The organism is Peribacillus sp. YIM B13481 (genome assembly GCF_042787985.1).
In the GTDB taxonomy this organism is placed as follows: Bacteria; Bacillota; Bacilli; order Bacillales; family DSM-1321; genus Peribacillus; species Peribacillus simplex_A.
Genome location: NZ_JBHZPE010000029.1, coordinates 1 through 56461, shown reverse-complemented (window position 1 = coordinate 56461; position 56461 = coordinate 1). Strand labels below are relative to the sequence as shown.

Here is a 56461-nt window from a genome sequence, read left to right as displayed (position 1 = left end):
TTTCTTGATACCGATCACTGACTAGGCGCTCCCTTTCCTCCTTATTGGAAAGAAAACCAATTTCCACAAGAGCTCCCGGTTTCTTAGCACGATTCATCAAATACACATGATTTATTGTTTTTGCATCACGCTTTGTATTTTCAAGGTTTCTAATGATTTCAGTCTGAATGAATTTTGCTACCTGTTCATTTTCCTCAAACCTGTTTGTATAAAAGGTCTGGGCTCCTTTCGATGACGCTGAAGGAAAAGAATTCAGATGAATGCTCAAGAATAAGTCCGCTTCCGAATCATTGATCATTTCAACCCGGTTCCGTAAGTCTTCCTGTTTTCGCTGGCGGATCCCTTTTGTCTTTCCCTGTGCCAAATCCTCATCCTTCTCACGGGTCATGATGACAAGGGCACCCTGTTCCTGTAAATAGTCGCGAACCTTTAATGAAACGGAAAGGGCAATTTCCTTCTCCATTACCTCTTGTACATTTGCCCCGCCGTCCATTCCCCCATGACCGGCATCCAGCACGATTACCTTACCTGCCAACGGAAGGTTCCAGGAGTCCCAAGAATCATCTTCAACAAATTTAAAAGTTACAATTAAAAAAAGGACAAACAATCCCATAGCGATTCCTGTATATTTCAGCTTTCTACGCATGACCGTTCCCCTTCCATGATTCCTATACTAAAAGGTATGGGACAAACCATGGAATTAGAACAAGGTATGGGATTTTTGCCTTCTAATGCAGTTTCATTTTATATCGTTTTTCACCAGTCTTAAAGCCGTCCTGCCACCACTCTCCCACAAACCCTTCACAGCAATAAAACAACCCTTCATCGAAAGCGTTATTCGCTGTAACTTCTCTCCAATACAAAATAAAGTTAAAAAGAGTATCGGTCAAAAACTTCTCTTCCTTCCAACACCTGGCCCTTACATCTTCTTCTGACTCACCGTAATAGCCAAACTTACTATAGTTCGCTCCTAATAAATAAGCCTCGATGGCAACATCGAAGTAGCCTTCCTCCAAGACATCCATGAAATCCTGTCCAAAGTAACGCTGAATCCTTCCCTTCATGTCGTCGATAGAAAGATCCCTGAGCAATCTACGTTCGAACTTCAATTGCCTTTCCCTTTGCATCTCCTGTAAACCTAATATCACAGCCATATTTCACCTCCGGGGCAATTCCCCATTTCCCAAATTATTTCCTAAGACATAATTTAGTTTTTGCGTTCTATTTTGAACCATTCATTTATTCTATTGGCAAAATATAATGAGAATAAGTTCATCAGCCGTAGGTTGATGATCTAATTGCATGGGTGAATGGAAGTAAATGAAGAAGGCACATGGAACTCGATTTAATAAAGAGTCTCTTCTTTAAGAAACGTTGTTAAAAGGCAGAACGCACATTCGGGTGATAAAAGTCTGTTTACAAGGACTTGGAACTAAGATGAACCTTTGAGGAGGATCCAGTTGTTTTTTTAAAATGAATCGATACGCGAACCTACGAACGCACCACCTGAGTAAACAGGAATATGATTGCATCTTCGGAGGTTTACGTTGTTTCCCCCCCACTTACAAGCCAATCATTTGGACCTAAGAAACTTGGAATTATCCCCCGATAACTCGCCACTCAGGCTGCTACCGAGGCTGTCCGTGCCGACTCGGGCAGCTCACCACGCATGCCTCTTCAGGACATTGATTCAATATGTAATTATTCTTATCTGTATTTCTTTCTTGAACTTTAAGCGAATGTAATGATTTTGTTTTCTCTTTCAATCCCCTTAATAAAAAAACTCGATTAGGATGAAAAAGGACATCCATGGTAAACGGATGTCCTTCTTTCACATGATATAACATATTGCAATAACGGTCATAATCACTGCTTATTTAGCAGCGGGGGTGAAATTCATAGCGTTAGTTCACTTATCAAAAAGGCACTTTTTTGAGGTCACAAACAACGTATTCCAACTCCAAGAATGGTTTGAAATAGTTTCCGCAAATTCCACTGCCTATATCTGACCAGCTCTTTTCATTAAGCGTCCTGCAAGGGGCACTACAATTATACCCGCTAATACGACCTGCATTACGTTTCCGAGGATAGAGCCGAATGGCTGTATCCAGTTACCGTAAAGGATAACTTCGGCAAAATAGTAGCCCACGACTTTTACAATCAATGCAACGACAACGGCAAGTGTATATACAAGTTCTCTTTTTCCGGGTACCTTTTCGGATATGAGGCCAGCTAAAAAGCCCATTGCACCTACGATGATGAATGTAAACGGTGCCCATGCTGCCCAAGGTGAGATAAGATCGGAGAAGGCCATTCCGATTGCGCCTGCTATCGCTCCTGTTTTTTTGCCATATACCAAAGCTGCTATAAAAAGGGGAACGTTACCAAGATGGATTAGGCCTCCGTTACCCATTATTGGGAGCTTGATGTTGATCATTGTCGCTACAAGGGTTAATGCGATGAATAGCGCATTGATGACCAAGGCTTTTGTTTTAGTCGTTTCAATTGGTGAGAATGTTGAATTCATATGAGGTCCTCTTTCTTTTTTTAAGTACTATCATACTCCTAATCAGAAACTTAATAAATATGGATTTTACAAATAAATCTTTATCATATAAATAAACTCCCGTGATTTAAAAGGAACACACCATTACGATCCCGGCATTTCATTTGGGCTAGGATGGTAAAAGCCGATAAGAGCGGTATAAAGCGTTAATTACCTTTGATTCTCCTTAAGCCACTATTTATTCTTGTATTCAGACATCCCATGATTCTTACCTTGTTGAAGCCGGAGTAAGGTTAAAGAAGATGGGGCGATACTAGGGACATTCATATGACAATGATCATAAATAAACATGTAACAGATACTAGAGAGCAAAAACCTTCTAAATCCCAAAAGGTCCATGGTGCTATGGTGTGGTCAAAAGCTTTTTTTTCATAAAAAAGACTCCCAACCAAAATGGTTGAGAGCCTTTCGAAACGAAAATAGAATTAACGTTTTGAGAACTGAGGTGCACGACGTGCGCCTTTAAGACCGTATTTTTTACGCTCTTTCATACGTGGGTCACGAGTTAGTAAACCAGCAGTTTTAAGAGATGGACGGTATTCTGGATCAACTTGAAGTAATGCACGGGCGATACCGTGACGGATTGCTCCAGCTTGACCAGTGTATCCACCACCGCTAACGTTTACTAGAACGTCGTAATTTCCAGTAGTTTCTGTAGCAACTAGTGGTTGGTTAACAACTTCACGTAATGCTGCGAAAGGAATATATTCATTAATGTCACGACCGTTAATAACGATGCGACCTTCGCCTGGTACTAAACGTACACGAGCTACTGAGCTCTTACGGCGACCAGTACCATAATATTGAACTTGTGCCAAGATAGTAACCTCCTTAGTAATTATCCGCGTAATTCGTATACTTCTGGTTGTTGAGCAGCGTGTGGGTGCTCAGCTCCAGCGTATACGTGTAATTTTTTGTAGATTTGACGACCAAGAGAATTCTTTGGAAGCATACCTTTGATAGCAAGTTCAAGCATTCTCTCAGGGTAGTTTGTACGCATTTCAAGAGCAGTTCTAGTTTTAAGACCGCCTGGATGCATAGTGTGACGGTAATAAATTTTGTCAGTCAATTTTTTACCAGTCAAGTGGATTTTTTCAACATTGATTAGAATTACATGATCACCAGTGTCAATGTTAGGTGTAAAAGTTGGTTTATGTTTACCACGTAAGATGGATGCTACTTCAGTAGAAAGGCGACCCAAAGTTTTGCCTTCAGCGTCAATCACATACCATTTACGTTCTACTTCATTAGCTTTCGCCATAAATGTCGTACGCATGGTTAACCTCCTAAAAAACTTTTTAATTTTTTATATTTATTTTCAATCACAATAAACTTCCGGGGCTTATCGTGGGATTAAAATACATACCATATTATATTAACTTCTCCCAGATTCATTGTCAAGGGAATGTTACACTAGGATAAGTTGTCTATAAAACACTCTTTGTAACTCCATGAAAAGGTCAGTATGGCATCAAACCGCTCCATTACTGATTTCATCCTGTTTGCCAGTTGTAAAAAAACTGGTATCACTTCGAAAATATTTTTATTTGTAAAATACTTTCCATAAATACAAGCCTTGGGCAGGTGCTGTTTTCCCTGCAAAACTGCGGTCCTTTTTGTCCAAGATCCCGATCATATCCCGGGGTTCCATCTTGCCGCTGCCGACTTCCAGGAGCGTCCCAACCAAGATCCGCACCATATTATACAAAAACCCTTCCCCAACGAAGCGAAAAACCATGAAGCCATCGCTCTCTTCAAAGTCAATTTCTTGGATGGTTCGAACCTTATCGACCACTTCCGTTTTTGCCGAACAAAAACTTGTAAAGTCATGCGTCCCTACCAAATAGGAAATTGCTTCCTTAATCGCCTTCCCATCTAATGGATAGGGGTAATGATAGGCGTAATTCCGTTTAAACGGATCTCGTAATTTGGATCGGGCTATGATATAACGGTACTCTTTCCCAGTCGTATGGAACCTGGCATGAAAATCATCAGGCACGATATCGACTTCCAAAACGATAATATCAGTCGGAAGAAGGGCGCTGAACGCCTTTACCCAATTTTCAGTAGGAAATGTAAGGGGTGATTCAAAGTGAATCACCTGCCCCTTTGCATGAACCCCTGAATCTGTCCTGCCTGAAGCAGTGACCTTTATAATTGTGCCTTTGTGCATTTGGGCTAAGACTGCCTCAAATTCACTTTGGATGGTCCTTTTCTCAGGCTGCACCTGATAACCAGCGAAGTCCGTGCCGTCATAAGCGATCACACATTTATATTTTGGCATAGTACTCTTCCTTATTATGAACGTAATAAAAATAACATGACCGTAAGAAGACCTATTGAGACCATCAAAAGGCTATCACTCGTCTTCCAGTCCAATTGGCGGTATTTCGTGCGGCCTTCCCCACCACGGTATCCTCTTGATTCCATGGCAGTCGCCAATTCTTCTGCCCGTTTGAACGAACTCACAAATAAAGGAACAAGCAGCGGTACAATCGATTTAACCCTGTCCTTTATAGGACCTGATGAAAAGTCAACTCCCCTTGCCGTTTGAGCCTTCATGATTTTTTCTGTTTCCTCCATCAGCGTTGGAATGAATCGAAGGGCGATGGACATCATCAATGCTAGTTCATGTACAGGCATTTTCCACTTTTTCAAGGGTCCCAACAGCTCTTCCATCCCATCTGTAATGGATATTGGGGTTGTCGTCAAAGTTAATAAAGACGTAACAAGGATTAGTAAAGTAAATCTTACGGATATGAACAAACCTTGAATCAAACCGCCTTCATAGATTTCGAACCAACCGTATTCAAAAAGCAATTCCCCTTCTTTCGTAAACAATATATGGAGAAGGAATGTAAATACGATTAAGAAAAAAATAGGTTTTAACCCATTATAAAGATAGCGAAGCGGTATCTTCGAAAGGCTAATCAACAGGATGGTGAAAACCGCAAGTAAACCATAAGAAACGACATTATTCGCCAAGAAGATGACACAAACAAACAGGAACACAAGGAGCAATTTAGCCCTTGGGTCCATCTTGTGTATCAGGGAGTCTGCAGGGACATAACGCCCGATAATCATTTTATCCAGCATCAGCGGTTCCCCCGTTTCATGGCTTTATCTATTTCTACAGCTAAATCACCGATATTAAGACATGGATGATCAAACCGAACCCCAAGTTCCTTCTGGAGCTTGAGCTGAAAACGGACCGTATCAGGTACATCCAGGCCAAGCTCCAGAAGTTGTTCTGGCTCGGAGAAAATTTCCTGGGGAGTTCCCTTTTTGAACACCGTACCCTGGTGCATGATAATGATGTCATCCGCGTACTTGGCTGCATCCTCCATGCTATGTGTCACCAGAATTGTAGAAATGCCCCTAACTTTATGCAAATCATAAAACATATCCATGATTTCTTTGCGTCCTCGTGGGTCCAGTCCCGCTGTGGGTTCATCCAGTACCAATACTTCCGGCTCCATGGCAAGTACCCCAGCAATGGCCACCCTTCGCATTTGACCACCGGATAAGTCGAATGGAGATTTTTCAAGAACTTCCTCACTCAACCCCACTTGGGCGATAGCTTTCCTGGCCAGTTTCTTTGCATCGATTTCAGAAACCCCAAAATTCATAGGTCCAAAACATATATCCTTTTCAACCGTTTCATCAAACAGTTGATGTTCCGGAAACTGAAAAACAATTCCAACCTTTTGTCTAATCGACCGTAATGCCTTTTCTTTTCGTCCAGCCTCAATCGTCCGATCACCAATGAAGACCCTGCCCTTCGTCGGTTTTAAAAGAGCATTCAAATGCTGCAGTAGCGTCGATTTTCCGGACCCTGTATGCCCGATGATTGCGGTATAGGTTCCAGGCTCCATTGAAATATTGACATCATGAAGGGCTAGATGTTCAAAAGGAGTATTCACCTGATAGCGGTATTCTACATCATCGAGTGTAATTCGCATAAATCCTTCACCAACTCTTCCTCTGTCAAATGCCCATCAACCACACGAACACCATTTTTTTGTAACTCTTTGGTTAGTTTCACTGAAAAGGGAATATCCAGACCAAGGGCAATTAATTCTTCCTCTAATTCAAAAATACCCTGAGGCGGTCCTTCACGATATAACCGACCTTGGTTCATGACTATCATTCGATCAGCTTTCGCAGCTTCCTCAAGATCATGGGTGATCGATATGACGGTAATCTCGTTTTCCTGTTTTAATTCCCTAACTGTTTCAAGCACTTCTTCACGGCCTCTTGGGTCAAGCATTGAGGTTGCTTCATCTAAGATGATTATGTCGGGCTGCAAGGCTATTACACCTGCTATGGCCACTCTCTGCTTTTGACCGCCGGATAGATGGTGCGGCTCTTGATTAAGAAAGGCATTCATTTTAACCTTATTTAACGCACCATGAACACGCTCCACCATAACCTGCTGAGAAACACCGGCGTTTTCTAAACCAAAAGCCACATCATCCTGAACTGTAGTGCCTACAAACTGATTATCTGGGTTTTGAAAAACCATGCCAATTTTCTGGCGTACATCCCAAACGGTTTCTTCTGTCAAAAGTTGATCATTAATCGTAATGGTACCTGAGTTAGGGAACTGAAGACCATTCAGTAACTTCGCTAATGTCGACTTGCCAGAACCATTATGTCCGACAATCGCAAGCCACTCCCCCTGATGAATATCAAAAGAAACATCATCCAAAGCGTTTCGAGACTGACCCTCATATTTGTAAATAATATTATTTAAAGAAACCAGCTTCTTCCCCATGTGGCCCTCCTCATCCTCGACTGCACTCGTCTAATCTGAACTCTGCTCTATCAACATAAACATAGTAGTATTTCTTCTGAAAATATAAAAAAACGCTGCACCCCTTCCACCGAAAGAATTTTCGGTAAATTAAGAGCAGCTTACAGCGGGCCTGTTACGAAAAACAGGTTATCTTATAATCGCTTATTAAAAAAAGCGGGAAGGGATGCTTGAGCTAGACGTGAAGGCTCCCTGTATAAACAGGTTCCGCCAGCCATCGTAACACTCAATGCGAATTTCTAAAAAACAGAATTTCTATTTAAAAAAAGAAAAAGGGCATAGAACAAGTGAGTATATTCATTTGTCCCGCCCTTTTTCATCGTTGTTATTAAACTAATTCAATAACCACGACTGGTGCACCGTCACCGCGGCGTGGACCAACTTTCATGATACGAGTGTATCCACCTTGACGTTCTTCATAACGTGGAGCCACGTCACTGAATAGTTTTTGAAGGGCATCTGTGCCTTTCTCAGCGTCAGCGATTTCGTTACGGATGAATGATGCAGCTTGACGGCGTGCATGCAAGTCACCACGTTTACCAAGAGTGATCATTTTATCTACTACAGAACGTAATTCTTTTGCACGTGCTTCAGTAGTTTCAATGCGCTCATGGATAATAAGATCCGTAGCTAAATCACGAAGTAATGCTTTACGTTGTGCGCTAGTGCGTCCTAACTTTCTGTAACCCATTAGAGATTCCCTCCTTTGTTGAAGTTCTATATTGTGTGTCTAAAACAAGGCTCACAACATAATGGATTGATTCCGCCATGTTATCAGTCGTCTTTACGAAGACCTAAGCCTAATTCTTCTAGTTTCGCTTTCACTTCTTCAAGTGATTTACGGCCTAGATTACGTACTTTCATCATATCTTCTTCCGTTTTATGAGCTAGCTCTTGAACGGTATTGATTCCAGCACGCTTCAAGCAGTTGTAAGAACGAACAGAAAGGTCTAATTCTTCGATCGTCATCTCAAGAACTTTTTCTTTTTGATCTTCTTCTTTTTCAACCATGATTTCAGCATTTTGAGCTTCATCGGTTAACCCAACGAAAATATTTAAATGCTCTGTTAAAATCTTAGCTCCAAGTGCTACCGCTTCTTGCGGACCCGTACTGCCATCAGTCCAAACATCGAACGTTAACTTGTCAAAGTTAGACAACTGTCCAACACGTGTATTTTCAACTTGGAAAGATACGCGTGAAACCGGAGTGTAAAGAGCATCGATTGGAATTACACCAATTGGCTGGTCTTCTCTCTTGTTTTGAACAGCAGGAGTGTAGCCGCGGCCGCGACGTGCAGATAAACGCATACGCATATGACCGTTTTTACCAATTGTAGCAATATATAAATCCGGATTAAGAATTTCTACATCACTATCATGAGTGATATCAGCAGCCGTGATGACTCCGTCACCTTGAACGTCAATTTCCAGCGTCTTCTCTTCATCAGAGTAAATCTTAAGAGCTAGTTTTTTCACATTAAGAATGATAGATGTTACATCTTCCACGACGCCTTCAATTGTTGAGAACTCATGTAGCACTCCATCAATTTGTATAGCTGTGACAGCAGCACCTGGGAGTGAGGATAAAAGGATACGACGTAAGGAGTTACCCAATGTAGTACCATACCCACGCTCTAGTGGCTCTACGACGAATTTACCGAATTTGGTATCGTCGTTGATTTCAACCGTTTCGATTTTTGGTTTTTCTATTTCGATCATCAATAAACCCTCCTTCAAAACGTCAAAACCCCGGCAAGTAAACTAAGTCACTTAAACCGAAATTCCCCATGTATACGTTCCCGCTGTGCGCAACAACTGAAAATTAATCTTCTGTAAGAACGCAAACTCAGTATTATATCCCATTATTGACAGGAATACAAAATCTATACAGAAAAATTAAACACGGCGACGTTTTGGTGGACGGCATCCGTTATGTGGAACTGGAGTTACATCTTTAATTGCAGTTACTTCTAGGCCAGCAGCTTGAAGTGCACGAATAGCAGCCTCACGTCCAGCACCAGGTCCTTTAACTGTAACTTCAAGAGTTTTCATACCATGTTCAATTGATGTTTTAGCAGCTGTTTCAGCAGCCATTTGTGCAGCGAATGGAGTGGATTTACGAGATCCACGGAATCCTAGAGCTCCAGCACTTGACCAAGAAATAGCATTACCATGAGAGTCAGTGATCGTAACGATAGTGTTATTGAATGTTGAACGAATATGTGCAATACCAGTTTCTATATTCTTTTTCACACGACGTTTACGTGTATTAGTTTTACGTGCCATGAAAAGTAACCTCCTTTACTAATTATTTTTTCTTGTTAGCTACAGTACGACGAGGTCCTTTACGCGTACGAGCATTGTTTTTTGTATTTTGACCGCGAACAGGAAGACCACGACGGTGACGTAAACCACGGTAAGAACCGATTTCCATTAAACGTTTGATGTTTAGGGAGATTTCACGACGAAGGTCGCCTTCTACTTTAAGCTTGTCAATGATATCACGAATTTTATTCAATTCGTCTTCCGTTAAGTCACGAACGCGAGTTTCTTCAGAAACGCCTGCTTCTGCAAGAACTTTCATCGCGGTTTGTTTTCCAATACCATATATATATGTTAATGAGATAACAATACGTTTGTCACGGGGAATATCTACTCCAGCAATACGTGCCATGCTTGAGTGCACCTCCTTCTATTTAGCCTTGTTTTTGTTTATGTTTAGGGTTTTCGCAAATAACCATAACTTTACCTTTTCTGCGGATAACTTTACACTTTTCGCAGATTGGTTTGACTGATGGTCTGACTTTCATTGCTATCTAACCTCCTTATACAGATCGGAGCGTAACCGGATTATTTGAACCGGTATGTGATTCTGCCGCGAGTTAGATCATACGGGGAAAGCTCAACCGTAACTTTATCTCCAGGCAAAATGCGAATAAAGTGCATACGAATTTTACCGGATACATGAGCTAAAACAGTATGACCATTTTCTAATTCTACCTTAAACATTGCATTTGGCAAAGTCTCTTGTACTGTGCCTTCTACTTCAATTACATCATCTTTCGCCATTAAAGTGATTCTCCCTTCTCTATGCGTGAACCTATTAAAGGTACACATCTTTCCGTCAACATTACTACAGTCCAATTATCCTCATAAGTCTTACAATTCTGCATCAAGTATTCACCATTTTGTAGAACCAGGCTTTAACTGAGGACCTTTATCAGTTGGACCGAAATGAGGATTTTATGGGTCCTCATGTAAGTCTTGACCGATTCCGTGACCGACATACTCTCGAAATAGAGAAGCAATTAGTCTCGACATAGGTTTGAATAGCATGGGAGATGTTTGAAAGGCGCACGCCTGACATAGCTTCTTTCAACCCTCTATATCACGACTCTTTAGGAATCCCAATAGAGTCACTGCATTTCTTCATCAATTTTGCCGACCGGATATGTCCATGAAGATCACTTAGAAAGTAATCGCCCAATTCAGGGAATACCAAGTACAAGAACCTGATTAATAAATGTGCGAATGCTCTCGCGAAATTCATTATACCCTTTGTATTAAAGGAATGCACCAAGTTTAACTAGTAAGTTGTAAAAATGGTTTGAATTTCATAAATCAATACGAATGATTAATTTTGCAAAGCACCAACTAACACATCAATATCTTCAAATACCTTATTAATATCTTGCTGTCCGTTAATGTTGACCAAGTATCCTTTTTCTCCGTAGAAATCAAGAAGTGGTTTGGTTTGTTTCAAATTCACATCTAAGCGATTTTGAACCGTTTCTTCATTATCATCAGCACGTTGATATAATTCTCCGCCGCAGCGGTCGCATACATCATCTTTAGCGGGAGGATTGAATACAAGATGATATGTCGCACCACATGATTTGCAAATACGACGTCCTGTCAATCTTTCCATTAAGATGCTTTTATCAACATCGATATTAATGACAAAATTCATTTTTCGATCTAAATCAGTAAGAATGCTTTCAAGTGCTTCTGCCTGTGCCACAGTACGTGGAAAACCATCAAGCAAAAATCCTTTTAGGCAGTCTTCCTTGCTTAATCTTTCACGTACAATGCCTATGGTAACTTCATCTGGTACCAATTCGCCTTTGTCCATGAATGATTTTGCCTTTAGACCTAATTCTGTTCCATCTTTGATAGCTGTTCGGAACATATCTCCAGTAGAAATATGAGGGATATTATATTTTTCTACGATTTGTTCAGCTTGAGTGCCCTTACCAGCACCAGGCAGACCCATTAACACTAGATTCAATTTTCTTCCCCCTCAAACTCTATAATGGGTAAAGGGAACAAGGCGTTCCCAAAACTCATTACTTTATAAAGCCTTTATAGTGTCTCTTCACAAGTTGTGATTCAAGCTGCTTCATCGTATCAAGGGCAACCCCCACTACGATTAGCAAACTAGTACCACCAATCTGTGCAGATTGAGGTAAATCAGCAATCTTAATGAAGAATACCGGTAAAACGGCAATGATGGCTAAGAATATAGAGCCTACAAACGTCAAACGGTATAAAACACGTGTTAAATATTCTTGTGTACTCTTACCTGGACGAATCCCCGGCACATAGCCACCTTGCTTTTTCAAATTCTCAGCCATTTGTTCAGGGTTAACCTGAATGAATGCATAAAAATACGCAAAAGCAATGATAAGAGCGACATATATGATCATACCAATTGGATTGGTATAAGCAAGATTTTCTGTTATCCAACTAGTAACACTGTTCTTTCCAAAGAAAGATGCGATTGTAGTAGGAGTGATAAGAAATGCCATTGCAAAGATTACCGGAATAACCCCTGCAGCATTTACTTTCAATGGTAAATGTGTAGACTGGCCACCCATTTGTGTACGACCTACCGCAGCACGTTTGGCATACTGAATAGGAATTTTACGTAATGCCTGCTGAATGAAGATGACAGCAACCACGATTGCTAATACTGCTAATACAATGAGGATAATCGTTATAATTCGTAAGAATAATTGATCACCAGCATTTTGAAATTGTTGGGCGTATATTTGATTTGCCGTTGTTGGCAAACTAGCTACGATACCAGCAAAGATTATGATGGAAATCCCATTACCCACACCCTTAGCAGTGATCAGCTCCCCTAACCACAAAAGAAAAGCTGTTCCTGCCGTTAAGACAGTCGCAATAAGCAAGTATGTTGCAATTCCAGGATTTTCAATCAACTGGCCACCTGACATATTATTGAACCCATAAGACATGCCCAAAGCTTGGATAAATCCTAGGATAATAGTGAAGTAACGCGTGAATTGAGCTAATTTACGGCGCCCTGCTTCCCCTTGTTTAGACCATTCAGTGAACTTAGGTACAACATCCATCTGTAATAGTTGAACGATGATAGATGCCGTGATATATGGCATGATACCCATCGCTAATATGGAGAAGTTTTTTAGTGCTCCGCCGCCAAAGGTATTTAAAAGACCTATGACGCTCAGCTGGTCCTGTTCAGCGAGAAAACCGGCATTCACATGCGGTACAGGTATAAATGTACCGATGCGATAGACGATTAACATTAGAAGGGTAAAAATAATCTTATTCCTTATTTCACCCACGCGCATAAAATTGGAGATCGTGCGAAACATTAGATCACCTCTGTATTACCGCCAGCAGCTTCGATAGCTTCTTTAGCAGTAGACGAGAATTTGTGAGCTTTAACAGTAAGCTTTTTCTCAATGCTTCCTTTTGCAAGAATTTTGATTCCTGCTTTTTCTTTACTAACAACTCCAGTCTCAAGTAAAAGAGCTGGTGTTACTTCAGTACCGTCTTCGAAAAGATTTAACGTATCAAGATTCACGATAGCATAGTCTTTACGGTTGATGTTGGTAAATCCACGTTTAGGTAAACGTCTGAATAGAGGAGTTTGTCCCCCTTCAAATCCAAGACGCACACCGCCGCCGGAGCGAGCGTTTTGTCCTTTATGTCCTTTACCTGCTGTTTTACCGTTACCAGATCCAATACCGCGACCTTTACGTTTACGTTCTTTACGAGAACCTTCTGCAGCTTTTAACTCATGAAGTTTCATGTTGGCACCTCCTTGTTAAGTTAAAAATTATTTTATTGTTCTTTTACAGTAACAAGATGAGCAACTTTGGTAATCATACCGCGAATCGCAGGGTTATCTTCATGAATAACCGTTTGATGCATTTTGCGTAAACCCAAAGTGTTAACTGTAACACGTTGATCTTCAGGACGACCAATCAAGCTGCGAGTGAGGGTAATTTCTAATTTATTAGCCATAATTCGATTTCCCTCCTTATCCTAACAGTTCTTGTACTGATTTTCCACGTAACTTAGCTACGTCTTCAGCACGTTTCAATTGCTTCAATCCTTCAATTGTTGCGCGAACCATATTAATAGGTGTATTAGTACCTAGTGATTTAGACAAGATATCGCTAACTCCGCCTAATTCTAGTACCGCACGAACAGGACCACCAGCAATTACTCCTGTACCTTCAGAAGCTGGTTTCAATAGAATGTGACCTGCGCCATAGCGACCGTTCACAAGGTGAGGAATTGTAGTTCCAACCATTGGTACAGTAATTAGATTTTTCTTAGCGTCCTCAATAGCTTTACGGATAGCATCCGGAACTTCTTGAGCTTTACCAGTACCAAATCCAACATGACCATTTTTATCACCAACAACAACTAGTGCAGTGAAACGGAAACGACGTCCGCCTTTAACAACTTTAGCTACACGATTTACTGTAACTACGCGTTCTTCAAGTTCTAATTTATTAGGATCAATGCTACGCATCTGTTATGTCCCTCCTTATCCATTAAAATTCTAAGCCGTTTTCACGAGCAGCGTCAGCCAATGCTTTAACACGACCATGGAAGAGGTAACCACCGCGGTCAAATACCACAGCTTTGAAACCTTTTTCAACAGCACGTTTCGCAATAAGTTCGCCAACTTTTTGAGCTGCTTCAGCATTGCTACTAGCTTCGATACTGATCTCTTTATCAAGAGTTGAAGCACTTGCTAATGTTACGCCTTGTGCATCGTCAATTAATTGTGCGTAAATGTGTTTGTTTGAACGAAACACATTTAAACGAGGACGAGCTTCTGTTCCAGAAAGCTTAGCACGTACACGCGCATGTCTTTTCTGACGAGTAGCATTTTTATCAAGCTTCGTAATCATTTACGTCACTCCTTTCGTTTACTTATGCGGCATTACTTACCAGTTTTACCTTCTTTACGACGAACGAATTCGCCTTCGTAACGGATCCCTTTACCTTTATACGGTTCAGGTGGGCGAACATCACGGATATTAGCTGCTAGAGCTCCTACACGTTCTTTGTTTGCACCTTTGATGATTACTTTTGTATTAGAAGGAACTTCGACTTCAACGCCAGCTTCTGGCTCTATTTCTACAGGGTGAGAATATCCTACGTTAAGGATAAGCTTAGTACCTTGCTTTTGTGCACGGTACCCAACCCCAATAAGTTCAAGTGATTTTACAAAACCTGTTGATACACCTTCAACCATGTTAGAGATAAGTGCGCGAGTAGTTCCGTGTAAAGAACGGTGAGCCTTCTCGTCAGACGGACGTGTAACAGTTAACACGTTCTCTTCAACAACGATTGTAAGGTCAGGACTGAATGATCTAGTTAATTCACCTTTAGGACCTTTAACAGTTACTTCACTTCCGTTAACAGTAACCGTTACGCCTGTAGGGATTTCAATAGGTTTTTTACCTATACGAGACATATTGTGCACCTCCATTCTTGTGAAAATGTATTACCAAACGTATGCTAAAACTTCTCCGCCAGCTTGTTTAGAGCGAGCTTCCTTGTCTGTTAAAACTCCGTGAGAAGTAGAAACAATTGCGATACCTAAACCGTTTAGAACGCGTGGTACCTCTCCAGTTTTTGCATATACACGCAAACCAGGTTTGCTGATACGTTTTAGACCAGTGATAACACGTTCGTTGTTTGCACCGTATTTTAAGAAGATACGGATGATACCTTGTTTGTTGTCTTCGATTAATTCAAAGTCACGTACGAAGCCTTCACGCTTTAAGATCTCAGCAATTTCCTTTTTGATCTTTGAAGCAGGAACTTCTAGTTTTTCGTGACGAACCATATTCGCATTACGGATGCGAGTAAGCATATCTGCAATAGGATCTGTCATGACCATTATATTTTACCTCCTTCCCAAACTCGGGTTTTACCAGCTAGCTTTTTTAACGCCAGGAATTTGTCCTTTATATGCAAGTTCGCGGAAACAAATACGACAAAGTTTAAATTTACGTAATACAGAATGTGGACGTCCGCAACGTTCGCAACGTGTATATTCTTGTACTTTAAACTTCTGTTCGCGTTTTTGCTTTACGATCATAGACTTTTTAGCCACGATTTCGCCTCCCTTTATTTAGAGATTACTTTTGGAACGGCATTCCAACTTGAGTAAGTAGTTCACGAGCTTCTTCGTCAGTGTTGGCAGTCGTTACGATAACGATATCCATACCACGAACTTTGCTCACTTTATCGTAATCAATCTCAGGGAAGATAAGTTGTTCTTTAACACCTAATGTATAGTTCCCACGTCCGTCAAAGGATTTCTTTGAAACGCCGCGGAAATCACGTACACGTGGTAAAGATACAGATACTAGCTTATCAAGGAATTGATACATACGTTCTCCACGTAATGTAACCTTCGCTCCGATAGGCATACCTTCACGCAAACGGAAGCCTGCGATTGATTTTTTAGCTTTTGTTATAACTGGTTTTTGACCAGTGATCAATGTAAGTTCTTCAACAGCTGTATCTAAAGCTTTTGAGTTAGATACTGCGTCACCCACACCCATGTTAATAACGATTTTCTCAATGTTTGGTACTTGCATTACTGATTGATAGTTGAATTTACCCATCAATGACGGTGTAATTTCACTTTTGAATTTTTCTTTAAGGCGGCTCATTGCTTAGTGTACCTCCCTTCATTTATGACTTATTTATCTAAAGATTCACCTGATATTTTAGCTACGCGTACTTTTTTACCATTTTCGATCTTATATCCAACACGAGTCGGTTTACCTGATTTAGGATCAAGTGGCATTACATTGGATACGTGAATAGCAGCTTCTCTGCTGATAATTCCACCTTGTGGATTAATTTGAGATGGCTTGGAATGCTTTTTCACGATGTTAATTCCTTCAACAAGCACACGATTTTGTTTCGGATATGCTTCAAGAATTGTTCCTTGTTTGCCTTTGTCCTTACCAGAGATGACTACGACTTTGTCACCTTTTTTAACATGCATTAGCTTGGCACCTCCTTGAAAGGCTTTATACAAATTTTACATATTATAGAACTTCTGGAGCTAGAGAAACGATCTTCATGAAACTATTGTCACGTAATTCACGAGCAACAGGTCCAAAAATACGAGTTCCACGTGGGCTCTTATCGTCACGGATAATTACACATGCGTTTTCATCAAAACGAATGTAAGAACCGTCAGGACGACGCATACCACGTTTTGTACGGACAACAACAGCCTTAACGACTTCACCTTTTTTAACAACGCCTCCTGGTGTTGCCTGTTTAACTGTACAAACGATGACATCACCAATGTTTGCAGTTTTACGGCCAGAACCACCTAGGACTTTAATTGTTAGCACTTCACGAGCACCTGAATTGTCAGCGACTTTTAAACGAGATTCTTGTTGAATCATGTACGGTACCTCCCTTCGGAATTAGCTTAATCCGAACTATATTAAATGATTACTGCTTTTTCTACTACTTCTACAAGACGGAAGCGCTTTGTAGCTGAAAGTGGACGAGTTTCCATGATACGTACTACGTCGCCTGCTTTAGCTTCGTTTAGCTCGTCATGAGCTTTTAACTTTTTAGAGTATTTCACGCGTTTACCGTATAAAGAATGCTTTTTATAGGTTTCTACAACAACTGTTACTGTTTTATCCATTTTATCGGATACTACGCGGCCAGTGTAGATTTTGCGTTGGTTGCGTTCGCTCATTCTGCAAACCTCCATTCATTATCGATTAGTGACACCGATCTCTCTTTGACGAACAACTGTTTTCATACGAGCAATCGATTTGCGAACTTCACGGATGCGAGCTGTATTTTCAAGTTGTCCAGTAGCTAACTGGAAACGAAGATTAAATAGTTCTTCTTTAAGAGATTTTAGTTTTTGTTCAATTTCAGCAGTGGTTAGATCTTTGATTTCATTAGCTTTCATTTGTTTCACCACCAATTTCCTCTCTTTTTACAAACTTGCATTTGATTGGAAGTTTGTGTGCTGCAAGGCGCAATGCTTCTCTTGCCACCTCTTCAGATACACCAGAGATTTCAAACAATACTTTGCCCGGTTTAACTACTGCTACCCAACCTTCAGGAGCACCTTTACCGGAACCCATCCGTACTTCAAGCGGCTTAGCTGTGTAAGGTTTGCTTGGGAAAATTTTGATCCAAACTTTTCCTCCACGTTTCATATAACGAGTCATCGCAATACGAGCTGCTTCGATTTGGCGGTTAGTGATCCAGGAAGCTTCTTGAGCTTGAAGTCCAAATTCTCCAAAATGAACTTCAGTGCCGCCCTTAGCCATCCCTCTCATCTTACCGCGGTGTTCACGACGGTATTTTACGCGTTTTGGCAATAACATATTATTTTCCTCCTTCCTCAGATTTCTTCTTAGTAGGAAGAACTTCTCCACGGTAGATCCAAACTTTCACGCCTAGCTTACCGTAAGTAGTATCTGCTTCAGCATGAGCATAATCTATGTCAGCACGAAGTGTGTGAAGTGGAACTGTTCCTTCGCTGTAATGTTCAGCACGAGCAATATCAGCACCGCCAAGACGACCAGAAACTTGAGTTTTGATTCCTTGTGCGCCAGAACGCATAGTACGTTGGATAGCTTGCTTTTGAGCACGACGGAATGAAACACGGTTTTCTAATTGACGAGCGATGTTTTCAGCAACCAATTTTGCGTCAAGATCTGCTCTTTTAATTTCAATGATATTGATATGAACTCTTTTGCCAGTTAACTGGTTCAAAGCTTTACGAAGTGCTTCAACTTCAGTACCGCCCTTACCGATAACCATTCCTGGTTTAGCAGTGTGAACAGATACATTGATACGGTTAGCTGCACGTTCGATTTCAACTTTGGATACAGAAGCATCATTTAAACGTTTCGCGATATACTCACGAACTTTAATGTCTTCATGCAAAAGAACTGCGTAGTCTTTATCAGCGTACCATTTGGATTCCCAATCACGGATGATCCCGATACGCAAACCGACTGGATTTACCTTTTGACCCACAGATTACCCCTCCTTCTTTTCTGATACAACGATTGTAATATGACTAGTACGTTTGTTTATTGCACTCGCACGACCTTGAGCGCGAGGACGGAAACGTTTTAATGTTGGTCCTTCGTTAACGTATGCCTCTGAAACGACTAGGTTATTAATATCCATTTCGTAGTTGTGTTCTGCATTTGCGATAGCAGATTTCAGAATTTTTTCTACGACTGGAGAAGCAGATTTTGGTGTTAAGCGAAGAATCGCTACTGCTTCACCTACTTGTTTTCCTCGAATTAAATCTGCGACTAAACGCACTTTACGAGGAGCTATACGAACTGTTTTAGCGACAGCTTTAGCTTGCATGAGATGCCCTCCTCTCATTAACGTCTTGTTTTCTTGTCATCACTTGCGTGACCTTTATAAGTGCGTGTAGGCGCGAATTCGCCTAGTTTGTGACCTACCATATCTTCTGTTACATAAACCGGCACATGCTTACGACCGTCATAAACGGCGATTGTGTGTCCGATGAATTGCGGGAAGATTGTTGAGCGACGAGACCAAGTTTTTACTACCTGTTTCTTGTCAGCTTCATTTAATTTTTCAACTTTTACCAATAAATGATCATCAACAAAAGGCCCTTTTTTTAAGCTACGACCCATGCGAGTACCTCCCTTCGTGACTGTTCTACGGTTCTATATATGAACCGTAGGTCAATCCCGTTATTTTTTACGACGACGTACGATAAATTTATCGGATTTATTTTTCTTCTTACGAGTTTTGAATCCAAGAGTAGGTTTACCCCATGGAGACATTGGTGATTTACGTCCGATTGGCGATTTACCTTCACCACCACCGTGTGGGTGATCATTCGGGTTCATTACTGATCCACGAACTGTTGGGCGTTTACCTAACCAACGGTTACGTCCAGCTTTACCAATGTTGATAAGTTCATGTTGTTCATTACCAACTTGACCGATAGTAGCACGGCAAGTTGCAAGAATCATACGAACCTCACCTGAGTTTAAACGTACAAGTACATAACGACCTTCTTTACCAAGGACTTGAGCAGATGTTCCTGCTGAACGGACTAATTGTCCACCTTTTCCTGGTTTAAGTTCGATGTTATGAATTACTGTACCAACTGGGATGTTAATAAGAGGAAGAGCGTTACCCACTTTAATGTCAGCTTCTGGACCTGACATAATTTCCAAACCTACTTCTAGGTTTTTGGGAGCTAGGATATAACGTTTTTCTCCATCAACGTAATTAATTAATGCAATGTTTGCAGAACGATTTGGATCGTACTCAATAGTAGCAACGCGTCCTGGTATACCATCTTTATTCCGTTTGAAATCGATGATACGGTATTGACGCTTGTGGCCGCCACCTTGATGACGAACTGTTAACTTACCTTGGTTATTACGGCCGCCTTTGCTGTGTAAAGGAGCAAGTAATGATTTTTCCGGTTTGTCTGTAGTGATCTCAGCAAAATCCGAAGTTGTCATATTACGTCGACCGTTAGAGGTAGGTTTATACTTCTTAATCGCCATTTGTATTTCCCTCCTTCTCTAATGAATTAAGCTTCGAATAGCTCGATTTCTTTGCTGTCAGCAGTTAATTTAACAATTGCTTTACGGCGCTTGTTAGTATAGCCTGCATGTTTGCCCATACGTTTAAATTTACCTTTGTAGTTCATGATGTTTACTTTCTCAACTTTAACGCCGAAAATTTCTTGAACAGCATCTTTAACTTGAGTTTTGTTAGCTCTAACATCAACTTCAAAAGTATATTTCTTTTCAGCCATTACGTCTGAAGAGCGTTCAGTGATTACGGGGCGCTTAATGATATCGCGTGCATCCATTATGCAAGCACCTCCTCTACTTTTTCGACAGCTGATTTAGTCAAGATCAATTTGTTGTGTGAAACAACATCAAGAACGTTAAGACCAACAGCTTCAACTACAGTAACACCAGGGATGTTACGTGCAGAAAGAGCAACTTTCTCATCTAAACCGTCAGTAACAACTAACGTTTTAGTATCAACAGAAAGATTTTTAAGTACCGCTACAAACTCTTTTGTTTTTGGAGCTTCGAAAGACAAGCTTTCAAGTACCAAAATGTTCTCTTCCAATGCCTTTGCAGACAATGCAGATTTAATAGCTAAACGACGTACCTTTTTAGGTAGCTTGTAAGCGTAAGATCTTGGAGTAGGTCCAAAAACAACGCCACCGCCACGCCATTGTGGAGAACGGATAGAACCTTGACGCGCACGTCCAGTTCCTTTTTGTTTCCAAGGTTTACGTCCACCGCCTGCAACTTCAGAACGGTTTTTAACTTTATGAGTTCCTTGACGTAAGGAAGCTCGTTGCATGATGATTGCTTCAAATAATACATGATTATTAGGTTCGATACCAAAGATGGATTCATTTAGTTCGATGTCGCCAACTTGTGAACCTGTTTGGTTGAACAATGTAACTTTTGGCATTCTATTGCTCCTCCTTTCTCAGAAATTACTTTGCTTTAACAGCAGTTTTAACTTTGATCAATGCTTTTCTAGCACCAGGTACATTACCTTTGATCAATAGTAGGTTGCGTTCAACATCAACTTTAACGATAGCTAAGTTTTGAACAGTAATTTGTTCTCCACCCATACGTCCTGGTAATAGTTTACCTTTGAATACGCGGTTTGGAGCTACAGGACCCATTGAACCTGGGCGACGGTGGTAACGAGAACCATGAGACATAGGTCCGCGAGATTGTCCATGACGCTTGATAGAGCCTTGGAAACCTTTACCTTTTGAAATTCCTGATACATCTACTAAATCGCCTTCAGCGAAAATACTAACATTGACTTCTTGACCGATCTCATATTCAGTAAGATCCGTTCCGCGGAATTCGCGAATGAAGCGCTTAGGAGTAGTATTTGCTTTTTCAACATGGCCCTTTTCAGGTTTGTTAGAAAGCTTTTCGCGTTTGTTTTCAAAACCAACTTGAACTGCTTCATAGCCATCAGTTTCAACAGTTTTCTTTTGAAGAACCACGTTATTAGCAGCTTCGATAACTGTTACCGGAATAAGTTCACCGTTTTCAGCAAAAACTTGAGTCATACCGATTTTTCTTCCTAAGATTCCTTTGGTCATAAGTCACACCTCCTAGAGTAATTGTTCATATTTATATGAATTATAATTTGATTTCAATGTCAACGCCTGATGGTAAATCTAAACGCATCAATGAATCAACTGTTTGTGGAGTTGGATTAACGATGTCGATTAGACGTTTATGCGTACGCATTTCGAATTGTTCACGAGAATCTTTGTATTTATGAACCGCACGTAGGATCGTATATACCGATCTTTCAGTAGGTAATGGAATTGGACCAGATACAGCCGCACCAGAACGTTTTGCAGTTTCAACAATTTTCTCAGCAGATTGATCAAGAATTCTGTGATCATATGCTTTTAAACGGATACGAATTTTTTGTTTTGCCATAATTTTCCCTCCTTTTCGCCTATTTTAAAATAGACCTTCTCAATGGAAATTTCCCACACACTCGCCATGGCAAAGCGGCCGGGTGTGTCAGCAACCTTCCATATCATCGCAGTCAAAGACCAACATTGTCTATTATACATAATGCACAAGTAAAATGCAAGTTAAACTTAAACTTTTCTTGTGCAACACACTTTTATTATTATACATACTATCACAAGTATTTACAAGTAGATTCTACATGGTCTTTCATATCCATTTTCTTCAATTCGAAATCGGGTATGAAACTTAATAAATTCACTAATTTTTTTATCGATATTTATAGAAGAAAAAAATGAAAAACCTTTAGAAAATAGAAAAGAAGCAGATGGCGTCCCATCTGCTTCTCCCGGAAGGCGTCCCTTCCAATATTGTTTTATGAATCAATTACTCTGTGATTGTAGCAACTACGCCAGCGCCTACAGTACGTCCACCCTCACGGATAGAGAATTTAGTACCTTCTTCGATAGCGATTGGAGCGATAAGTTCTACAGTCATTTCGATGTTGTCTCCAGGCATAACCATTTCTACGCCTTCAGGAAGGTTACAAATACCAGTTACGTCAGTTGTACGGAAGTAGAACTGAGGACGGTAGTTTGTGAAGAATGGAGTGTGACGTCCACCTTCTTCTTTAGAAAGAACATAAACTTCAGCTTTGAACTTTGTGTGTGGAGTGATTGTACCTGGTTTAGCAAGTACTTGTCCACGTTGGATATCTTCACGGGATACACCACGAAGAAGTGCACCGATGTTGTCACCAGCTTCAGCATAGTCAAGAAGTTTACGGAACATTTCAACACCTGTTACAGTTGTTGGTTTAGACTCTTCGTTGAAACCGATGATGTCAACAACGTCACCGACTTTAACTTGTCCACGCTCAACACGACCAGTAGCAACTGTACCACGACCAGTGATAGAGAATACATCCTCAACTGGCATCATGAAAGGTTTTTCAGTGTCACGAGTTGGTTCTGGGATATACTCATCAACAGCTGTCATTAATTCATGAATTTTTTCTTCCCATTCAGCTTCTCCTTGAAGAGCTTTTAGTGCAGATCCTTTGATAACTGGAATGTCATCGCCAGGGAATTCGTATTCAGATAGTAGATCACGGATTTCCATTTCTACTAATTCAAGAAGTTCTTCGTCATCAACCATGTCGCATTTGTTCATGAATACTACAAGGAATGGTACACCTACTTGACGAGAAAGAAGGATGTGCTCACGAGTTTGTGGCATTGGGCCATCAGCAGCAGATACTACTAGGATTCCGCCATCCATTTGTGCAGCACCAGTGATCATGTTTTTAACATAGTCAGCATGTCCTGGGCAGTCAACGTGTGCGTAGTGACGAGTAGCTGTTTCGTACTCAACGTGTGCAGTAGAGATTGTGATACCACGTTCTCTTTCTTCTGGAGCACCATCGATTTGGTCATAAGCGCGAGCTTCTGCTCCACCAGTTTTAGCAAGTACAGTTGTGATTGCAGCAGTTAGAGTTGTTTTACCATGGTCAACGTGACCAATTGTTCCAACGTTAACGTGCGGTTTTGAACGATCAAATTTAGCTTTTCCCATTAGGAATTCCTCCTTAAAATTATAAATAAAAGATTAAGTATATAGGGCTGTGAAAGAAGACTAATTCTTCCATCACAGCTTACATAAGATAGTTATACTTTAATAAGAGATGAAAATCAATTATTCACCTTTATTTTTTTTGATGATTTCTTCAGAAATGCTCTTAGGTACTTCTTCATAATGATCGAAGTGCATAGAGAATGTTCCGCGTCCTTGTGTGTTAGAACGTAGAGACGTAGCATATCCGAACATTTCAGATAGTGGAACCATCGCTTTAACCATTTGCGTGTTACCGCGAGCTTCCATACCTTCTACACGACCACGGCGGGATGTGATATCTCCCATGATGTCGCCTAGATAATCTTCAGGAATAACTACTTCTACTTTCATGATTGGCTCAAGGATAACCGGCTTACATTTAGAAGCAGCATTTTTAAGTGCCATTGATGCAGCAATTTTAAATGCCATTTCGTTGGAGTCAACGTCATGGTAAGAACCGTCAAATAATTTTGCTTTGATGTCGACTAGCGGGTAACCAGCAAGTACACCACGGTCAAGTGAATCAACTAATCCAGCTTGTACAGCAGGGATATATTCACGTGGTACTACACCACCGACGATAGCATTTTCAAATTCGAATCCTTTACCTTCTTCGTTTGGACCAAATTCGATCCATACGTGTCCGAATTGTCCACGACCACCTGATTGGCGAACGAATTTACCTTCAACCTTAGCTGAACCACGGAAAGTTTCACGGTATGCTACTTGAGGAGCACCAACGTTTGCTTCCACTTTAAATTCACGACGCATACGGTCAACAAGGATGTCCAAGTGAAGTTCACCCATACCAGCGATAATCGTTTGACCAGTTTCTTGGTCAGTATGCGCACGGAATGTTGGATCTTCATCTTGTAGCTTTTGTAAAGCTTGACCCATTTTGTCTTGGTCTGCTTTGGATTTTGGTTCAACTGAAAGTGAAATAACTGGCTCTGGGAATACCATAGACTCAAGAATAACTTGGTTCTTGTCGTCACATAGAGTATCACCAGTTGTAGTATCTTTCAATCCTACAGCTGCAGCAATATCTCCTGCGTATACAGTTGATATTTCTTCACGGCTGTTTGCGTGCATTTGAAGGATACGTCCAATACGTTCACGTTTACCTTTAGTTGAGTTGATTACATAAGAACCTGATTCTAATGTACCTGAGTACACACGGAAGAATGTAAGTTTACCAACGTAAGGATCCGTCATTACTTTAAACGCTAAAGCTGAGAACGGTTCAGAATCATCTGAGTGGCGTTCTACTTCGTCTTCTGTATCAGGAAGAGTACCTTTAATAGCTGGTACATCTAACGGAGATGGAAGGAAGTCGATAACGTTATCAAGCATTAATTGAACACCTTTGTTTTTGAAAGCTGATCCACAGATAACTGGGAAGAATTCAACGTTAACGGTTGCTGTACGAATAGCTGCTTTTAATTCAGCAATGCTGATTTCTTCGCCGCCAAGGTATTTTTCCATTAAGTCTTCATTAACTTCTGCTACTGCTTCAATTAACTTTTCACGGTATTCTTCAGCTAATTCCCGATGTTCTTCAGGAATTTCACCAACAGTGATATCAGTTCCTAGATCATTGGCATAGAAATGAGCTTTCATTTCAATAAGGTCAATGATTGCAGAGAATTGATCTTCAGCACCGATTGGTAACTGAACTGGATGAGCATTAGCTTGTAGACGATCGTGGATTGTTCCAACTGAGTAAAGGAAATCCGCACCGATTTTGTCCATTTTATTTACGAATACGACACGCGGTACACCATAAGTTGTAGCTTGGCGCCAAACAGTTTCAGTTTGAGGCTCAACACCTGATTGGGCATCAAGTACAGCTACAGCTCCATCAAGTACACGCAATGAACGTTCAACTTCAACTGTGAAGTCTACGTGTCCTGGTGTATCGATGATGTTTACACGGTGACCTTTCCACTGTGCAGTTGTTGCAGCGGATGTGATCGTGATTCCGCGTTCTTGTTCCTGTTCCATCCAGTCCATTTGTGAAGCACCTTCGTGTGTTTCACCAATTTTATGGATTTTACCAGTATAGTATAGAACACGTTCTGTTGTTGTCGTTTTACCAGCATCGATGTGAGCCATGATACCGATATTACGAGTGTTTGCTAAGGAGAACTCTCTTGCCATTTGTCTTTCTCCTTCCTTCTATAAGGATTTTATAGTGTTTGATCTTACCAGCGATAATGAGCGAATGCTTTGTTAGCTTCAGCCATTTTGTGTGTATCTTCACGTTTCTTAACTGCTGCTCCAGTATTGTTAGCAGCATCCATGATTTCATAAGCTAGACGCTCTTCCATCGTTTTTTCCCCACGAAGGCGAGAATAGTTTACTAACCAACGAAGTCCTAGAGTCGATTTACGGTCTGGACGCACCTCAACTGGTACTTGGTAGTTAGCTCCACCCACACGGCGTGCTTTTACTTCTAATACAGGCATGATGTTTTTAAGTGCTTGATCGAAAACTTCGATCGGCTCATTGCCAGTACGTTCTTTGATTAAATCAAATGCAGAGTAAAGAATTTTTTGTGATTTACCTCTTTGTCCATCAACCATTAATTTGTTGATTAAGCGAGTCACAAGTTTTGAATTATAAATCGGATCTGGTAATACATCTCTTTTCGTTACAGGTCCTTTACGAGGCATTATATTTCCTCCTTTCAAGAAAGTTTAATTTTTGTTTGAGATTATTTTTTTGCTGCTTTCGGACGCTTAGTACCGTATTTAGAACGGCCTTGCATACGATTGTTAACTCCAGCAGTATCAAGAGCACCACGTACGATATGATAACGTACCCCTGGTAAATCTTTTACACGACCGCCACGGATAAGAACCACGCTGTGTTCTTGTAGGTTGTGACCGATACCTGGGATATAAGCTGTTACCTCGATACCGTTTGTTAAACGTACACGCGCATATTTACGTAACGCGGAGTTTGGTTTTTTCGGTGTCATAGTACCCACACGAGTGCAAACACCACGTTTTTGCGGAGATGATACGTTAGTTTGTGCTTTTTTAAAGCTGTTGTAGCCTTTGTTAAGTGCTGGAGATTTTGATTTAACCTCTTTAGACTCGCGTCCTTTACGCACTAATTGATTAATAGTAGGCATTACATTTTTCCTCCCTTCACGTTTTCATTTCTAGTACCACACATCCAGGTGGTTCATAAATGGGTAAAAACAAAGTCTTTGCAAATATAATTGCAAAAACATTTTTACTTTTTAATGGCAACAGTTGCTGCTCCGACATCAATACCACATGCTTTGCCAAGCATTCTCATCGAATCAACATATGTGATAGGAACATCCAATTCTTTAGCGGTCTCAACGACACGCCCAGTCAAGTATATATCTGCATCATCAGCGATGATAACTTCTTGAATTAAATTGTTTTTAAGAGCTCTAACTGCTTGTTTCGTCCCTATAATCACTGACTTTGCCTGTATTACTTTTTCATAAGACATGGTCCATATCCTCCAAAGTTACAGGGTAACATAGGAGCACCTTTGCTATAGTATCATTAATAGTCGGATACTGTCAACTTCTTTCAAAAAATAATTCTAGCAAAAGGTTTTCCTTACATAATTCCATTACTATTTTCACTATGTCTAAAGGGAAAATATTGGTCCTCATACGGCTTCAGTCAGCCATGAGTAATAAGAGAGACCAGCTCAATAAATTCTGAGCCTTCAGCTCCAAGAATCCAGGAGTTCGTTTTCAGTTTTACTTATTGAGCTGGTCCTTTTTCTTTTAATCCACTGTTACTGTATCGGCACTTTCATCACTTACAACGACCGGGTTTGCTTTTCTGTATCGAAGCATTCCTGTTCCTGCAGGGACTAGTTTACCGATGATGACATTCTCTTTAAGTCCTAGCAATTCATCACGTTTTCCTTTTATTGCTGCATCAGTCAAGACTCTAGTTGTTTCTTGGAATGAAGCGGCGGACAAGAAGGAATCCGTTTCTAGTGATGCTTTTGTGATACCTAGTAGTACAGGGCGTCCTGTAGCTGGTAATTTGTTAGTCAGCAATGCATCAGTGTTTGCTGTAGTAAACTGGTTAACATCCAATAATGTTCCTGGAAGCACTTCAGTTTCACCTGCATCAAGTACACGGACTTTACGCATCATTTGTCTAACCATTACCTCGATGTGTTTATCACCGATTTCAACCCCTTGCATCCGGTATACTTTTTGAACTTCATGAAGCAGGTATTCCTGCACAGTAAGTACATCTGTAACCTTCAGCAACTCTTTCGGATCGATAGAACCCTCTGTCAGCTCTTCACCGCGACGGACAGGAGTATCAACAGTTACTCTTAAGCGCGCTGTGTACGGTGCAGTATATGTGCGTGATTCAACTGCTCCTTGAACAACGATTTCCTGTTGTTTATCCCGAATTTCGTTAATCGAAACGACCGTTCCTTCGATTTCGGAAATGACAGCTTGACCTTTAGGGTTTCTCGCTTCAAATATTTCTTGGATACGAGGAAGACCTTGAGTGATATCGTCTCCAGCAACCCCACCAGTATGGAATGTACGCATCGTTAACTGTGTACCAGGTTCACCGATTGATTGAGCGGCAATAATACCGACTGCTTCGCCCACTTCAACTTCTTGACCCGTAGCCAGGTTGCGTCCATAACATTTTTTACATACACCATGGCTGGTGTTACATGTAAAGGCAGAACGGATCCATGCTGTTTCAATTCCAAGTGATTCAATATAGTTCGCAAGATCTTCAGTAATAAGGTCGTTTTCAGCCACGATTACTTCATTTGTTTCCGGATGTCTGATCGCTTTTCTTGCATAACGGCCAATTAGGCGCTCTTCAAGATGCTCAATTATTTCAGTACCCTCTCTCAAGGCTGAAATTTTCAAGCCGCGGTCCGTTCCACAATCGTCATCACGGATGATGACATCTTGGGCAACGTCAACAAGTCGACGAGTAAGGTAACCGGAATCGGCTGTTTTAAGTGCTGTATCGGCAAGACCTTTACGCGCACCATGTGTGGAGATGAAATACTCCAACACTGTTAAACCTTCACGGAAACTTGATTTGATCGGTAATTCAATGATACGTCCAGCCGGGTTGGCCATCAAACCACGCATACCAGCAAGCTGCGTAAAGTTAGAAGCATTACCACGGGCACCGGAGTCACTCATCATGAAGATCGGGTTGCGTCGGTCCAGTGAGTCCATAAGTTTGGACTGGATGGTATCCTTGGCAGCACTCCAAATTGAGATAACACGATCATAACGCTCATCTTCTGTGATTAGACCACGTCTGAATTGTTTTAAGACGTTATCCACTTTTGTTTGAGCCTCAGAGATGATTTCTTGTTTTTCTTTTAAAACGACAATATCAGCCACACCAACGGTAATACCAGCTTTTGTCGAATATTTGAATCCAAGATCTTTCATCCGGTCAAGCATTTTGGATGTCTCGGTAATTTTAAACCGTTTAAAGACCTCCGCAATGATGTTTCCAAGAATTTTTTTCTTGAATGGATCAATAGCAGGTTGAGCCTTAATCAATTCAGGGATATTAGCGCCCTTTTCCACAAAATATTTCTCTGGAGTTTTCGTTTCCAGATTGTATCGTGTTGGTTCGTTAATATACGGGAATGATTTTGGTAAAATTTCATTGAAGATCAATTTACCGACAGTGGTAATTAGAAGTTGGCTGTTTTGCTCTTCAGTGAATGTTTCATTATTTAGTGAAGATGCATGTACGGCACAACGGGAATGCAAGTGTACATATCCGTTTTGGTATGCGAGTAATGCTTCACTTGTATCTTTAAAGATCATACCCTCACCGATAGCGCCTTCTCTTTCCAAAGTTAAGTAATAGTTACCTAATACCATATCTTGAGAAGGTGTTACGACAGGTTTACCATCTTTAGGGTTCAAAATGTTCTGTGCTGCAAGCATAAGCATACGTGCTTCAGCTTGGGCTTCAGAAGATAAAGGAACGTGTACCGCCATTTGGTCACCGTCAAAGTCAGCGTTGTAAGCTGTACACACGAGCGGATGCAAACGAATTGCGCGACCTTCGACCAACGTTGGTTCAAAAGCTTGGATACCAAGTCTATGAAGAGTCGGTGCACGGTTCAATAGTACTGGATGTTCTCTAATTACTTCTTCTAGCACATCCCAAATTTCAGGAGATAAACGTTCAATTTTACGTTTAGCAGATTTGATGTTATGCGCTAAACCTCTTTGAACAAGCTCCTTCATAACGAATGGTTTGAATAATTCAATCGCCATTTCTTTCGGAAGACCGCATTGGTACATCTTTAAGTTTGGTCCGACTACGATAACGGAACGACCAGAATAATCAACACGTTTACCAAGAAGGTTTTGACGGAAACGACCTTGTTTACCTTTTAACATGTGAGATAAAGATTTTAACGGACGGTTACCAGGTCCAGTTACCGGACGGCCGCGACGGCCATTATCGATAAGAGCATCGACGGCTTCTTGCAGCATACACTTCTCGTTTTGAACGATAATGCTTGGCGCTCCAAGGTCAAGTAATCTTTTCAACCGATTATTACGGTTGATAACACGGCGATATAAATCATTTAAATCAGATGTGGCAAAACGTCCACCATCAAGTTGAACCATAGGACGAAGTTCCGGTGGAATGACCGGAAGCACGTCGAGGATCATCCATGATGGCTCATTTCCGGAGTTACGGAATGCTTCAAGAACTTCCAAGCGTTTGATTGCACGGGTTCTGCGTTGTCCTTGAGCTGTTTTAAGCTCCTCTTTCAACGACTCTACTTCCTTTTCCGTATCAATATCTTGTAAAAGTTTTTTAATAGCTTCCGCACCCATGGCAGCTTGGAACTTCTTACCGTATTTTTCACGGTATGTACGATATTCCTTTTCAGAAAGAAGCTGTTTCTTTTCTAAAGTTGTATCGCCTGTTTCAGTTACTACGTAAGATGCAAAGTAAATAACTTCTTCCAATGCCCGTGGAGACATGTCAAGAACAAGTCCCATACGGCTAGGGATTCCTTTAAAATACCATATGTGTGAAACCGGAGCTGCCAGCTCAATATGACCCATACGCTCACGACGTACCTTAGCACGAGTGACTTCAACGCCACAACGGTCACAGACTACACCTTTATAACGAACACGTTTATATTTTCCACAATGACATTCCCAGTCCTTTTGAGGACCAAAAATTCTCTCACAGAATAAACCGTCTTTTTCTGGCTTTAACGTACGATAGTTGATTGTTTCTGGTTTTTTAACTTCTCCATGGGACCAAGAACGAATCTTGTCTGGTGAAGCAAGACCAATTTTCATATACTCAAAATTATTAACGTCTAACAAGGGGCCTACCTCCCTTTTAATCTCCAGGTTTAACCCTTGATTGCCGTCAAGTATCAGGCAATCATACACCGGATGATGGTTGATTGAATCAATAAGGCTCTAACAAGGCAGCATGATCTTCAAAGAAACATCTTGCTGCCAGTCAGAGCGGGTAATATATAACTAGATATGTTTATATTTGATTTTATTCTTTGACAGGTGCCCCTACTTCGGAAGCAACCATATCTTTAGTTTCTGAATCAAGGCTTAACTTGTCTGCTTGGTTGGCTTCTTCTTCATCTTCCAAATCTCGCATTTCGATTTCACGATCTTCGGCATTAAGAATTTTAACATCCAATCCTAAACTTTGAAGCTCCTTAATCAATACTTTAAAGGACTCAGGAACACCTGGTTCAGGGACATTTTCACCTTTGACAATCGCTTCGTACGTTTTAACACGACCAACGACATCATCTGATTTAACGGTTAAGATTTCTTGTAATGTATAAGCAGCACCATAAGCTTCAAGTGCCCATACTTCCATCTCACCAAAACGCTGTCCACCAAATTGCGCTTTACCACCAAGTGGTTGCTGCGTAACAAGGGAGTAAGGCCCAGTTGAACGTGCATGAAGTTTATCGTCGACCATATGTGCCAGTTTGATCATATACATGACACCAACGGATACACGGTTATCGAATGCTTCACCTGAACGGCCATCATAAAGGACAGTTTTTGCATCACGGGACATCCCGGCTTCTTCAATCGTACCCCAAACATCTTCCTCAGTAGCACCATCAAATACAGGAGATGCTACATGAATGCCAAGTGCGCGTGCAGCCATACCTAAGTGAAGCTCCAACACCTGACCGATGTTCATACGTGAAGGTACACCCAATGGGTTTAACATGATGTCGACTGGAGTGCCATCTGGTAAATAAGGCATATCTTCCTCAGGAAGGATCCTGGAGATTCCCCCTTTATTACCATGTCGTCCAGCCATTTTATCGCCTTCATGGATTTTACGTTTTTGTACAATATATACACGTGCAAGTTGGTTTACACCAGGAGGAAGTTCATCGCCATCTTCTCTGTTAAATACTTTAACATCAAGAACGATTCCACCGCCGCCGCGAGGTACACGAAGTGATGTATCTCTTACTTCACGTGCTTTTTCACCGAAGATTGCATGTAATAAACGTTCCTCAGCAGTCAATTCCGTTACACCTTTAGGCGTGACTTTACCAACTAGAAGGTCTCCGTCTTTTACTTCTGCACCAACACGGATAATTCCGCGCTCATCAAGATTACGAAGCGCATCTTCCCCTACATTAGGGATATCACGGGTGATTTCTTCAGGCCCTAATTTTGTATCGCGTGATTCAGATTCATATTCTTCAATATGAATAGAAGTGTACACATCATCTTTAACCAATCGTTCGCTCATGATGATGGCATCTTCATAGTTATATCCATCCCATGTCATGAAGGCAACCAATACGTTACGTCCAAGTGCTAACTCACCTTTTTCCATTGAAGGACCATCAGCAAGAATCTCACCTTTTACAACGTTGTCGCCAACACTTACGATAGGGCGTTGATTATAGCACGTTCCTTGGTTAGAACGAATGAATTTTAATAGACGGTATTTATCAAGATTTCCTTTTACTTGCTGTCCGTCAACTTCACTTACCCTACGTACCCATACTTCACGTGATTCAACGTGCTCTACGATACCAGGGTGTTTACAGATGACAGCAGCACCGGAGTCTTTCGCTGAAACATATTCCATACCCGTTCCGACTCGAGGGGCTTCCGGTTGCAGCAAAGGCACTGCTTGACGTTGCATGTTCGCTCCCATAAGGGCACGGTTGGAGTCATCATTTTCCAAGAAAGGAATACATGCTGTCGCAGCAGATACAACCTGTTTAGGAGATACATCCATGTAATCTACGCGGTCACGCGGAACAACGGTATTTTCACCGCGGAAACGTGCAACAACGTCATTATCAAGGAATGACCCGTCATCTGATAGACGCACATTCGCTTGGGCAACTACATAATTATCTTCCTCATCAGCTGTTAAGTAATCGATTTGGCTTGTAATTTTGCCTGTTTCGGGATCCACACGGCGATATGGTGTTTCAATAAAGCCATATGGGTTAACCTTAGCAAAACTGGATAATGAGTTAATCAAACCAATATTTGGTCCCTCAGGCGTTTCAATCGGACACATGCGGCCATAGTGGGAATAATGAACGTCACGTACTTCAAAGCCCGCACGCTCACGTGTCAAACCACCAGGTCCCAATGCAGATAGACGACGTTTATGCGTCAATTCAGCCAACGGGTTCGTTTGATCCATGAATTGGGAAAGCTGTGAGCTTCCAAAGAACTCTTTAATTGATGCAATTACTGGGCGAATGTTAATTAGTTGCTGCGGAGTAATTGTATTCGTATCCTGAATAGACATTCTTTCACGAACGACACGCTCCATACGGGATAAACCAATTCTAAATTGGTTTTGCAGCAATTCACCAACGGAACGCAGACGACGGTTACCTAAATGGTCAATGTCATCCGTGATTCCCACACCATGCAATAAGTTAAAGAAATAACTAATGGAAGAAATGATATCAGCTGGAGTAATGTTTTTGACCTGGTCGGTCACATAGGCATTACCGATGATATTGATTACTTTTTCGCCTTCAGCATCATTTGGTGCAAACACTTTAATAGGTTGAAGAAGAGTTTCTTCTTCTACTACACCACCTGATGGATGGAATGTTTTGAATCCGATTCCAGCTTCGATATGAGGCAGGATCCTATCTAGAGTCCGACGATCAAGCATTGTACCTTTTTCCACGATGATTTCTCCTGTTTCAGGATCAATCAAGGTCTCTGCAATACGCTGTCCGAATAAACGGTTCTTAATATGCAGTTTTTTGTTTATTTTATAACGACCTACATTTGCTAAATCATAACGTTTTGGATCAAAAAAGCGGGATACTAAAAGACTTTTCGCGTTATCGACAGTAGGTGGTTCACCTGGGCGTAGACGCTCATAGATTTCTAGCAATGCTTTTTCTACACTCTCGGTGTTATCCTTTTCAAGAGTGTTGCGAAGGTATTCGTTGTCTCCAATCAAATCAATGATTTCTTGATCTGTTCCGAATCCAAGGGCACGCATCAATACCGTGATAGGCAATTTCCTGGTGCGATCGATTCGAACATACACAACATCCTTGGCGTCTGTTTCATATTCAAGCCATGCACCACGGTTAGGAATAACGGTCGCAGAGAATCCAAGCTTACCGTTTTTATCCATTTTCCCATTGTAGTAAACACTCGGTGAGCGCACTAATTGGGATACAATTACCCGTTCAGCACCATTGATTACAAATGTACCTGTTTCAGTCATCAGCGGGAAGTCGCCCATAAATACATCCTGGTCTTTCACTTCCCCTGTTTCTTTGTTAACAAGGCGCACTTTCACTCGAAGCGGTGCAGAATACGTAACATCGCGTTCTTTTGTTTCTTCTACAGAATACTTCGGCTCAGCTAAGCTGTAATCGATGAATTCTAACGATAAATTACCTGTAAAATCCTCAATAGGAGAAATATCCTGGAACATTTCCTTTAAACCTACATCTAGAAACCATTGATAAGAAGCTGTTTGAATTTCAATCAGATTCGGAAGATCCAAAACCTCACTAATTCTTGCATAACTTCTACGTTGGCGGTGTCGTCCATACTGAACAAGTTGACCTGTCAACTGATTCACCCCTTAAATCAAGCGTTATAAGGATCCAATTGCCTCGGAAAAGGAATCATTTCCATAGACAAAAAGAAAATGGTTTTTATTTTAAAAACCACTATTTCTCATAAAACGAACTATTATTTATATATTTTTCCCATATTATCCATTGGTTATACACCAATGGTATAAAAATTGCATAGTTACGGAATTATATATATGCATTTTATAATACTAACATAGCGAAAATTTAGAGTCAAACCTTTTTGGATAATAGTATATAGTAACCTTTTTTCTTAACGGGCACTTCAATATTTCCAAATAATTGCTCCATTTTATCCATAGCGGATGGAGCTCCTTGTTTTTTTTGAATGACAACCCATAATTCTCCACCAGCCACCAAACTGCGATAGCCTTCTTCTAAAATTTCGTGGACTACACTTTTGCCTGCGCGAATGGGAGGGTTCGTAAGAATTGCCGCGAATTGATTGGAGCCAACTTTGTCAAAACGATCACTTGCGTAAATCTTTACATTTGCAATCCCATTAGAAGCGGCATTCTCTTTTGACAATTCAACTGCCCGGCTATTTATATCAATCATTTCTATCGTTCTATCGGGATAAGCTGCCGCAATCGATATTCCGATTGGTCCATAACCGCAACCAACATCAAGAATATCTCCTTCCACAGCTTCATCTAGGTTAAAACTTTCAACCAAAAGACGCGATCCGAAATCAACTTCTTTTTTCGAAAAAACACCATTATCACTTTTGAAGCGAAAGGTACGTCCCTTTAATGTAAAATCCCAAAATTTCGGATTGCTTACGACATCCGGTTTATGTGAGTAGTAATGCTCTGTCAGAGTCATCTCCCCCTATCAGAAAGGAATATTGAAGATTTATTGAGAAGAGATTTGAAGAATGGATGCTTGCATGCCGGGATGTTTGACCAAACCCTTTTAATCAAACCATTAACGGCAAATTTCCGTCATTTTCTTTAAAATGAAGAAAAAAGCCCGCCAGTGATAGCGAGCTTTTTGTTTATGCAAGATTACTTAACTTCAACGCCAGCTCCAACTTCTTCAAGTTTAGCTTTAACTTCTTCAGCTTCTTCTTTAGAAGCGCCTTCTTTGATTGCTTTTGGAGTGTTGTCAACAAGTTCTTTTGCTTCTTTAAGTCCAAGACCTGTTACTTCACGTACAGCTTTGATAACTTTGATTTTTTGGTCTCCAGCAGATGTAAGGATTACATCAAACTCAGTTTGCTCTTCAGCAGCAGCGCCACCAGCAGCAGCTACAGCTACAGGTGCAGCAGCAGTTACGCCAAATTCTTCTTCGATTGCTTTTACAAGGTCGTTTAATTCTAAAACAGTCATGTTTTTAACTGCTTCTAAGATTTGATCTTTAGTCATTGTTATTTCCTCCTCGAAATGGTTGGTTTTTTTTTGAATCAATAGGCTAAATAAGCGGTTAGCTTACGCGCCTTGTTCTTCTTTTTGATCTGCAACTGCTTTTGTAGCAAGAGCAAGTCCGCGCATAGGTGCTTGTAGCACGCTGAGTAGCATTGAAAGTAGGCCTTCGCGTGAAGGTAGTTCTGCAAGAGCTTTAATTTCTTCTGCAGTTGCAACATTTCCTTCGATAACTCCAGCTTTGATTTCTAACGCTTCATGTTTTTTCGCAAAATCGTTAAGGATTTTTGCTGGCGCAATAACATCTTCATTTGAGAATGCAATTGCGTTTGGTCCTGTTAATGATTCGTTCAAAGTGCTAAGTTCAGCACTTTCAGCAGCACGACGAGTTAAAGAGTTTTTGTAAACCTTAAACTCAACGCCAGCTTCACGAAGTTGCTTACGAAGTTCTGTTAATTCAGCAACAGTCAATCCACGGTAGTCAACAACTACTGTTGATTGGCTTGCAGTTAATTTATCAGTAATCTCAGCAACGATTTTTTGCTTTTGTTCAATAATTGCGTTCATCCTTACACCTCCTGTAGATTTGCTTGAAAACATTTATACCGTTTCAAAGAAAAAGCCTTCATCTCTATTGCAGACATGAAGGCAGTAATTTCAAAAGTCATAGTCAAGGACTATTATTATCGAATTACCTCGGCAGGGAATTAAGCTCGAATGGAGCACCTACTGTCTACGGTACAAATGATATTCATTTATTCACAACAAAACTTATTATAACAATAATAGTTTTGGAATGTCAATTATTTATTGAAAGTAGAAGGATCAACTTTCACACCAGGGCCCATTGTAGTTGTTACAGAAACGTTTTTCATGTAAGTTCCTTTAGCAGCCGCAGGTTTAACTTTCATTAATGTATCATAGATAGTAGTGAAGTTTTCCACTAGTTTAGCATCCTCGAAAGATACTTTACCGATTGGAGCATGGATGTTTCCAGCTTTATCTACGCGGTATTCAACTTTACCAGCCTTGATTTCATTAACAGCTTTTGTTACGTCGAATGTTACTGTGCCAGTTTTAGGGTTAGGCATTAAACCTTTAGGTCCTAATACGCGGCCAAGTTTACCAACTTCACCCATCATGTCTGGAGTCGCAACGATTACATCGAATTCGAACCATCCTTGTTGGATTTTGTTGATGAAGTCAGATTCACCAACGTAGTCAGCACCAGCAGCTTCCGCTTCTTTTGCTTTTTCGCCTTTAGCGAATACTAATACGCGTTGAGTTTTACCAGTACCATTCGGTAGAACAACCGCTCCACGAATTTGTTGGTCAGCTTTCTTAGGGTCTACGCCTAAACGGAAAGCCACTTCAACAGTCGCATCGAATTTTGCGAAGTTTGCTTTTTTAGCAACTTCGATTGCTTCAGTTACAGCATAAGCCTTAGAAACTTCTACAAGCTTAGCTGCTTCAAGATACTTTTTACCTTTTTTCGCCATGATATAAATCCTCCTAAATTGTGGTTTTAACGGAATAACCTCCCACGAATAAAGGTTGCGAGTATCAATCGCAACCCCGTAGAAACAAATAGCAATTACATGGATCAGTCTTCGATGACAATACCCATGCTGCGAGCAGTACCTTCAACCATACGCATTGCAGCTTCAACGCTTGCAGCGTTTAGGTCAGGCATTTTAGTTTCAGCAATCTCGCGCACTTGATCACGCTTGACTGTAGCAACTTTATTACGGTTAGGTTCACCAGAACCAGACTCGATACCAGCTACTTTCTTAAGCAATACTGCAGCCGGTGGAGTTTTTGTAATGAATGTAAATGAACGGTCTTCAAATACCGTGATTTCAACAGGAATAATTAGACCAGCTTGATCTGCTGTACGAGCGTTGAACTCCTTACAGAATCCCATGATGTTTACACCAGCTTGACCTAATGCAGGACCGACTGGCGGTGCCGGATTCGCTTTACCAGCAGGAATTTGCAATTTAACCATTTTAATTACTTTTTTAGCCACGAGACACACCTCCTTATAAGTCCGTGATGTGGTAATAGGGGTATACCCTCCCACTCATCTTGAATTCTTTATATATTAATAAAGAATGCTTGTATCGTTGAGGCCTAAAAATTGAAACATACTGACCTTTGAAATTTTACCACTTTCAAAAGGTAATTTCAAGTTTTTTTCCGTTTATAATTTTTCCACTTGATTAAAATCAAGTTCAACCGGTGTATCACGGCCGAACATATTGACTAGGACCCTTACTTTACCTTTATCTTTATCAAGTTCTTCAATCGGCCCTGCAAAGGTTGCAAAAGGTCCTTCTTTAACTTGAACGGTTTCGCCGATTTCAAAATCAACTTCGAATTTACTTTCATCTACGCCCATTCGTTTAAGAACGACTTCAATTTCTTCCGGTAGCAACGCAGTCGGTTTTGACCCAGCTCCAGATGAACCTACGAAACCTGTTACACCAGGTGTATTCCGGACTACATACCAAGAATCATCCGTCATGATGATCTCAACTAATACATAACCTGGAAATACTTTCTTTTTGGTCACTTTCTTTTTGCCATCTTTCATTTCCGTTTCTTCTTCTTCTGGAACTACAACGCGAAAGATCTTATCTTCCATCCCCATAGTTTCCACACGTTTTTCCAAGTTAGCCTTAACTTTGTTCTCGTAACCTGAATAGGTGTGAACTACATACCAATTCTTTTCCATGTGTTAGGACTTTAAAGTCCTTCCCTCCCTGCAATCAATCATTTTCTTTATTAATCTTTATCTTTGAACGTTTTAGCCAAAAAGCCAATTCCGGCGTCATCCCGGCTTAACTAGAATATATTGTGATGATTCATATTACAGCAGTGCTCGATTTGGAACTTCTTCACTTCATAAAAAAGACAAATTAAAAAACCCGTTTCCGGGCTTTTCTGCTGACACATATTATTCTATCACTATTATACCTTATTTTCGAATCTCTTATTCAATAACTAGGCGAATTAATTCGGAAATGCCCAAATCGACCACTGTAAAGAAAAAAGCCATAAACAATACAGTCGTTACTACCACGATTGTATATTTGGTAAGCTCCTTGCGTTTCGGCCAGCTTACTTTTTGCATTTCGCGAGCGACACCGCTGAAAAATTCGGTAAAACGTTTCATGAATGTACCTCCAAGCATTAGAAGCTTCTGTCAATCTATTTATAAAACGGTTATTTCGTTTCTTTATGAATCGAGTGTGAGTTGCACGTACTGCAAAATTTCTTGATTTCCAGGCGTTCGCCGCTTGTCGATTGTTTGCTCTCATAACTATAATTTCTTGAACCGCAATCAATGCAGGCAAGAACTATTTTTTTTCGCATTAGATACACCTATCCTATCTACTATATCCATAAAACCTTATCACGGCTGTCTTTTATTGTCAATATCAAAGCAGGTTTAGCCCATTATGGATACCGGAAATCAAAATATCGGTTTCTAACATAGTGAATAATAAACTACCATGTGGAGAAGGGACAGATGAAATTAAGCGGAAAAAGCGGAGGGATTATAAACTGATTTCCCTTACTTCCAGATAGCGCTCGAGCTTTCTTTTCACCCGCTGAAGGGCGTTGTCGATTGACTTAACATGCCGGTTCAACTCTTCCGAAATTTCTTGGTAGGTTTGTCCATCCAGGTAAAGAGCTAACACTTTTCTCTCAAGATCACTCAGGAGCTCAGCCATCTTTAATTCGATATCGTCAAACTCTTCTTGGTTGATGATCAGTTCTTCCGGGTCCAAAACTTTCGTACCCGATATAATATCCATTAGAGTTCGGTCCGATTCCTCATCATAAATGGGTTTGTCCAGGGAAACATAGGAATTGAGCGGAATATGTTTTTGACGTGTTGCTGTTTTGATAGCTGTAATGATCTGCCTCGTAATGCACAGTTCTGCAAATGCTTTAAAGGAAGATAACTTATCCCCTTTAAAATCACGGACGGCTTTATATAAACCAATCATACCTTCTTGCACGATGTCTTCCTTATCTGCACCAATTAAGAAATAAGTCCTTGCCTTTGCTCTAACAAAATTACGATACTTTTGGATCAAATAATCCAGCGCTTCACTGTCTCCAGTGTGTACCAACCTTATCAATTCATCATCCTCAAACTGCAGATACTTTTCGTTCAGTTTCATTCCGAATTTGAGACCCACATTATATCCCCCTGACCTGACTCAGATAGAAATATTATACAGCAGGTAAAATTTACCCGTCAATGGTTCAAATTTTACCCCGGCGCCATTTTTCGAAAATTTCTGCCACTTCTTCACTTAAAGGAATTTTAGCTGCAGGTTTTATCGTCGTTGTTTTTCTTACATCTTTCTTGATTTCCCCTTGAATTTCTTCCATTTCAATAAGCAATTCACGAGCAGATTTCCTTAGAGCCCCTTGACCAAAGATCACCCACTGTTCCGTGAAGTCAGAGGTTGCCACTTGAATTTGCGTTTTGACGTTATTCAGTTCAATGGCCATCTTTTCTATTCTTTCATCGGCAGTCTCATTTTCTTTTGTAAAAATTACGTCAACTTTGTGATTTTTGAATATACGGGCAATTCCCTGAACGTATTGAGCATCAAATACGATAATTACACGGTATCCGGTAAATGCTTGATATTCCGCCATCATTTCAATCAACCGGTCTCTTGCAGCAGCAAGATCCCTTTCTTTTAATTCTCTCAGTTCCGGCCAGGCTCCAATAATGTTATAACCGTCCACCAACAGAATATTCATCCCATCATTGCCCTAGGGGATTTCTTTTTCTATAAACCTCATACATCAATAAACCGGCTGCTACCGATGCATTTAACGATGTTACTTGTCCTGCCATAGGGAGACGGATGAGAAAATCACATTTATCCTTCATTAACCGGGCCATACCTTTTCCTTCACTACCGATAACAAGTCCGATAGGCATCTTTCCGTCCATGTTACGGTAATCATCGCTTCCTTTCGCATCGGTACCTACTATCCATACTCCACGCTCTTTCAACTCTTCGACTGCCCTTGCCAAATTTGTAACGCGAGCTACCGGAATATATTCGATTGCACCCGTCGAGGCTTTGGCCACAGTTGCCGTCAAGCCCACCGCTCTTCTTTTCGGAATGATGATTCCATGGGCCCCGACTGCATCAGCGGTCCTCATGATTGAACCTAAATTATGCGGATCTTCAACTTCATCAAGAATCATGAAAAAAGGTGCTTCATCCCGTTCAGCCGCTTTTGCGAATAAGTCATCCAATTCCACATATTCATATGCAGCAACTTGTGCGACAACACCTTGATGGATGCCTTCTGCCATTTGGTCAATTTTTTTCTTCGGTACGATTTGCACGAATACCTTCTTTTCCTTAGCCAGACCGATGAGTGGAAGCATCGAGCCTTTTTGTGAGCCCTCAGCTATCCAAATTTTATTAATGTCCCGTTCGGAGCGAAGAGCTTCCAATACGGGGTTTCTGCCAATGATATATTCTTCGCTCATGGGTTACTCCCCTTTTCTTCTTCAATGTATTCAATAGATTTTTTGATAAGTTCTTCCATTCTTTCTATCCGACCGGATAAATACAAAAATCCCATTAGTGCCTCAAAGGCTGTACTGTAACGATACGTTTGCACATCTGTATTCTTCGGTACAGTACCGGATTTTGCATTTCGGCCGCGCCGAACGACGGCGGATTCCTCTTCCGATAACCAATCTGACTCCAGGAAAAAATGGATAATTTTATTTTGAGCCTTAGCCGCTACAAAAGATGTAGCTTTTTTGTGAAGAAGATTGGGCTTGACCGCTCCTTTTTGAATGAGATGATGCCGGATATACGTTTCGTATACGGCATCACCTATATAAGCTAAAGCAAGACTGTTCAGCATTTTAGCATCTACCTTACTATCGTAATGAAGCATTAATTACCCTCTTTTCCATCTTGTACCTTGAGGGGTATCCTCTAATATGATGTTCATGTTTTTCAATCGATCACGAATTTCATCAGATAACCCAAAATTGCGGTCTTTCCGCGCTTGAATCCTCTGCTGGATCAAACCTTCAATTTCTTCATCCAAAAGCCCCTCTTCTTCAAGGGACAAACCTAGGACAGAAAATAAGATATTGAATTTTTCAAGGAACGCATCAATGACTTCCTTGTCTGTATTTTTCTCCATCAAGTAATAATTTGCCTGTTTGGAAAGTTCAAAGAGTATGGAAATTGCATTAGCAGTGTTAAAATCATCGTCCATTTCCTTAGTGAATTGTTCATGTAATTCATTAAGTTTCTCCAACCAAACATCATTATTCTCAGTCAATCCGTCGCTTACTTGAAGACGATGCTTTAAGTTTTGATAAGATGTCCGTAACCGATCAAGAGACGCTTTTACATTTTCAAGCACTTCTTCACTATAATTGATGGGATGACGGTAATGAACGGATAACATGAAGAAGCGTAACACTTGTGGGTCATGCTTCTGAATGATGTCATGAACAAGAACGAAATTGCCTAAGGACTTAGACATTTTTTCATTCTCAATATTTATATACCCGTTATGCATCCAATAATTCGCAAAGGTCTTGCCTGTTAATGCTTCGGATTGTGCAATTTCATTTTCATGATGCGGGAAAGCTAGATCTTGACCTCCTGCATGAATATCGATTGTATCCCCCAAATACTTTTTGACCATTGCGGAGCACTCGATATGCCAGCCAGGACGCCCTCTCCCCCATGGGCTCTCCCAAGATATTTCATCATCCTTGGCCGCTTTCCAAAGGGCAAAATCAAGGGCATCTTGTTTTTTCTCCCCAATTTCAATACGGGCCCCCACTCGCAGCTCATCGATGGACTGATGTGAAAGTTTTCCATACCCATCAAACTTACGAGTGCGGTAATACACATCCCCTTCAGATTCATAAGCGAATCCTTTCTCAATTAATGCCGAGATGAATTCAATGATTGCATCCATGTTCTCCATTACGGTTGGGTGAGCATCCGCTTTTTTGCAGCCCAATGCCGAAACGTCTTCAAAATAAGCCTTGATGAATCGCTCTGATATGGTTGGGACATCTTCCCCCAATTCTTTTGCCGCACGAATCAGCTTATCATCCACATCCGTAAAGTTCGAAACGAATTGCACATCATATCCACGGTAATCCAAATACCTACGAACGGTATCAAAAACGATTGCCGGTCTTGCATTCCCAATATGAATGTAATTGTAGACAGTGGGTCCACATACGTACATTTTCACCTTTCCCTCTTCAATTGGGACGAAGGTTTCCTTTTTTCTTGTAGCTGTGTTATATATTTTAATCGCCATATTATAGACTCCTTTCTTCCTGCTTCTGTTCAGCCAGCTTCGCTCTTAAGGACCTGATCTCGCTATCCAATTCCTTAAAGCGATCATTGATTGGATCAGGAAGATCACAATGATTTAGGTCTTTGTTGATTTTGATACCATCTTGAATGACCACTTTACCTGGAATGCCCACAACTGTTGAATTAGGTGGCACTTCCTTTAAAACGACTGATCCGGCACCGATTTTGGAGTTTTCACCAACAGTAATGGAACCCAGCACTTTTGCTCCTGTTGCAATCAACACATTATCCTTTATCGTAGGATGACGTTTTCCCTTTTCCTTTCCCGTCCCCCCTAGGGTTACACCTTGAAAGACAGACACATTGTCACCAATTTCACAAGTTTCGCCAATGACGATCCCCATTCCGTGGTCAATGAAGAAACGACGGCCAATGGTGGCCCCTGGATGGATTTCAATTCCGGTAAAAAACCGACTGATTTGAGATATACTTCTCGCCAGGAAAAAGAACTTCTTCTTAAATAGTGCGTGAGCCATCCTATGGCTCCAAATAGCATGTAAACCCGCATACGTCAAAATGACTTCGAAATAACTGCGTGCAGCAGGATCTTGATCAAAAACCACTTCGATATCCTCTTTAAACATCTTTAACAAAATGATTCCCCCCTATGTCCCTTTTCCAACATCCCCTTTGAAGCTTTTAAAGCATATAAAAAAGCGTCTCTGTCCAAATAGACAGAGACGCTTTTAGCGCGGTTCCACTCTGTTTGGGATGTACGAAGCAGGTAAAGCTTTCCCCTGTTTTTTTCATCCCCAACTTTAATCCCTGTAACGGAGGACATTCCGCCTGTGCCTACTATAGGTTAGTTCAGCAAAGGACTCAAGGGTGCATTTCAGAAAACGAGAGGCTTGAACCACTTTCAGCAGGTTATGGTTCTCTCTAAAAAGCTTCGTTTGCTTACTTCTCCCCATCTACGCGTTCTTTTGTAAGATTATTAAATACTATATTACATTTTCGACAAATTGTTAATATAAAATACTCTGAATTCGCTGTTTAATTTTTTCTTTGCCCAGTAATGAAATCGCCTTAGGCAAGTCAGGGCCATGTGTTTGACCCGTGACGGCAGCCCTTATCGGCATGAATAATTTTTTCCCTTTATGCCCTGTGCTTTTTTGTACCGCTTTTATCGACTTCTTGATTTCGTCCGCTTTAAATTCTTCAAGCCCCTCGATTTCCTGAAGGAAAGCTTTCATGACTTCAGGTACCTGTTCTTCAGCCAACACTTCCTTAGCTTCTGGCTCGAACTCGACCTCATCCTTGAAAAACAGTTCAGATAGCTCAACTATTTCCGCTCCATAGCTCATCTGCTCTTGAAAAAGGGAAACTAGGCCGTGTACCCACTCCGCTTCTTCAGCAGTTAGTGTCTCCGAAACCTTCCCTGCTTTAATTAAGTGAGGCATTGACAACTCCACTGCACGATCGCTGTCCAATTGCTTCACGTATTGGTTATTCATCCATGTAAGCTTTTGCTTATCGAAAAGTGCAGGTGATTTAGACAATCGATCTGCATCGAAAAGATTAATGAACTCTTCTTTCGTGAAAATCTCTTCCTCCCCGACCGGAGACCATCCTAGTAACGTAATGAAATTGAATAAAGCTTCAGGTACATAACCAAGCTCTTCATATTGCTCAATGAATTGAATGATCGACTCATCACGTTTACTCAGTTTCTTCCTGCTTTCGTTTACAATCAGCGTCATATGTCCGAATACCGGCGGTTCCCATCCAAATGCTTCATAAATCATCAATTGTTTTGGAGTATTGGAGATATGGTCATCACCACGCAGGACATGGGAAATCTTCATCAAGTGATCATCGACTGCCACTGCAAAGTTATAGGTTGGGATTCCATCTTTTTTAACGATAACAAAATCACCAAAACCATCTGTTTCAAACGAAACGTCATCCTTAACCATATCTTTGAAAGTAAGGACTTTCCCCGCTGGAACGGCAAAGCGAATGCTTGGTTTTCTTCCTTCAGCCACCAGTTTCGCTTGCTCTTCTTCAGTTAAATGCTTGCACTTCCCTGAATATTTTGGCGTTTCGTTCCGTTCGACCTGTCCTTCTCGCTCTGCTTCAAGCTCTTCTTCCGTACAATAGCATTTATAAGCCAAACCCTTACCTAAAAGTTCTTGATATAATTCCTGATAAAGGTCGTTCCGTTCGGATTGACGATATGGACCGTATTCACCGCCAACATCAACACCTTCATCCCAGTCCATTCCAAGCCATTTCAAATATTTAAGCTGACTTTCCTCGCCGCCTTCAATATTCCTCTTTTGGTCGGTATCTTCAATGCGGATGATGAACTTCCCGCCTTTATTTCGTGCGTATAAATAATTAAATAAAGCCGTCCGTGCATTACCTATATGTAAATGTCCAGTAGGACTCGGTGCATAGCGAACTCGAATATCGCTGCTCATGATATATATAGACCTCCCAGTCGTTCTTTTCTATTGTTTATTTTATCATTTATATACATTGGGATAAAGGCATCCACTCTAAAAATGAATTTAGTTAGATTTAACTAATAAGACAACAGCCTGTGCCGCGATTCCTTCGCTTCTGCCTGTAAACCCAAGTTTCTCAGTAGTGGTCGCCTTTACATTAATTCTATCTATCGAGGCATCTAAAAGTTCTGCAATCCTGCCTCGCATCGCTTCAATATATGGTGCCATTTTCGGGCTTTGTGCAATGATTGTACAATCCGCATTGCCTAGGGTATATCCTTCTTTTTTTACAATCGCCCAAATATACTGCAGCAGTTTTGCCGAATCGGCATCTTTAAATTCAGGATCCGTATCCGGAAAATGCTTTCCGATATCACCTGCACCAATTGCCCCCAAGCAAGCATCAGCAACAGTATGCAGAAGGACATCCGCATCAGAATGACCTAGCAAACCTTTCTCATGCGGAATAGTAATTCCTCCAATAATCAAAGGTCTTCCCTCAACAAGCTGATGAACGTCATATCCTTGTCCAATTCGAAACATATCATTCTCCCCAATCATCATTTTCCATGTTTTTTATGTAAAATCGCTTCTGCAAAATACAGGTCTTCCTGAGTCGTAATTTTAATATTATCATAATTGCCCTCAATAATAACTACCTGTTCATTGATCCGTTCTAGCAAACTTGCATCGTCCGTCCCTAAAAATGCTTCAGCCTCTGCCTCTTCATACGCCCTTTTTAATATGGATACACGAAAAGCCTGTGGAGTTTGTACCGCCCACAAGCTTGATCGTTCCACCGTTTCCAATACCTTTTTGTTTGCCGCTTTTTTAATCGTATCCTTAACTGGCACTGCAATAACGGCACCTCCATGAAGGGAAGCGGCGGTAGTCAATTCACTGATTTGCCCTAGATCGATAAAAGGGCGAGCTCCGTCATGGACCAGGATGATTTCTTCTCCTGCATGTTGCAGACCATTATAAACGCTTTGTTGGCGCTCCTTGCCGCCCATGACGAGTTTCTTGACCTTTTTAAGCCCATACTTTGATATCAATTGACTGAAATAATCCTTTTCTGCCGGGTTTATCGAAAGGATAATCCCCCGACAGTCAGGATCTTCTTCGAAGACACGTAGTGTATAAACAATAATCGGGATACCCGATAGTTCAATAAAAAGTTTATTCTTGCCCGCCTTCATTCTTTTTCCTTGTCCAGCTGCAGGTATCACTACTTCATAAAACATGACGGTTTCTCCTACTCTTCTTTATAATGCTTTTTCTAATAGTTTCGGTTTAGCGAATATCATACGACCTGCAGAGGTTTGCAGTACACTTGTGACAAGTACATCGATGCGTTTTCCAATATGGTCACGGCCACCCTCGACAACGATCATTGTACCATCGTCTAAATAAGCGATGCCCTGGTTCTGCTCTTTCCCGTCCTTAATGACCTGTACATTCATCTCTTCCCCAGGAAGTACAACAGGTTTAACGGCATTGGCCAGGTCATTGATATTAAGGACCGCCACATTTTGAAACTCACATACTTTATTTAAATTGAAATCATTGGTAACGACCATTCCGCCCGATATTTTGGCAAGCTTCACCAGTTTACTGTCCACTTCCTGAATATCTTCAAAATCTCCCTCGTACATCTCCACCTTAATCGGAAGGTCTTTTTGAATCCGATTAAGGATATCCAAACCACGTCTTCCACGATTCCTTTTCAAGGCATCAGATGAATCAGCAATGTGCTGTAGTTCGTTTAATACGAATTGAGGGATGACTATGGTCCCCTCTAGAAATCCTGTCTGACAGATATCCGCAATTCTGCCGTCAATGATGACGCTTGTATCGAGAATCTTCAGCCGCTTGCTATAACCCTCTTCATCCTCTTCGCCTGCTTCACCCTCGGAATTCTTTTTCTTATTATTTTTCGTGAATAGATTCAATAGTTCATCCCGTTTTTTAAAGCCCACCTGGAAACCAAGATAACCAAATAAAAGCGTAAGGATGATCGGAACCACCTTGATGGCACTGAAGGCGGAGCCAACCAGGAACGCCGCAAGCAGCCCCACTAAAAGACCGACGCTGCCAAAGATTATGTCCGTAATTGGTATCTTAACAAGCTGTTCCTCCAGCCACTTCATAAAATAGATCACATGATCTACTGCCCAAAAAGTAATAAGATAAAAGATAATGGCACCCAACAGTACACTTACATAAGGATTGTTTATTAAAGCAATATCATCTGCATGTAAAACAATTAATAATTCTGGAATAAGTAACATTCCAAGTGTTCCGCCGACTATTAAGAAGCATGCTTGTATAATGCGTTTTAACATCCCTTTCACCTCCCTCTATTCATTATTGACCAATAAAATAAAATGAAACCTTCGAAAATTCGTTTTCATTATATACGTGAAATTCACCTAAGGAATTAGTGGATTTACAAATATGACTCCTTCTCTATTTCGTAATATTAGCCTAGCACCCTGAGTTTTGAGTGTCAAAAATAAACACTATTCATTTCAAGCTAATTCAGGAAAATTTTGATGGCAAGCTGCACATTACATCCTTCTATTTGTAACCAGTTGATTTTTTAAAATACGGAGCCCCTCTTTAATTTTATTGGCACGGACTTCGCCAATACCCTCTACATCGTCAAGGTTTTCAACCGTTGCTTTATTGACTTCGCTAAAGCTTCCGAACTGTTTCACTAAATTTTCGATGATCAAACCCGGCAAGCGTGGGATTTTATGAAGAATACGGTAACCACGGGGGTGTACTGACTCATCAAGATGTATGTATCCGTGATAGCCCAGCACCTTTAGAAGTATGCTTTCGTCCAGTTTTTCCTGCATCGCCAACTCTTGAAGCCGAGAAATGATTTCCTCAGGTTTTTCATCATTGCTGGAGGTATAATCCTTGATAAGCCACTTCCCTTCCGTTTCAATATCCGCCAGGATCTCATTCATCTGCAGACGGATCAATCTTCCTTCCGTGCCAAGCTCATTAAGATACGTTAATAGCTCCGCCTTGATTCTGAGTACCATTACATAACGGTGAAATACCTGCAAAAGGTCGGCATAGGTCACGATTTCCTCAAACTCCAGTGCTCCTAATACCGATATGCTCTGCTGTAGAACCACCTTGTATTTTTCCAAGGTTTGAATAGCTAAATTAGCCTTGGCGAGTATGACTCCTATATCTTTGAGGGCATACCGGAAATTGCCTTGATATAAAGTTATGACATTCCGACGTTGTGAGATTGCAATGACCAACGATTTGGTCTCCCTTGCTACACGTTCCGCTGTCCGATGCCGCATTCCCGTTTCTGTGGAAGGTGTACTATTATCGGGAACTAATTGGGCATTTGCGAAAATGATCGTATCGGCCTTTTCATTTAAAATGATGGCCCCGTCCATCTTCGCCAGCTCATACAATGTACTTGGGGTACAGTTACAGTTAATTTCGAAGCCTCCATCTACAATCGTTCGAACCTTCTCGTTATATCCGACCACTATCAAACCACCCGTATTTGCCCTCAGGACATTTTCAATACCCTCCCGAAGCGGGGTACCCGGAGCTACAATTTGCAGAATCTCCAGTTTTGTTTTCTCATACCCTTTTTTATCTGTCATACTTAACCCCCTAACACTTGTTGAAGAGCCTCTGAAACCGATGAAACACCAACGATCTTAATACCTTTTGGCGCAGTCCATCCCCCTATATTATTCGCCGGTATTATAACCCGCTCAAACCCTAGTTTTGCTGCTTCCTGCACCCTTTGCTCAATTCGTGACACCCTTCTTACCTCCCCTGTCAGCCCCACTTCACCAATGATGCAATCGGCAGGGTTTGTTGGTTTATCACGGAAGCTCGAGGCAATGCTGATTGCGACAGCGAGATCAATTGCCGGTTCATCCAGCTTGACACCACCAGCAACCTTTAAATACGCATCTTGATTTTGGAGCAACAGGCCCACCCTCTTTTCCAGAACAGCCATTAAGAGCGAAACCCGATTGTGGTCAATCCCTGTGGCCATCCGCCTTGGATTGCCAAAACTCGTAGGTGAAATCAATGCTTGAATTTCGACAAGCACTGGCCTTGTTCCTTCCATGGATGCAACGACTGTAGAACCAGACGCTCCTTGCGACCGTTCTTCAAGGAAAATTTCCGATGGATTCGCAACCTCTTCCAAGCCATGTTCTTTCATTTCAAAAATACCCATCTCATTCGTCGAACCAAAGCGGTTCTTGACCGCACGTATAATTCGATATGTATGGTGTCTTTCTCCCTCGAAATATAAAACGGTGTCTACCATATGCTCAAGCAGCCGAGGCCCTGCAATGGCACCTTCCTTTGTAACATGCCCGACGATAAAGATCGCAATCCCATTCGTTTTAGCAATACGCATGAGTGAGGCTGTGCACTCCCTCACTTGTGAAACGCTTCCCGGAGCAGATGTAACCTCCGAATGGTACACCGTTTGAATGGAGTCAATAATGACCAAATCCGGTTTCACCTCTGTAATCGCCTGTTGGATATAGTCCATATCGGTTTCAGCATAAACCAGTAGATTTTCTGACATGGTCCCAAGCCGATCCGCTCTCAACTTGGTCTGCTTGACTGATTCTTCGCCTGATATATAAAGCACTTTTTTCTGTTTATGCGCCAATTGGGAAGATACCTGCAAAAGTAGGGTCGATTTACCGATACCCGGATCCCCCCCAATCAAAACAAGGGATCCCTGTACGATCCCGCCCCCAAGAGCACGATTCAATTCCATTAAATCCGTCTTAATCCGGGGTTCTTTTTCTGATTGAATAGTAGTTATGGGTGCTGCCTTCTCCCGCTCTCCGGAACCTCTGACCTCTGAATTGGTAAATGCACCTTTTCTAGCAGGTTTAACGATTTCAGTTTCCTCGACCATTTTGTTCCATTCACCGCATCCTGGGCATTTCCCCATCCATTTCGCTGACTCATATCCACAAGACTGACACATAAATTTGGTTTTCTTTTTTACAGCCATAAATTACTCCTCTTCCTTTGAAAAAAATACCTATATTAAGGATATTATACCTCTGTTTTATTTAAACCTTCTTAAGGCTAAGTTTTTTTAAAAAAATAACCACTCTAACTCTACCTTGTCCGACTTATACTCATTTCTACCTACGGATAAAAAACAGAGGTACACTGCAAAAAAATCTGCGTGTACCTCGAAGTTTAGAATCAGGTTATTCACTTATATTGACAGGCTCGCCTTGTCGGATTGCAAACTCATTATTCACAACATCCATCACGACCGTTTGCCCTTTTTTCACATTACCTTTAAGCAACTCTTCGGAGAGATAATCTTCTACATGCTTCTGAAGTGCCCTGCGGATTGGTCGTGCCCCATATTCAGGATCAAAACCTTCCGTAGCAATTTTTTCTCTAGCCGCATCTGTCAGCTCCAAGTAAATTTCCTGTTCTTTCAAACGGGTAGTAAGTTGATTCGACATCAATGTAACGATTTGTTTCAAATGGTCCTTCTCTAATGAGTGGAAAACGATAGTTTCGTCAATACGATTCAGGAATTCCGGACGGAATGCACGTTTGAGTTCTTCCATCACTTTCCCTTTCATATTCTTGTAGTCCTGGCCAGTATCCTGGATGTTAAAGCCGACATACTTATCAGTTTTTAAGGCAGACGCCCCTACATTCGATGTCATAATCAGAATGGTATTCCTGAAATCTACAGTACGCCCCTTGGAATCCGTCAGTCTTCCGTCTTCCAATACTTGCAGAAGAATATTGAAGACATCGGGATGTGCCTTTTCTATTTCATCAAGCAGAACGACGGAATATGGTTTCCTCCGCACCTTTTCCGTTAACTGCCCGCCTTCTTCATATCCAACATATCCTGGAGGTGATCCAACAAGACGTGAAGTTGAATGTTTCTCCATATATTCGGACATATCAATGCGGATCATTGCATCTTCATCACCAAAAATGGATTCAGCTAAAGCTCGGGCTAGCTCGGTTTTACCCACCCCTGTAGGTCCCAGAAAGATGAATGAACCAATTGGACGTTTAGGATCTTTCAAACCTGCTCTTGCACGCCGTACTGCTTTAGAAACCGCAATGACGGCCTCTTCCTGCCCGATTACGCGATCGTGGAGGATTGATTCCATATTAAGCAGTTTATCTGACTCTGTTTGCGCCAGTTTTGTGACTGGAACTCCAGTCCAGCTGGATACGACGTGTGCAATGTCATCCACAGTCACTTCACTGTTCTCTTGCCCTTGTTTTTCTTTCCAAGTCTTTTTCGTTTCTTCCAATTGTTCTCTTAAGCGTTGTTCTGTATCGCGAAGCGATGCAGCTTTTTCAAATTCCTGGCTTTGAACGGAAGCATCCTTTTCCTTACGGACATCATCTAGCTTCACTTCAAGTTCCTTTAAGTTTGGAGGCGTAGTGTATGAGCGCAACCGAACCTTGGATCCAGCTTCATCAATCAAGTCAATCGCTTTATCCGGTAAAAAGCGATCGGAAATATAACGGTCGGATAATTTGACTGCGGCATCAATCGCTTCATCCGTAATCGATACACGGTGATGGGCTTCATAACGGTCACGCAAACCCTTTAGAATTTGAATGGACTCTTGCATAGTTGGTTCATCGACCTGGATTGGCTGGAAACGACGTTCAAGCGCAGCATCTTTTTCAATATACTTTCGGTACTCATCCAAAGTAGTAGCACCGATACATTGTAATTCACCACGGGCCAATGATGGTTTAAGGATATTCGAAGCATCGATGGCACCTTCTGCACCGCCTGCACCAATCAATGTGTGCAATTCATCGATGAATAAGATGATATTACCCGCTTGACGAATTTCATCCATTACTTTCTTCAATCGGTCCTCAAATTCACCACGGTATTTTGTACCAGCCACAACAGTACCCATATCAAGTGTCATTACGCGTTTATCACGTAAAATTTCAGGTACCTCATTATTGATGATCTGTTGGGCAAGACCTTCAGCAATGGCTGTTTTACCTACCCCAGGTTCACCGATCAATACTGGGTTATTTTTTGTACGGCGGCTTAAAACTTCAATGACACGCTGTATTTCCTTACTTCTTCCGATAACGGGATCCAAGCTTCCTTCCCGGGCAATGGCGGTTAAATCACGGGCAAGGCCATCCAAAGTCGGTGTGCTTGCATTTGAGGCAGCTGAACCTTGATGACCACCTGATTCATTGCTTCCCAAAAGTTGTAATACCTGCTGTCGAGCTTTATTTAAGCTAACTCCCAGATTATTCAACACGCGGGCAGCTACACCTTCCCCTTCTCGTATCAAACCTAGAAGTACATGTTCTGTTCCAACATATGAGTGACCTAATTTTCTTGCCTCATCCATGGAAAGCTCAATGACTTTCTTGGCTCTTGGGGTATAATGTATCGTTTGAGCCGTATCCTGTCCACGGCCAATTAAATTTTCCACTTCTTTCTGTATCTTATCCGGACCCAATCCAAGTGCATATAACGCTTTGGCTGCAATGCCATCACCTTCTCGGACAAGGCCCAGTAAAATATGTTCCGTGCCAATATTATTATGACCTAAACGGATTGCCTCTTCTTGGGCTAATGCTAATACTTTCTGGGCTCTTTCAGTAAAACGACCAAACATCATAGGGAATTCCTCCTTAAGAATTTTCGTTTTGAATAAAATTGCTGACAATTCTCTAAGTAATGGCAGAAGCTTCTTCTTGCCCCAAATCTATTACATGAATATTGGTACTCACTCAGAGGTTAATGACCTCTATGAGGAGGTAGATTCCGTTAAATTCAAGCGTTCTCGTATGAGTGCTGCTCTGCGGATATCCCTTTCATGGGATCTTAAAGGGCCACCTGCGTACTTTTGTAAAAATCCCGACTGTGTCAAAATCATCAACTCATTAAGAATGCTTTTAGAAATATTTTTTATATACCCAAGATCTATACCTAGCCTAACATCTGAGATACAGGTAGCTGCTTCCTTGGTCTCAATGATTCGGGCATTGGACAATATCCCATATGAACGGAAAACCCTATCTTCTAATTGTATGTGGGAAGTCCTAACTAATGCATCCCTCGCTGAGCGTTCCTGAGCTATGATTTGCTGCACTACACTCGTTAGATCTTCAACGATATCCCTCTCCGACTTTCCAAGAGTGATTTGATTAGAGATTTGAAAGATATTCCCCAACGCTTGACTGCCCTCTCCATAAATCCCTCGAACCACCAACCCCAATTGATTGATAGCCGGTATGATATTATTTATCTGCTGTGTAAGGACCAGACCGGGCAGATGCATCATGACTGAGGCCCTTAATCCTGTCCCCACATTAGTTGGACAACTAGTTAGGTATCCTCTTTCTTCATCATATGCATAGTCTATGGATTCTTCAATCCAATCGTCAAGAACATTTGCAATCTTTAAGGTTTCCTTTAGCTGCAACCCCGACATTAAACACTGAATACGGAGATGATCCTCTTCGTTTATCATGATACTTATTTCTTCATTTTCCGAAAGAAGACATGCGCTTTTCGCTGAACCTTCAACTAAATGAGGACTGATTAAATGTTTTTCAACGAGAACGCGCTTTTCCAGTGGCTGTAATTGGTCAATCTCTAAAAGTTCCAGTTTTCCAATTTCCGGAGTTACTTCCTGTTCAATTCTTTTTTTGACCAATTCAATAATTTTTTTAGCTTCTTCGTTAGAAAAGGAGGTTGGGAAGGTAAAGTCTTTGAAATTCCTGGCTAACCGAATCCTGGAACTCAATACAATATCCATCTCCGGCCCTTCGGCACTCATCCAGGAACTCAAGGCGTTTTCTACAAACTTTTCCAAGCTCATAGTTCCTCGCCTCCCTCTTGTGCTTCATACCTTTTTTCAAGGGAACGGACCTTATCTCTTACCTCAGCCGCTTTCTCAAACTCCTCTTCATTAATGTGCTTCTTTAAAACTTCTTTCAAGTCCAGAATTTGCTTTCGAAGATATATGGTGCCACCAATCCTTTTTGGAATTTTCCCTATATGTGCTGTATTGCCGCTATGAACCCTCTTTAAAATAGGGTTTAACTGATCATTGAATGTTTTATAACATTCGGCACAGCCAAACTTACCAATATGGACAAATTCTTTATAAGATCGATGACAATGCGGGCAACGCGCCTCTTCCGTTTTCGGAAATGCATTTGCCTTTGTCTGTTGAATATTCGACTCCATATTCAACAATCCTGCTAATAAATTATTTATTGAAAAAACAGGTCCACCTGCATCCATGAACATCTCACCTTTTTCCTGAGCACATTTCTCACAAATCATTACTTCAGTCTTTTTTCCATTGATGATTTTGGTGAAGTGTAGGGTAGCAGGCCTCTGATGACATTCTTGGCAAATCAACGTTCATCACCTCTGCCAGTTTCATTTATATTTTAAAGTCGTAAGCATCGCAGTTAAAATTCTTGACCTAAGCTCATCGCGGTCAGGTAGGTCGATATAAATCACAGATCTATCTATGACGCTCATCATAATCTTTGCTTCTCTTTCATTGATGACTTCCTCATTCATCAGCCGGGAAATTACTCCTTCAGCCATTGATTGGGTTACCCTAGAACCAATAAGCGATAATAATTGGTTAATAAGTTGCACGGAATCCTGCGATTCCACTTTCATGATGCGTATATAACCACCGCCTCCACGCTTACTCTCTACAACATAACCTCTCTCGATTGTAAACCTGGTATTGATTACGTAATTGATTTGAGAAGGAACACACTGAAATTTATCTGCTATTTCACTTCTTTTAATCTCTAAGATATCTTTTTGACTTATTTCCAGTACTTGCTTCAAATAAGTTTCGATAACATCAGATATGTTTCTCACTCAGCCTCCTCCAATCTGACTTTGACTATATTTGACTATTATTATACAAGGAAAAATGCATTTTGCAACTTAAACGCACTTTCTTTCTGTAATATCCATTTTCTCCAAATTATATGTAGTTACATACCTCATTGAACATTAAAGTTAAAATATCTTACATAAATACCCTAAAAGATAAATGCAAAACCTGCAATTTTTTCTTACCTTTAAGACTTCTTCACTAATCAGAATATCAAAAAAGACCAGCCGAATGGCTGATCTTTTAAATGGCTTGGCGGCGTCCTACTCTCACAGGGGGAAACCCCCAACTA

Annotated in this window: 69 protein-coding genes, 1 pseudogene and 2 other annotated features (1 of these 72 cut by a window edge); all 70 genes and pseudogenes read right to left on the bottom strand. The window is 41.1% G+C overall.

The genetic code is table 11. The features are described 5' to 3' along the window. Positions 1 to 646, bottom strand: partial view of an N-acetylmuramoyl-L-alanine amidase CwlD gene (gene cwlD, locus ACFX4X_RS16500; RefSeq protein ID WP_061440400.1) — the 5' portion only. The gene continues 71 nt to the left of window position 1, outside the view; 646 of the gene's 717 nt are visible here — the first part of the coding sequence; the start codon lies at positions 644 to 646; its stop codon lies off the left edge, out of view. A gap of 82 nt (positions 647 to 728) precedes the next feature. Next, positions 729 to 1154, bottom strand: coding sequence for a DUF2521 family protein (locus tag ACFX4X_RS16495; RefSeq protein ID WP_061440399.1), 426 nt, complete (start codon positions 1152 to 1154; stop codon positions 729 to 731). A gap of 845 nt (positions 1155 to 1999) precedes the next feature. Next, positions 2000 to 2527: an ECF transporter S component gene (locus ACFX4X_RS16490; RefSeq protein WP_061440398.1), complete on the bottom strand. Its 528-nt coding sequence runs from the start codon at positions 2525 to 2527 to the stop codon at positions 2000 to 2002. A 464-nt stretch (positions 2528 to 2991) separates the two neighbouring features. After that, positions 2992 to 3384, bottom strand: coding sequence for a 30S ribosomal protein S9 (gene rpsI, locus ACFX4X_RS16485; RefSeq protein WP_034304957.1), 393 nt, complete (start codon positions 3382 to 3384; stop codon positions 2992 to 2994). 20 nt (positions 3385 to 3404) lie between these two features. Next, positions 3405 to 3842, bottom strand: coding sequence for a 50S ribosomal protein L13 (rplM, locus tag ACFX4X_RS16480; protein WP_034304960.1), 438 nt, complete (start codon positions 3840 to 3842; stop codon positions 3405 to 3407). A gap of 267 nt (positions 3843 to 4109) precedes the next feature. Next, a complete protein-coding gene (gene truA, locus ACFX4X_RS16475) occupies positions 4110 to 4850 on the bottom strand; it encodes a tRNA pseudouridine(38-40) synthase TruA (protein WP_284469081.1) in 741 nt (246 codons plus the stop codon). A gap of 14 nt (positions 4851 to 4864) precedes the next feature. Beyond that, the gene (locus ACFX4X_RS16470) at positions 4865 to 5662 is read right to left on the bottom strand and encodes an energy-coupling factor transporter transmembrane component T family protein (RefSeq protein ID WP_089364073.1); all 798 of its coding nucleotides are present in this window, start codon (positions 5660 to 5662) and stop codon (positions 4865 to 4867) included. Beyond that, positions 5662 to 6528, bottom strand: coding sequence for an energy-coupling factor ABC transporter ATP-binding protein (locus ACFX4X_RS16465; RefSeq protein ID WP_089364072.1), 867 nt, complete (start codon positions 6526 to 6528; stop codon positions 5662 to 5664). Before ACFX4X_RS16465 ends, ACFX4X_RS16470 begins: the two co-directional genes overlap by 1 nt. Beyond that, entirely contained in the window at positions 6504 to 7343 is an 840-nt protein-coding gene (locus ACFX4X_RS16460) for an energy-coupling factor ABC transporter ATP-binding protein (protein WP_061440394.1), read from the bottom strand. Before ACFX4X_RS16460 ends, ACFX4X_RS16465 begins: the two co-directional genes overlap by 25 nt. 367 nt (positions 7344 to 7710) lie before the next feature. Beyond that, complete coding sequence (gene rplQ, locus ACFX4X_RS16455; RefSeq protein ID WP_061440393.1) at positions 7711 to 8073, bottom strand: 50S ribosomal protein L17; 363 nt, start codon at positions 8071 to 8073, stop codon at positions 7711 to 7713. Between the two features lie 83 nt (positions 8074 to 8156). After that, the gene (locus ACFX4X_RS16450; protein WP_053349049.1) at positions 8157 to 9101 is read right to left on the bottom strand and encodes a DNA-directed RNA polymerase subunit alpha; all 945 of its coding nucleotides are present in this window, start codon (positions 9099 to 9101) and stop codon (positions 8157 to 8159) included. Between the two features lie 177 nt (positions 9102 to 9278). Beyond that, the gene (rpsK, locus tag ACFX4X_RS16445; RefSeq protein WP_028390438.1) at positions 9279 to 9668 is read right to left on the bottom strand and encodes a 30S ribosomal protein S11; all 390 of its coding nucleotides are present in this window, start codon (positions 9666 to 9668) and stop codon (positions 9279 to 9281) included. A gap of 22 nt (positions 9669 to 9690) precedes the next feature. Continuing rightward, the gene (gene rpsM, locus ACFX4X_RS16440; protein WP_057915228.1) at positions 9691 to 10056 is read right to left on the bottom strand and encodes a 30S ribosomal protein S13; all 366 of its coding nucleotides are present in this window, start codon (positions 10054 to 10056) and stop codon (positions 9691 to 9693) included. A gap of 22 nt (positions 10057 to 10078) precedes the next feature. After that, positions 10079 to 10192: a 50S ribosomal protein L36 gene (gene rpmJ, locus ACFX4X_RS16435; RefSeq protein ID WP_003156543.1), complete on the bottom strand. Its 114-nt coding sequence runs from the start codon at positions 10190 to 10192 to the stop codon at positions 10079 to 10081. A 40-nt stretch (positions 10193 to 10232) separates the two neighbouring features. Further along, positions 10233 to 10451, bottom strand: coding sequence for a translation initiation factor IF-1 (infA, locus tag ACFX4X_RS16430; RefSeq protein WP_028390440.1), 219 nt, complete (start codon positions 10449 to 10451; stop codon positions 10233 to 10235). Positions 10452 to 10493: 42 nt separating this feature from the next. Beyond that, positions 10494 to 10846, bottom strand: a pseudogene (locus tag ACFX4X_RS16425) (M24 family metallopeptidase); the annotation flags it as partial. A gap of 170 nt (positions 10847 to 11016) precedes the next feature. After that, a complete protein-coding gene (locus tag ACFX4X_RS16420) occupies positions 11017 to 11670 on the bottom strand; it encodes an adenylate kinase (RefSeq protein WP_377384796.1) in 654 nt (217 codons plus the stop codon). A 58-nt stretch (positions 11671 to 11728) separates the two neighbouring features. Next, the gene (secY, locus tag ACFX4X_RS16415; RefSeq protein ID WP_061440391.1) at positions 11729 to 13024 is read right to left on the bottom strand and encodes a preprotein translocase subunit SecY; all 1296 of its coding nucleotides are present in this window, start codon (positions 13022 to 13024) and stop codon (positions 11729 to 11731) included. After that, the gene (gene rplO / locus ACFX4X_RS16410) at positions 13024 to 13464 is read right to left on the bottom strand and encodes a 50S ribosomal protein L15 (RefSeq protein WP_034304982.1); all 441 of its coding nucleotides are present in this window, start codon (positions 13462 to 13464) and stop codon (positions 13024 to 13026) included. The genes secY and rplO overlap by 1 nt, the downstream gene beginning before the upstream one ends. Positions 13465 to 13496: 32 nt before the next feature. Further along, on the bottom strand, positions 13497 to 13679 hold the full coding sequence (rpmD, locus tag ACFX4X_RS16405; protein WP_057915223.1) for a 50S ribosomal protein L30: 183 nt from the start codon (positions 13677 to 13679) through the stop codon (positions 13497 to 13499). A 16-nt stretch (positions 13680 to 13695) separates the two neighbouring features. Beyond that, positions 13696 to 14196, bottom strand: coding sequence for a 30S ribosomal protein S5 (gene rpsE / locus ACFX4X_RS16400; protein ID WP_034304987.1), 501 nt, complete (start codon positions 14194 to 14196; stop codon positions 13696 to 13698). 22 nt (positions 14197 to 14218) lie between these two features. Continuing rightward, positions 14219 to 14581 carry a 50S ribosomal protein L18 gene (gene rplR, locus ACFX4X_RS16395; protein ID WP_061440390.1) on the bottom strand — a complete coding sequence of 121 codons (363 nt, stop codon included), beginning with the start codon at positions 14579 to 14581 and terminating at the stop codon, positions 14219 to 14221. A gap of 32 nt (positions 14582 to 14613) precedes the next feature. Further along, positions 14614 to 15150 carry a 50S ribosomal protein L6 gene (gene rplF / locus ACFX4X_RS16390; RefSeq protein ID WP_061440389.1) on the bottom strand — a complete coding sequence of 179 codons (537 nt, stop codon included), beginning with the start codon at positions 15148 to 15150 and terminating at the stop codon, positions 14614 to 14616. 30 nt (positions 15151 to 15180) lie between these two features. After that, complete coding sequence (gene rpsH, locus ACFX4X_RS16385) at positions 15181 to 15579, bottom strand: 30S ribosomal protein S8 (protein WP_061440388.1); 399 nt, start codon at positions 15577 to 15579, stop codon at positions 15181 to 15183. A gap of 30 nt (positions 15580 to 15609) precedes the next feature. Next, complete coding sequence (locus ACFX4X_RS16380; RefSeq protein ID WP_034304998.1) at positions 15610 to 15795, bottom strand: type Z 30S ribosomal protein S14; 186 nt, start codon at positions 15793 to 15795, stop codon at positions 15610 to 15612. A 25-nt stretch (positions 15796 to 15820) separates the two neighbouring features. Further along, on the bottom strand, positions 15821 to 16360 hold the full coding sequence (gene rplE / locus ACFX4X_RS16375) for a 50S ribosomal protein L5 (protein WP_048677889.1): 540 nt from the start codon (positions 16358 to 16360) through the stop codon (positions 15821 to 15823). 29 nt (positions 16361 to 16389) lie between these two features. Continuing rightward, positions 16390 to 16701: a 50S ribosomal protein L24 gene (rplX, locus tag ACFX4X_RS16370; RefSeq protein ID WP_061440387.1), complete on the bottom strand. Its 312-nt coding sequence runs from the start codon at positions 16699 to 16701 to the stop codon at positions 16390 to 16392. A gap of 43 nt (positions 16702 to 16744) precedes the next feature. Continuing rightward, on the bottom strand, positions 16745 to 17113 hold the full coding sequence (rplN, locus tag ACFX4X_RS16365) for a 50S ribosomal protein L14 (protein ID WP_061440386.1): 369 nt from the start codon (positions 17111 to 17113) through the stop codon (positions 16745 to 16747). A gap of 41 nt (positions 17114 to 17154) precedes the next feature. After that, positions 17155 to 17418, bottom strand: a complete 264-nt coding sequence (gene rpsQ, locus ACFX4X_RS16360) for a 30S ribosomal protein S17 (RefSeq protein ID WP_034305007.1) — start codon at positions 17416 to 17418, stop codon at positions 17155 to 17157. Between the two features lie 18 nt (positions 17419 to 17436). Continuing rightward, positions 17437 to 17640 (bottom strand): 50S ribosomal protein L29, encoded by a 204-nt coding sequence (rpmC, locus tag ACFX4X_RS16355; protein WP_034305010.1) that lies wholly within the window; start codon positions 17638 to 17640, stop codon positions 17437 to 17439. Beyond that, positions 17630 to 18064 carry a 50S ribosomal protein L16 gene (gene rplP, locus ACFX4X_RS16350; RefSeq protein ID WP_053349061.1) on the bottom strand — a complete coding sequence of 145 codons (435 nt, stop codon included), beginning with the start codon at positions 18062 to 18064 and terminating at the stop codon, positions 17630 to 17632. Before rplP ends, rpmC begins: the two co-directional genes overlap by 11 nt. Before the next feature lies 1 nt (position 18065). After that, positions 18066 to 18722, bottom strand: a complete 657-nt coding sequence (gene rpsC, locus ACFX4X_RS16345; protein ID WP_061440385.1) for a 30S ribosomal protein S3 — start codon at positions 18720 to 18722, stop codon at positions 18066 to 18068. Between the two features lie 3 nt (positions 18723 to 18725). Next, on the bottom strand, positions 18726 to 19067 hold the full coding sequence (rplV, locus tag ACFX4X_RS16340) for a 50S ribosomal protein L22 (RefSeq protein WP_034305017.1): 342 nt from the start codon (positions 19065 to 19067) through the stop codon (positions 18726 to 18728). A gap of 17 nt (positions 19068 to 19084) precedes the next feature. Further along, positions 19085 to 19363 carry a 30S ribosomal protein S19 gene (rpsS, locus tag ACFX4X_RS16335; RefSeq protein WP_034305018.1) on the bottom strand — a complete coding sequence of 93 codons (279 nt, stop codon included), beginning with the start codon at positions 19361 to 19363 and terminating at the stop codon, positions 19085 to 19087. 60 nt (positions 19364 to 19423) lie between these two features. Then, positions 19424 to 20254, bottom strand: a complete 831-nt coding sequence (rplB, locus tag ACFX4X_RS16330) for a 50S ribosomal protein L2 (protein WP_053349063.1) — start codon at positions 20252 to 20254, stop codon at positions 19424 to 19426. Positions 20255 to 20280: 26 nt separating this feature from the next. Continuing rightward, the gene (gene rplW / locus ACFX4X_RS16325; protein WP_057915217.1) at positions 20281 to 20565 is read right to left on the bottom strand and encodes a 50S ribosomal protein L23; all 285 of its coding nucleotides are present in this window, start codon (positions 20563 to 20565) and stop codon (positions 20281 to 20283) included. Next, positions 20565 to 21188: a 50S ribosomal protein L4 gene (gene rplD, locus ACFX4X_RS16320; protein ID WP_053349064.1), complete on the bottom strand. Its 624-nt coding sequence runs from the start codon at positions 21186 to 21188 to the stop codon at positions 20565 to 20567. The genes rplW and rplD overlap by 1 nt, the downstream gene beginning before the upstream one ends. A 25-nt stretch (positions 21189 to 21213) precedes the next feature. Continuing rightward, positions 21214 to 21843: a 50S ribosomal protein L3 gene (gene rplC / locus ACFX4X_RS16315; RefSeq protein WP_034305028.1), complete on the bottom strand. Its 630-nt coding sequence runs from the start codon at positions 21841 to 21843 to the stop codon at positions 21214 to 21216. 40 nt (positions 21844 to 21883) lie between these two features. Beyond that, positions 21884 to 22192, bottom strand: a complete 309-nt coding sequence (gene rpsJ, locus ACFX4X_RS16310) for a 30S ribosomal protein S10 (RefSeq protein ID WP_019244375.1) — start codon at positions 22190 to 22192, stop codon at positions 21884 to 21886. Between the two features lie 423 nt (positions 22193 to 22615). Further along, on the bottom strand, positions 22616 to 23803 hold the full coding sequence (gene tuf, locus ACFX4X_RS16305; RefSeq protein WP_061440381.1) for an elongation factor Tu: 1188 nt from the start codon (positions 23801 to 23803) through the stop codon (positions 22616 to 22618). Between the two features lie 120 nt (positions 23804 to 23923). Next, the gene (gene fusA, locus ACFX4X_RS16300) at positions 23924 to 26002 is read right to left on the bottom strand and encodes an elongation factor G (RefSeq protein WP_061440380.1); all 2079 of its coding nucleotides are present in this window, start codon (positions 26000 to 26002) and stop codon (positions 23924 to 23926) included. Positions 26003 to 26046: 44 nt separating this feature from the next. Next, on the bottom strand, positions 26047 to 26517 hold the full coding sequence (gene rpsG, locus ACFX4X_RS16295; RefSeq protein WP_048677878.1) for a 30S ribosomal protein S7: 471 nt from the start codon (positions 26515 to 26517) through the stop codon (positions 26047 to 26049). A 41-nt stretch (positions 26518 to 26558) separates the two neighbouring features. Next, complete coding sequence (gene rpsL, locus ACFX4X_RS16290) at positions 26559 to 26981, bottom strand: 30S ribosomal protein S12 (protein WP_061440379.1); 423 nt, start codon at positions 26979 to 26981, stop codon at positions 26559 to 26561. 104 nt (positions 26982 to 27085) lie between these two features. Continuing rightward, a complete protein-coding gene (locus tag ACFX4X_RS16285) occupies positions 27086 to 27334 on the bottom strand; it encodes a 50S ribosomal protein L7ae-like protein (RefSeq protein WP_034305040.1) in 249 nt (82 codons plus the stop codon). A 286-nt stretch (positions 27335 to 27620) separates the two neighbouring features. Next, on the bottom strand, positions 27621 to 31220 hold the full coding sequence (rpoC, locus tag ACFX4X_RS16280) for a DNA-directed RNA polymerase subunit beta' (RefSeq protein WP_377384791.1): 3600 nt from the start codon (positions 31218 to 31220) through the stop codon (positions 27621 to 27623). 184 nt (positions 31221 to 31404) lie between these two features. Beyond that, positions 31405 to 34974 (bottom strand): DNA-directed RNA polymerase subunit beta, encoded by a 3570-nt coding sequence (gene rpoB, locus ACFX4X_RS16275; RefSeq protein WP_377384789.1) that lies wholly within the window; start codon positions 34972 to 34974, stop codon positions 31405 to 31407. Positions 34975 to 35212: 238 nt separating this feature from the next. Next, the gene (locus ACFX4X_RS16270) at positions 35213 to 35818 is read right to left on the bottom strand and encodes a class I SAM-dependent methyltransferase (protein WP_061465931.1); all 606 of its coding nucleotides are present in this window, start codon (positions 35816 to 35818) and stop codon (positions 35213 to 35215) included. A gap of 188 nt (positions 35819 to 36006) precedes the next feature. Beyond that, a complete protein-coding gene (gene rplL / locus ACFX4X_RS16265) occupies positions 36007 to 36366 on the bottom strand; it encodes a 50S ribosomal protein L7/L12 (RefSeq protein ID WP_053349071.1) in 360 nt (119 codons plus the stop codon). Positions 36367 to 36429: 63 nt separating this feature from the next. After that, the gene (rplJ, locus tag ACFX4X_RS16260) at positions 36430 to 36930 is read right to left on the bottom strand and encodes a 50S ribosomal protein L10 (RefSeq protein ID WP_061440376.1); all 501 of its coding nucleotides are present in this window, start codon (positions 36928 to 36930) and stop codon (positions 36430 to 36432) included. A 39-nt stretch (positions 36931 to 36969) separates the two neighbouring features. After that, positions 36970 to 37120: a sequence feature (ribosomal protein L10 leader region), on the bottom strand. Between the two features lie 46 nt (positions 37121 to 37166). Next, positions 37167 to 37862 (bottom strand): 50S ribosomal protein L1, encoded by a 696-nt coding sequence (rplA, locus tag ACFX4X_RS16255; protein WP_061440375.1) that lies wholly within the window; start codon positions 37860 to 37862, stop codon positions 37167 to 37169. Positions 37863 to 37966: 104 nt separating this feature from the next. Continuing rightward, complete coding sequence (gene rplK, locus ACFX4X_RS16250; RefSeq protein ID WP_034305057.1) at positions 37967 to 38392, bottom strand: 50S ribosomal protein L11; 426 nt, start codon at positions 38390 to 38392, stop codon at positions 37967 to 37969. A 174-nt stretch (positions 38393 to 38566) separates the two neighbouring features. Next, positions 38567 to 39100, bottom strand: coding sequence for a transcription termination/antitermination protein NusG (gene nusG, locus ACFX4X_RS16245; RefSeq protein ID WP_061440374.1), 534 nt, complete (start codon positions 39098 to 39100; stop codon positions 38567 to 38569). A gap of 258 nt (positions 39101 to 39358) precedes the next feature. After that, entirely contained in the window at positions 39359 to 39541 is a 183-nt protein-coding gene (gene secE / locus ACFX4X_RS16240) for a preprotein translocase subunit SecE (protein WP_061440373.1), read from the bottom strand. 50 nt (positions 39542 to 39591) lie between these two features. Then, entirely contained in the window at positions 39592 to 39741 is a 150-nt protein-coding gene (gene rpmG / locus ACFX4X_RS16235; RefSeq protein WP_081108654.1) for a 50S ribosomal protein L33, read from the bottom strand. Between the two features lie 185 nt (positions 39742 to 39926). Further along, on the bottom strand, positions 39927 to 40559 hold the full coding sequence (sigH, locus tag ACFX4X_RS16230) for an RNA polymerase sporulation sigma factor SigH (RefSeq protein WP_089364078.1): 633 nt from the start codon (positions 40557 to 40559) through the stop codon (positions 39927 to 39929). An 85-nt stretch (positions 40560 to 40644) separates the two neighbouring features. Beyond that, positions 40645 to 41154 carry an NYN domain-containing protein gene (locus tag ACFX4X_RS16225; protein ID WP_061440371.1) on the bottom strand — a complete coding sequence of 170 codons (510 nt, stop codon included), beginning with the start codon at positions 41152 to 41154 and terminating at the stop codon, positions 40645 to 40647. Between the two features lie 4 nt (positions 41155 to 41158). After that, positions 41159 to 41902 carry a 23S rRNA (guanosine(2251)-2'-O)-methyltransferase RlmB gene (rlmB, locus tag ACFX4X_RS16220; RefSeq protein WP_061440370.1) on the bottom strand — a complete coding sequence of 248 codons (744 nt, stop codon included), beginning with the start codon at positions 41900 to 41902 and terminating at the stop codon, positions 41159 to 41161. Further along, entirely contained in the window at positions 41899 to 42321 is a 423-nt protein-coding gene (locus ACFX4X_RS16215; protein WP_034305071.1) for a Mini-ribonuclease 3, read from the bottom strand. The genes rlmB and ACFX4X_RS16215 overlap by 4 nt, the downstream gene beginning before the upstream one ends. Positions 42322 to 42324: 3 nt before the next feature. Then, positions 42325 to 43722 (bottom strand): cysteine--tRNA ligase, encoded by a 1398-nt coding sequence (cysS, locus tag ACFX4X_RS16210; RefSeq protein ID WP_061440369.1) that lies wholly within the window; start codon positions 43720 to 43722, stop codon positions 42325 to 42327. Between the two features lies 1 nt (position 43723). Further along, positions 43724 to 44374: a serine O-acetyltransferase gene (gene cysE, locus ACFX4X_RS16205; RefSeq protein WP_061440368.1), complete on the bottom strand. Its 651-nt coding sequence runs from the start codon at positions 44372 to 44374 to the stop codon at positions 43724 to 43726. A gap of 80 nt (positions 44375 to 44454) precedes the next feature. Continuing rightward, positions 44455 to 44704, bottom strand: a binding site (T-box leader). Between the two features lie 42 nt (positions 44705 to 44746). Then, positions 44747 to 46204 (bottom strand): glutamate--tRNA ligase, encoded by a 1458-nt coding sequence (gene gltX, locus ACFX4X_RS16200; RefSeq protein ID WP_061440366.1) that lies wholly within the window; start codon positions 46202 to 46204, stop codon positions 44747 to 44749. A 90-nt stretch (positions 46205 to 46294) separates the two neighbouring features. Next, positions 46295 to 46774, bottom strand: coding sequence for a 2-C-methyl-D-erythritol 2,4-cyclodiphosphate synthase (ispF, locus tag ACFX4X_RS16195; RefSeq protein WP_061440365.1), 480 nt, complete (start codon positions 46772 to 46774; stop codon positions 46295 to 46297). 17 nt (positions 46775 to 46791) lie between these two features. Continuing rightward, positions 46792 to 47475 carry a 2-C-methyl-D-erythritol 4-phosphate cytidylyltransferase gene (gene ispD, locus ACFX4X_RS16190; RefSeq protein ID WP_089364066.1) on the bottom strand — a complete coding sequence of 228 codons (684 nt, stop codon included), beginning with the start codon at positions 47473 to 47475 and terminating at the stop codon, positions 46792 to 46794. A 21-nt stretch (positions 47476 to 47496) separates the two neighbouring features. After that, on the bottom strand, positions 47497 to 48576 hold the full coding sequence (locus ACFX4X_RS16185) for a PIN/TRAM domain-containing protein (RefSeq protein ID WP_061440363.1): 1080 nt from the start codon (positions 48574 to 48576) through the stop codon (positions 47497 to 47499). Positions 48577 to 48801: 225 nt separating this feature from the next. Continuing rightward, entirely contained in the window at positions 48802 to 49875 is a 1074-nt protein-coding gene (gene disA / locus ACFX4X_RS16180) for a DNA integrity scanning diadenylate cyclase DisA (protein ID WP_061440362.1), read from the bottom strand. 2 nt (positions 49876 to 49877) lie between these two features. Beyond that, complete coding sequence (radA, locus tag ACFX4X_RS16175; protein WP_089364065.1) at positions 49878 to 51266, bottom strand: DNA repair protein RadA; 1389 nt, start codon at positions 51264 to 51266, stop codon at positions 49878 to 49880. 205 nt (positions 51267 to 51471) lie between these two features. Next, on the bottom strand, positions 51472 to 53913 hold the full coding sequence (clpC, locus tag ACFX4X_RS16170) for an ATP-dependent protease ATP-binding subunit ClpC (RefSeq protein WP_061440358.1): 2442 nt from the start codon (positions 53911 to 53913) through the stop codon (positions 51472 to 51474). Positions 53914 to 54042: 129 nt separating this feature from the next. Beyond that, positions 54043 to 55119 carry a protein-arginine kinase McsB gene (mcsB, locus tag ACFX4X_RS16165; RefSeq protein WP_061440357.1) on the bottom strand — a complete coding sequence of 359 codons (1077 nt, stop codon included), beginning with the start codon at positions 55117 to 55119 and terminating at the stop codon, positions 54043 to 54045. After that, a complete protein-coding gene (mcsA, locus tag ACFX4X_RS16160; RefSeq protein WP_377384783.1) occupies positions 55116 to 55667 on the bottom strand; it encodes a protein-arginine kinase activator protein McsA in 552 nt (183 codons plus the stop codon). The genes mcsB and mcsA overlap by 4 nt, the downstream gene beginning before the upstream one ends. A gap of 21 nt (positions 55668 to 55688) precedes the next feature. After that, positions 55689 to 56150, bottom strand: a complete 462-nt coding sequence (locus ACFX4X_RS16155) for a CtsR family transcriptional regulator (RefSeq protein ID WP_061440355.1) — start codon at positions 56148 to 56150, stop codon at positions 55689 to 55691. Positions 56151 to 56461: the final 311 nt, after the last annotated feature.

What these genes read in the sequence shown, in the direction of transcription:
- ACFX4X_RS16495 (WP_061440399.1), bottom strand. Translation starts at nt 1,154, where the DNA reads ATGGCTGTGATATTAGGTTTACAGGAGATGCAAAGGGAAAGGCAATTG.
- ACFX4X_RS16490 (WP_061440398.1), bottom strand. Translation starts at nt 2,527, where the DNA reads ATGAATTCAACATTCTCACCAATTGAAACGACTAAAACAAAAGCCTTG.
- rplM (WP_034304960.1), bottom strand. Translation starts at nt 3,842, where the DNA reads ATGCGTACGACATTTATGGCGAAAGCTAATGAAGTAGAACGTAAATGG.
- truA (WP_284469081.1), bottom strand. Translation starts at nt 4,850, where the DNA reads ATGCCAAAATATAAATGTGTGATCGCTTATGACGGCACGGACTTCGCT.
- ACFX4X_RS16470 (WP_089364073.1), bottom strand. Translation starts at nt 5,662, where the DNA reads ATGCTGGATAAAATGATTATCGGGCGTTATGTCCCTGCAGACTCCCTG.
- ACFX4X_RS16465 (WP_089364072.1), bottom strand. Translation starts at nt 6,528, where the DNA reads ATGCGAATTACACTCGATGATGTAGAATACCGCTATCAGGTGAATACT.
- ACFX4X_RS16460 (WP_061440394.1), bottom strand. Translation starts at nt 7,343, where the DNA reads ATGGGGAAGAAGCTGGTTTCTTTAAATAATATTATTTACAAATATGAG.
- rplQ (WP_061440393.1), bottom strand. Translation starts at nt 8,073, where the DNA reads ATGGGTTACAGAAAGTTAGGACGCACTAGCGCACAACGTAAAGCATTA.
- ACFX4X_RS16450 (WP_053349049.1), bottom strand. Translation starts at nt 9,101, where the DNA reads ATGATCGAAATAGAAAAACCAAAAATCGAAACGGTTGAAATCAACGAC.
- rpsK (WP_028390438.1), bottom strand. Translation starts at nt 9,668, where the DNA reads ATGGCACGTAAAACTAATACACGTAAACGTCGTGTGAAAAAGAATATA.
- rpsM (WP_057915228.1), bottom strand. Translation starts at nt 10,056, where the DNA reads ATGGCACGTATTGCTGGAGTAGATATTCCCCGTGACAAACGTATTGTT.
- rpmJ (WP_003156543.1), bottom strand. Translation starts at nt 10,192, where the DNA reads ATGAAAGTCAGACCATCAGTCAAACCAATCTGCGAAAAGTGTAAAGTT.
- infA (WP_028390440.1), bottom strand. Translation starts at nt 10,451, where the DNA reads ATGGCGAAAGATGATGTAATTGAAGTAGAAGGCACAGTACAAGAGACT.
- secY (WP_061440391.1), bottom strand. Translation starts at nt 13,024, where the DNA reads ATGTTTCGCACGATCTCCAATTTTATGCGCGTGGGTGAAATAAGGAAT.
- rplO (WP_034304982.1), bottom strand. Translation starts at nt 13,464, where the DNA reads ATGAAACTTCATGAGTTAAAAGCTGCAGAAGGTTCTCGTAAAGAACGT.
- rpmD (WP_057915223.1), bottom strand. Translation starts at nt 13,679, where the DNA reads ATGGCTAATAAATTAGAAATTACCCTCACTCGCAGCTTGATTGGTCGT.
- rpsE (WP_034304987.1), bottom strand. Translation starts at nt 14,196, where the DNA reads ATGCGTAGCATTGATCCTAATAAATTAGAACTTGAAGAACGCGTAGTT.
- rplR (WP_061440390.1), bottom strand. Translation starts at nt 14,581, where the DNA reads ATGATTACGAAGCTTGATAAAAATGCTACTCGTCAGAAAAGACATGCG.
- rplF (WP_061440389.1), bottom strand. Translation starts at nt 15,150, where the DNA reads ATGTCTCGTATAGGTAAAAAACCTATTGAAATCCCTACAGGCGTAACG.
- rpsH (WP_061440388.1), bottom strand. Translation starts at nt 15,579, where the DNA reads ATGGTCATGACAGATCCTATTGCAGATATGCTTACTCGCATCCGTAAT.
- rplE (WP_048677889.1), bottom strand. Translation starts at nt 16,360, where the DNA reads ATGAGCCGCCTTAAAGAAAAATTCAAAAGTGAAATTACACCGTCATTG.
- rplX (WP_061440387.1), bottom strand. Translation starts at nt 16,701, where the DNA reads ATGCATGTTAAAAAAGGTGACAAAGTCGTAGTCATCTCTGGTAAGGAC.
- rplN (WP_061440386.1), bottom strand. Translation starts at nt 17,113, where the DNA reads ATGATTCAACAAGAATCTCGTTTAAAAGTCGCTGACAATTCAGGTGCT.
- rpsQ (WP_034305007.1), bottom strand. Translation starts at nt 17,418, where the DNA reads ATGAGCGAACGCAACCAACGCAAAATCTACACTGGCCGCGTAGTATCC.
- rpmC (WP_034305010.1), bottom strand. Translation starts at nt 17,640, where the DNA reads ATGAAAGCTAATGAAATCAAAGATCTAACCACTGCTGAAATTGAACAA.
- rplP (WP_053349061.1), bottom strand. Translation starts at nt 18,064, where the DNA reads ATGTTATTGCCAAAACGCGTAAAATACCGTCGTGAACACCGCGGTAAG.
- rplV (WP_034305017.1), bottom strand. Translation starts at nt 19,067, where the DNA reads ATGCAAGCTAAAGCTGTCGCTAAAACAGTTCGTATAGCTCCTCGTAAA.
- rpsS (WP_034305018.1), bottom strand. Translation starts at nt 19,363, where the DNA reads ATGGGTCGTAGCTTAAAAAAAGGGCCTTTTGTTGATGATCATTTATTG.
- rplB (WP_053349063.1), bottom strand. Translation starts at nt 20,254, where the DNA reads ATGGCGATTAAGAAGTATAAACCTACCTCTAACGGTCGACGTAATATG.
- rplW (WP_057915217.1), bottom strand. Translation starts at nt 20,565, where the DNA reads ATGGATGCACGCGATATCATTAAGCGCCCCGTAATCACTGAACGCTCT.
- rplD (WP_053349064.1), bottom strand. Translation starts at nt 21,188, where the DNA reads ATGCCAAAAGTTACATTGTTCAACCAAACAGGTTCACAAGTTGGCGAC.
- rplC (WP_034305028.1), bottom strand. Translation starts at nt 21,843, where the DNA reads ATGACCAAAGGAATCTTAGGAAGAAAAATCGGTATGACTCAAGTTTTT.
- rpsJ (WP_019244375.1), bottom strand. Translation starts at nt 22,192, where the DNA reads ATGGCAAAACAAAAAATTCGTATCCGTTTAAAAGCATATGATCACAGA.
- tuf (WP_061440381.1), bottom strand. Translation starts at nt 23,803, where the DNA reads ATGGGAAAAGCTAAATTTGATCGTTCAAAACCGCACGTTAACGTTGGA.
- fusA (WP_061440380.1), bottom strand. Translation starts at nt 26,002, where the DNA reads ATGGCAAGAGAGTTCTCCTTAGCAAACACTCGTAATATCGGTATCATG.
- rpsG (WP_048677878.1), bottom strand. Translation starts at nt 26,517, where the DNA reads ATGCCTCGTAAAGGACCTGTAACGAAAAGAGATGTATTACCAGATCCG.
- rpsL (WP_061440379.1), bottom strand. Translation starts at nt 26,981, where the DNA reads ATGCCTACTATTAATCAATTAGTGCGTAAAGGACGCGAGTCTAAAGAG.
- ACFX4X_RS16285 (WP_034305040.1), bottom strand. Translation starts at nt 27,334, where the DNA reads ATGTCTTATGAAAAAGTAATACAGGCAAAGTCAGTGATTATAGGGACG.
- rplL (WP_053349071.1), bottom strand. Translation starts at nt 36,366, where the DNA reads ATGACTAAAGATCAAATCTTAGAAGCAGTTAAAAACATGACTGTTTTA.
- rplJ (WP_061440376.1), bottom strand. Translation starts at nt 36,930, where the DNA reads ATGAACGCAATTATTGAACAAAAGCAAAAAATCGTTGCTGAGATTACT.
- rplA (WP_061440375.1), bottom strand. Translation starts at nt 37,862, where the DNA reads ATGGCGAAAAAAGGTAAAAAGTATCTTGAAGCAGCTAAGCTTGTAGAA.
- nusG (WP_061440374.1), bottom strand. Translation starts at nt 39,100, where the DNA reads ATGGAAAAGAATTGGTATGTAGTTCACACCTATTCAGGTTACGAGAAC.
- secE (WP_061440373.1), bottom strand. Translation starts at nt 39,541, where the DNA reads ATGAAACGTTTTACCGAATTTTTCAGCGGTGTCGCTCGCGAAATGCAA.
- rpmG (WP_081108654.1), bottom strand. Translation starts at nt 39,741, where the DNA reads ATGCGAAAAAAAATAGTTCTTGCCTGCATTGATTGCGGTTCAAGAAAT.
- sigH (WP_089364078.1), bottom strand. Translation starts at nt 40,559, where the DNA reads ATGAAACTGAACGAAAAGTATCTGCAGTTTGAGGATGATGAATTGATA.
- ACFX4X_RS16225 (WP_061440371.1), bottom strand. Translation starts at nt 41,154, where the DNA reads ATGAATATTCTGTTGGTGGACGGTTATAACATTATTGGAGCCTGGCCG.
- rlmB (WP_061440370.1), bottom strand. Translation starts at nt 41,902, where the DNA reads ATGAGCGAAGAATATATCATTGGCAGAAACCCCGTATTGGAAGCTCTT.
- ACFX4X_RS16215 (WP_034305071.1), bottom strand. Translation starts at nt 42,321, where the DNA reads ATGCTTCATTACGATAGTAAGGTAGATGCTAAAATGCTGAACAGTCTT.
- cysS (WP_061440369.1), bottom strand. Translation starts at nt 43,722, where the DNA reads ATGGCGATTAAAATATATAACACAGCTACAAGAAAAAAGGAAACCTTC.
- gltX (WP_061440366.1), bottom strand. Translation starts at nt 46,204, where the DNA reads ATGAGCAGCGATATTCGAGTTCGCTATGCACCGAGTCCTACTGGACAT.
- ispF (WP_061440365.1), bottom strand. Translation starts at nt 46,774, where the DNA reads ATGTTTCGAATTGGACAAGGATATGACGTTCATCAGCTTGTTGAGGGA.
- ispD (WP_089364066.1), bottom strand. Translation starts at nt 47,475, where the DNA reads ATGTTTTATGAAGTAGTGATACCTGCAGCTGGACAAGGAAAAAGAATG.
- ACFX4X_RS16185 (WP_061440363.1), bottom strand. Translation starts at nt 48,576, where the DNA reads ATGTTAAAACGCATTATACAAGCATGCTTCTTAATAGTCGGCGGAACA.
- disA (WP_061440362.1), bottom strand. Translation starts at nt 49,875, where the DNA reads ATGACAGATAAAAAAGGGTATGAGAAAACAAAACTGGAGATTCTGCAA.
- radA (WP_089364065.1), bottom strand. Translation starts at nt 51,266, where the DNA reads ATGGCTGTAAAAAAGAAAACCAAATTTATGTGTCAGTCTTGTGGATAT.
- clpC (WP_061440358.1), bottom strand. Translation starts at nt 53,913, where the DNA reads ATGATGTTTGGTCGTTTTACTGAAAGAGCCCAGAAAGTATTAGCATTA.
- mcsB (WP_061440357.1), bottom strand. Translation starts at nt 55,119, where the DNA reads ATGAGCTTGGAAAAGTTTGTAGAAAACGCCTTGAGTTCCTGGATGAGT.